General features: G+C 69.1%; 49 protein-coding genes and 1 tRNA gene (1 of these 50 running past the window's edge). 25 read left to right on the top strand and 25 right to left on the bottom strand.

Annotated features, from left to right (window positions below; translation table 11 throughout):
• The 3 genes from A7B20_RS12565 to A7B20_RS12555 form a co-directional block, all read left to right on the top strand.
• Window positions 1-168, top strand: partial view of an amidohydrolase family protein gene (locus tag A7B20_RS12565; protein ID WP_102108934.1) — the 3' portion only. The gene continues 1,026 nt to the left of window position 1, outside the view; the window shows 168 of its 1,194 coding nt (coding positions 1,027-1,194); its start codon lies off the left edge, out of view; it ends in the stop codon at window positions 166-168.
• A complete protein-coding gene (locus tag A7B20_RS12560; protein WP_102108933.1) occupies window positions 165-1,658 on the top strand; it encodes an amidohydrolase family protein in 1,494 nt (497 codons plus the stop codon). Before A7B20_RS12565 ends, A7B20_RS12560 begins: the two co-directional genes overlap by 4 nt.
• A 242-nt stretch (window positions 1,659-1,900) precedes the next feature.
• Complete coding sequence (locus A7B20_RS12555; RefSeq protein ID WP_172961011.1) at window positions 1,901-4,771, top strand: SEL1-like repeat protein; 2,871 nt, start codon at window positions 1,901-1,903, stop codon at window positions 4,769-4,771.
• A 145-nt stretch (window positions 4,772-4,916) separates the two neighbouring features.
• On the opposite strand, the gene lepA is transcribed toward A7B20_RS12555, so the two are convergent.
• The 3 genes from lepA to A7B20_RS12540 form a co-directional block, all read right to left on the bottom strand.
• Entirely contained in the window at window positions 4,917-6,719 is a 1,803-nt protein-coding gene (lepA, locus tag A7B20_RS12550; protein ID WP_102108931.1) for a translation elongation factor 4, read from the bottom strand.
• 167 nt (window positions 6,720-6,886) lie between these two features.
• The gene (gene gndA, locus A7B20_RS12545) at window positions 6,887-8,311 is read right to left on the bottom strand and encodes an NADP-dependent phosphogluconate dehydrogenase (protein WP_102108930.1); all 1,425 of its coding nucleotides are present in this window, start codon (window positions 8,309-8,311) and stop codon (window positions 6,887-6,889) included.
• Window positions 8,308-9,207: an SMP-30/gluconolactonase/LRE family protein gene (locus A7B20_RS12540; protein ID WP_102108929.1), complete on the bottom strand. Its 900-nt coding sequence runs from the start codon at window positions 9,205-9,207 to the stop codon at window positions 8,308-8,310. The genes gndA and A7B20_RS12540 overlap by 4 nt, the downstream gene beginning before the upstream one ends.
• Window positions 9,208-9,286: 79 nt before the next feature.
• On the opposite strand from A7B20_RS12540, the gene A7B20_RS12535 reads away from it, so the two are divergent.
• The gene (locus A7B20_RS12535) at window positions 9,287-9,709 is read left to right on the top strand and encodes a GlcG/HbpS family heme-binding protein (RefSeq protein WP_102108928.1); all 423 of its coding nucleotides are present in this window, start codon (window positions 9,287-9,289) and stop codon (window positions 9,707-9,709) included.
• Window positions 9,710-9,958: 249 nt separating this feature from the next.
• Here A7B20_RS12535 and A7B20_RS12530 read toward each other — a convergent pair whose 3' ends face one another.
• Complete coding sequence (locus A7B20_RS12530; protein ID WP_102108927.1) at window positions 9,959-11,002, bottom strand: L-idonate 5-dehydrogenase; 1,044 nt, start codon at window positions 11,000-11,002, stop codon at window positions 9,959-9,961.
• Between the two features lie 86 nt (window positions 11,003-11,088).
• Here A7B20_RS12530 and A7B20_RS12525 point away from each other — a divergent pair, with 86 nt between their 5' ends.
• Both A7B20_RS12525 and A7B20_RS12520 read left to right on the top strand, forming a co-directional pair.
• Window positions 11,089-11,850, top strand: coding sequence for an SDR family oxidoreductase (locus tag A7B20_RS12525; RefSeq protein WP_102108926.1), 762 nt, complete (start codon window positions 11,089-11,091; stop codon window positions 11,848-11,850).
• 73 nt (window positions 11,851-11,923) lie between these two features.
• Complete coding sequence (locus A7B20_RS12520; RefSeq protein WP_102108925.1) at window positions 11,924-12,967, top strand: aldo/keto reductase; 1,044 nt, start codon at window positions 11,924-11,926, stop codon at window positions 12,965-12,967.
• A 134-nt stretch (window positions 12,968-13,101) separates the two neighbouring features.
• Here the strand turns inward: A7B20_RS12520 and A7B20_RS12515 are convergent, their stop codons facing one another.
• The gene (locus A7B20_RS12515; protein ID WP_102108924.1) at window positions 13,102-13,596 is read right to left on the bottom strand and encodes a VOC family protein; all 495 of its coding nucleotides are present in this window, start codon (window positions 13,594-13,596) and stop codon (window positions 13,102-13,104) included.
• A 233-nt stretch (window positions 13,597-13,829) separates the two neighbouring features.
• Window positions 13,830-14,864, bottom strand: a complete 1,035-nt coding sequence (gene trpS / locus A7B20_RS12510; RefSeq protein ID WP_102108923.1) for a tryptophan--tRNA ligase — start codon at window positions 14,862-14,864, stop codon at window positions 13,830-13,832.
• Window positions 14,865-14,940: 76 nt separating this feature from the next.
• Between trpS and A7B20_RS12505 the strand changes: the two genes are divergently transcribed.
• Together A7B20_RS12505 and uxuA are read left to right on the top strand one after the other, a co-directional pair.
• Entirely contained in the window at window positions 14,941-15,627 is a 687-nt protein-coding gene (locus A7B20_RS12505) for a rhomboid family intramembrane serine protease (RefSeq protein WP_102108922.1), read from the top strand.
• Window positions 15,628-15,645: 18 nt separating this feature from the next.
• Window positions 15,646-16,857, top strand: a complete 1,212-nt coding sequence (uxuA, locus tag A7B20_RS12500; protein ID WP_102108921.1) for a mannonate dehydratase — start codon at window positions 15,646-15,648, stop codon at window positions 16,855-16,857.
• 231 nt (window positions 16,858-17,088) lie between these two features.
• Here the strand turns inward: uxuA and A7B20_RS12495 are convergent, their stop codons facing one another.
• On the bottom strand, window positions 17,089-20,196 hold the full coding sequence (locus A7B20_RS12495) for a valine--tRNA ligase (RefSeq protein ID WP_102108920.1): 3,108 nt from the start codon (window positions 20,194-20,196) through the stop codon (window positions 17,089-17,091).
• Window positions 20,197-20,624: 428 nt separating this feature from the next.
• Between A7B20_RS12495 and A7B20_RS12490 the strand changes: the two genes are divergently transcribed.
• Window positions 20,625-22,931 (top strand): xanthine dehydrogenase family protein molybdopterin-binding subunit, encoded by a 2,307-nt coding sequence (locus A7B20_RS12490; RefSeq protein WP_102108919.1) that lies wholly within the window; start codon window positions 20,625-20,627, stop codon window positions 22,929-22,931.
• Entirely contained in the window at window positions 22,897-23,964 is a 1,068-nt protein-coding gene (locus A7B20_RS12485; RefSeq protein WP_102108918.1) for a DUF2235 domain-containing protein, read from the top strand. Before A7B20_RS12490 ends, A7B20_RS12485 begins: the two co-directional genes overlap by 35 nt.
• On the opposite strand, the gene A7B20_RS12480 is transcribed toward A7B20_RS12485, so the two are convergent.
• Genes A7B20_RS12480 through metF form a run of 3 tightly spaced genes read right to left on the bottom strand, consistent with a single transcriptional unit; the run spans window position 23,936 to window position 25,801 of the window.
• Window positions 23,936-24,418 (bottom strand): GNAT family N-acetyltransferase, encoded by a 483-nt coding sequence (locus A7B20_RS12480; protein ID WP_102108917.1) that lies wholly within the window; start codon window positions 24,416-24,418, stop codon window positions 23,936-23,938. The genes A7B20_RS12485 and A7B20_RS12480 overlap by 29 nt on opposite strands.
• A complete protein-coding gene (locus A7B20_RS12475; protein WP_102108916.1) occupies window positions 24,415-24,894 on the bottom strand; it encodes a PaaI family thioesterase in 480 nt (159 codons plus the stop codon). Before A7B20_RS12475 ends, A7B20_RS12480 begins: the two co-directional genes overlap by 4 nt.
• Before the next feature lie 40 nt (window positions 24,895-24,934).
• Window positions 24,935-25,801 carry a methylenetetrahydrofolate reductase [NAD(P)H] gene (gene metF / locus A7B20_RS12470; protein WP_102108915.1) on the bottom strand — a complete coding sequence of 289 codons (867 nt, stop codon included), beginning with the start codon at window positions 25,799-25,801 and terminating at the stop codon, window positions 24,935-24,937.
• 89 nt (window positions 25,802-25,890) lie between these two features.
• Between metF and A7B20_RS12465 the strand changes: the two genes are divergently transcribed.
• Together A7B20_RS12465 and A7B20_RS12460 are read left to right on the top strand one after the other, a co-directional pair.
• Complete coding sequence (locus A7B20_RS12465; protein ID WP_102108914.1) at window positions 25,891-26,811, top strand: LysR family transcriptional regulator; 921 nt, start codon at window positions 25,891-25,893, stop codon at window positions 26,809-26,811.
• Between the two features lie 69 nt (window positions 26,812-26,880).
• A complete protein-coding gene (locus A7B20_RS12460; RefSeq protein ID WP_102108913.1) occupies window positions 26,881-27,666 on the top strand; it encodes an inositol monophosphatase family protein in 786 nt (261 codons plus the stop codon).
• A gap of 85 nt (window positions 27,667-27,751) precedes the next feature.
• Here A7B20_RS12460 and A7B20_RS12455 read toward each other — a convergent pair whose 3' ends face one another.
• From A7B20_RS12455 to putA, 3 genes are read right to left on the bottom strand one after another with little or no spacing between them, the layout of a single operon-like run.
• A complete protein-coding gene (locus A7B20_RS12455; RefSeq protein ID WP_102108912.1) occupies window positions 27,752-28,141 on the bottom strand; it encodes a GFA family protein in 390 nt (129 codons plus the stop codon).
• A complete protein-coding gene (locus A7B20_RS12450; RefSeq protein ID WP_102108911.1) occupies window positions 28,138-28,872 on the bottom strand; it encodes a rhomboid family intramembrane serine protease in 735 nt (244 codons plus the stop codon). Before A7B20_RS12450 ends, A7B20_RS12455 begins: the two co-directional genes overlap by 4 nt.
• Before the next feature lie 44 nt (window positions 28,873-28,916).
• Entirely contained in the window at window positions 28,917-32,348 is a 3,432-nt protein-coding gene (putA, locus tag A7B20_RS12445; RefSeq protein WP_102108910.1) for a bifunctional proline dehydrogenase/L-glutamate gamma-semialdehyde dehydrogenase PutA, read from the bottom strand.
• 112 nt (window positions 32,349-32,460) lie between these two features.
• On the opposite strand from putA, the gene A7B20_RS12440 reads away from it, so the two are divergent.
• The 5 genes from A7B20_RS12440 to denD all read left to right on the top strand — a co-directional run bounded on the left by A7B20_RS12440 (window position 32,461) and on the right by denD (window position 35,925).
• Complete coding sequence (locus A7B20_RS12440; RefSeq protein ID WP_102108909.1) at window positions 32,461-32,919, top strand: Lrp/AsnC ligand binding domain-containing protein; 459 nt, start codon at window positions 32,461-32,463, stop codon at window positions 32,917-32,919.
• Between the two features lie 156 nt (window positions 32,920-33,075).
• Window positions 33,076-33,618 (top strand): tetratricopeptide repeat protein, encoded by a 543-nt coding sequence (locus tag A7B20_RS12435; RefSeq protein ID WP_102108908.1) that lies wholly within the window; start codon window positions 33,076-33,078, stop codon window positions 33,616-33,618.
• Window positions 33,619-33,668: 50 nt separating this feature from the next.
• Window positions 33,669-33,750, top strand: a tRNA-Leu gene (locus A7B20_RS12430).
• A 24-nt stretch (window positions 33,751-33,774) separates the two neighbouring features.
• Window positions 33,775-34,872: a mandelate racemase/muconate lactonizing enzyme family protein gene (locus A7B20_RS12425; RefSeq protein ID WP_102108907.1), complete on the top strand. Its 1,098-nt coding sequence runs from the start codon at window positions 33,775-33,777 to the stop codon at window positions 34,870-34,872.
• A gap of 69 nt (window positions 34,873-34,941) precedes the next feature.
• Entirely contained in the window at window positions 34,942-35,925 is a 984-nt protein-coding gene (denD, locus tag A7B20_RS12420; RefSeq protein WP_102108906.1) for a D-erythronate dehydrogenase, read from the top strand.
• Window positions 35,926-35,959: 34 nt separating this feature from the next.
• On the opposite strand, the gene A7B20_RS12415 is transcribed toward denD, so the two are convergent.
• From A7B20_RS12415 to A7B20_RS12405, 3 genes are read right to left on the bottom strand one after another with little or no spacing between them, the layout of a single operon-like run.
• Entirely contained in the window at window positions 35,960-36,934 is a 975-nt protein-coding gene (locus tag A7B20_RS12415; RefSeq protein WP_102108905.1) for a glucokinase, read from the bottom strand.
• Between the two features lie 22 nt (window positions 36,935-36,956).
• Complete coding sequence (locus tag A7B20_RS12410) at window positions 36,957-38,279, bottom strand: GH1 family beta-glucosidase (RefSeq protein ID WP_102108904.1); 1,323 nt, start codon at window positions 38,277-38,279, stop codon at window positions 36,957-36,959.
• 2 nt (window positions 38,280-38,281) lie between these two features.
• Window positions 38,282-39,340 carry a LacI family DNA-binding transcriptional regulator gene (locus A7B20_RS12405; RefSeq protein ID WP_102108903.1) on the bottom strand — a complete coding sequence of 353 codons (1,059 nt, stop codon included), beginning with the start codon at window positions 39,338-39,340 and terminating at the stop codon, window positions 38,282-38,284.
• Between the two features lie 254 nt (window positions 39,341-39,594).
• Between A7B20_RS12405 and A7B20_RS12400 the strand changes: the two genes are divergently transcribed.
• The 7 genes from A7B20_RS12400 to A7B20_RS12370 all read left to right on the top strand — a co-directional run bounded on the left by A7B20_RS12400 (window position 39,595) and on the right by A7B20_RS12370 (window position 48,952).
• Window positions 39,595-40,947, top strand: a complete 1,353-nt coding sequence (locus tag A7B20_RS12400; RefSeq protein WP_102108902.1) for an ABC transporter substrate-binding protein — start codon at window positions 39,595-39,597, stop codon at window positions 40,945-40,947.
• Window positions 40,948-41,045: 98 nt separating this feature from the next.
• Complete coding sequence (locus A7B20_RS12395) at window positions 41,046-42,026, top strand: carbohydrate ABC transporter permease (RefSeq protein WP_102108901.1); 981 nt, start codon at window positions 41,046-41,048, stop codon at window positions 42,024-42,026.
• A gap of 13 nt (window positions 42,027-42,039) precedes the next feature.
• Window positions 42,040-43,191: an ABC transporter permease subunit gene (locus A7B20_RS12390; RefSeq protein WP_102108900.1), complete on the top strand. Its 1,152-nt coding sequence runs from the start codon at window positions 42,040-42,042 to the stop codon at window positions 43,189-43,191.
• A 7-nt stretch (window positions 43,192-43,198) separates the two neighbouring features.
• Window positions 43,199-44,878 (top strand): alpha-glucosidase family protein, encoded by a 1,680-nt coding sequence (locus A7B20_RS12385; RefSeq protein ID WP_102108899.1) that lies wholly within the window; start codon window positions 43,199-43,201, stop codon window positions 44,876-44,878.
• 12 nt (window positions 44,879-44,890) lie between these two features.
• Window positions 44,891-46,033, top strand: a complete 1,143-nt coding sequence (locus A7B20_RS12380) for an ABC transporter ATP-binding protein (RefSeq protein ID WP_102108898.1) — start codon at window positions 44,891-44,893, stop codon at window positions 46,031-46,033.
• 246 nt (window positions 46,034-46,279) lie between these two features.
• Window positions 46,280-47,056: an aldolase/citrate lyase family protein gene (locus A7B20_RS12375; protein ID WP_157937676.1), complete on the top strand. Its 777-nt coding sequence runs from the start codon at window positions 46,280-46,282 to the stop codon at window positions 47,054-47,056.
• A gap of 57 nt (window positions 47,057-47,113) precedes the next feature.
• On the top strand, window positions 47,114-48,952 hold the full coding sequence (locus A7B20_RS12370; protein WP_102108896.1) for an ABC-F family ATP-binding cassette domain-containing protein: 1,839 nt from the start codon (window positions 47,114-47,116) through the stop codon (window positions 48,950-48,952).
• A 27-nt stretch (window positions 48,953-48,979) separates the two neighbouring features.
• Here the strand turns inward: A7B20_RS12370 and A7B20_RS12365 are convergent, their stop codons facing one another.
• Window positions 48,980-49,696, bottom strand: a complete 717-nt coding sequence (locus A7B20_RS12365; protein WP_102108895.1) for an RlmE family RNA methyltransferase — start codon at window positions 49,694-49,696, stop codon at window positions 48,980-48,982.
• Between the two features lie 25 nt (window positions 49,697-49,721).
• A complete protein-coding gene (locus A7B20_RS12360; protein ID WP_245866871.1) occupies window positions 49,722-50,603 on the bottom strand; it encodes a GNAT family N-acetyltransferase in 882 nt (293 codons plus the stop codon).
• Between the two features lie 52 nt (window positions 50,604-50,655).
• Between A7B20_RS12360 and A7B20_RS21715 the strand changes: the two genes are divergently transcribed.
• Window positions 50,656-50,778, top strand: a complete 123-nt coding sequence (locus A7B20_RS21715; protein WP_281260101.1) for a hypothetical protein — start codon at window positions 50,656-50,658, stop codon at window positions 50,776-50,778.
• 11 nt (window positions 50,779-50,789) lie between these two features.
• Here A7B20_RS21715 and A7B20_RS12355 read toward each other — a convergent pair whose 3' ends face one another.
• From A7B20_RS12355 to A7B20_RS12330, 7 genes are all read right to left on the bottom strand, one after another.
• Window positions 50,790-51,470, bottom strand: coding sequence for a M48 family metallopeptidase (locus tag A7B20_RS12355; protein ID WP_102108893.1), 681 nt, complete (start codon window positions 51,468-51,470; stop codon window positions 50,790-50,792).
• A gap of 38 nt (window positions 51,471-51,508) precedes the next feature.
• Window positions 51,509-52,015: a DUF6653 family protein gene (locus tag A7B20_RS12350; protein ID WP_102108892.1), complete on the bottom strand. Its 507-nt coding sequence runs from the start codon at window positions 52,013-52,015 to the stop codon at window positions 51,509-51,511.
• Window positions 52,016-52,347: 332 nt separating this feature from the next.
• Entirely contained in the window at window positions 52,348-53,535 is a 1,188-nt protein-coding gene (locus tag A7B20_RS12345) for a vWA domain-containing protein (RefSeq protein WP_102108891.1), read from the bottom strand.
• Window positions 53,536-53,539: 4 nt separating this feature from the next.
• Entirely contained in the window at window positions 53,540-53,707 is a 168-nt protein-coding gene (locus A7B20_RS21295) for a hypothetical protein (RefSeq protein WP_157937675.1), read from the bottom strand.
• A complete protein-coding gene (locus tag A7B20_RS12340; RefSeq protein ID WP_102108890.1) occupies window positions 53,704-55,074 on the bottom strand; it encodes a DUF2927 domain-containing protein in 1,371 nt (456 codons plus the stop codon). The genes A7B20_RS21295 and A7B20_RS12340 overlap by 4 nt, the downstream gene beginning before the upstream one ends.
• Window positions 55,071-55,517: a GNAT family N-acetyltransferase gene (locus A7B20_RS12335; RefSeq protein ID WP_102108889.1), complete on the bottom strand. Its 447-nt coding sequence runs from the start codon at window positions 55,515-55,517 to the stop codon at window positions 55,071-55,073. The genes A7B20_RS12340 and A7B20_RS12335 overlap by 4 nt, the downstream gene beginning before the upstream one ends.
• The gene (locus A7B20_RS12330) at window positions 55,514-56,413 is read right to left on the bottom strand and encodes an AEC family transporter (RefSeq protein WP_102108888.1); all 900 of its coding nucleotides are present in this window, start codon (window positions 56,411-56,413) and stop codon (window positions 55,514-55,516) included. Before A7B20_RS12330 ends, A7B20_RS12335 begins: the two co-directional genes overlap by 4 nt.
• Window positions 56,414-56,519 lie beyond the last annotated feature (106 nt).

The following is a 56,519-nucleotide window of genomic DNA, read 5'->3' as shown; positions in this document are numbered from 1 at the left end:
ATGGGCGTCACGGACTATGGCCTCGGGCCGGGATCCGTGGCGGACCTTGCCCTGCTCCCCGGAACCACGCTGGCCGAGGCGGTCGCGACCGGCGGTCCCGTCGCGCTCACCGTCAAGGCGGGCCGTGTGACGGGGCGCAACGGTCGGCCGTTGAGGGAGGCGGCATGAACGCTCTCTCCGACCTCCGCCTCGGTGCGCGTCCTTCCGGCCGCACCGCCCTGGCCGCACGCTGGATCGTGGCGCATCAGGACGGTGGCCATCGCCTGCTCGAGAATGGCGAAGTGGTCATCGAGAAGGACCGTGTCATCTTCACGGGCCCGCGCTTTCCCGGCGAAGTGGCGAGGCGGATCGATCTCGGCGAGGTGCTGATCTCTCCCGGTTTCATCGACCTCGACGCGCTCTCCGATCTCGACACCACCACGCTTGGCGTCGATTGCGGCCCGGCCTGGGCCAAGGGGCGGGTCTGGCCGCAAGGCTACGTCGAACGCGGCCCCTACGAGATGTACACGCCCGAGGAACTGGCCTTCCAGAAGCGCTTCGCCTTCGCGCAGCTGCTGATGAACGGCATCACCTCGGCCCTGCCGATCGCCTCGCTCTTCTACCGCGAGTGGGGCGAGACGGTTGCCGAATTCGAAGCCGCCGCCGCGGCCGCCGGAGAGCTCGGCCTGCGCGTCTGGCTCGGCCCGGCCTATCGCTCGGGCGGCATGGTCTGCACCGCCCCCGGGGTGCTGGAACCCCGCTTCGACGAGGCCCGCGGCCTGCGGGGGCTGGAGGATGCGGTCGGCTTCATCCGCCGCACCTCCGGCAGCTTCGAGGGCCTGGTTCAGGGGATGCTCGCGCCAGACCGCGTCGAGACGTCGACCCAGACGCTGCTGTCCCGCACGATGGCCGCCGCCGCCGACCTGGATGTTCCCGTGCGCCTTCACATGGCCCAGGGCCAGATGGAGCTCGACACCCTGCGCGCCCTGCACGGCACGACCGCGCCGCGATGGATGGCCGGGTTCGGCGCCCTGAACGACCGCCTCATCGCGCCCCATGCGGTTCTCGCCGACGAGACCGACCTGGCGCTCTACGCCGATCACGGGGTCACGGTCGCCCATTGCCCGCTTGTCTTCGCGCGCAGCGGCGCGATGCTGCGGTCCTTCGCGCGGTTGCGGGCCATGGGCATCCGCATCGGCATGGGCACCGACACCGCCCCGCCGGACATGGTCCTCAACATGGCCGTCGGGGTAATGATGGCGCGCATGGCCGGGGACCGCATCGACGAGGCCGCGCCGCAGCTTATGTTCGACGCCGCCACGACCGGTGGGGCCGATGCCCTGCGCAGATCCGATCTCGGCCGCCTGGAACCGGGCGCGAAGGCCGACATCGCCGTGTTCGACATGTCCGACATCCTGATGGCCCCGCGCGTCGATCCGATCCGGACGCTGGTACTCGGAGCGACCGGGCGCGTCACCAGGGCCGTCTTCGTCGATGGCCGCCTGTCGATGCGCGATGGCCAGGTGGCGGGAATGGACATGGCCGAGGCCCGGGTCCGCGTGCAGCGCCAGTTCGACGGGTTGGTGGACAAGTATCCGGACCGGACCTGGGGGCATCCTCCGGTGGCGGAGATTTTCCCGGGATCGTACCCGGCGTTCTCCCCGCCATCGCGGTCATGAACGGCGAACCGGCTTCGTCCGATCGCCGACACCGCGTCGACGCCCGGGGCGGTGCAGTCGCTCCGCTCGGCTGAACCTCGACCTCACCGGCTGGATCCGTAATCCCGGGGGAGCGGAGGCAGGAAAGAGAAGATTTCGGCCATGCTTCCAAGATGGCGGTCCGGACTCCTCCTTCGCTTGTGCTATGCTCCGTTCCGGACAGTCTGCGGGATCGGTGTACTGCATTGGCCCTTGAATCCGTCTTGACGCAGGTCGGAGCGAATTGGCACTGGGCCATCGGCCTGGCCGGTTCTGTCGCGGGCCTGACCCTGCTTCCGGGACTTCTCTCCAAGTACCTCAAGGAGGACGTGGCGCTCTGGCTCATGGGCGCCCAGACCGAAGAGAACTGGACCCGGGGCTTCATATCCCTGTTCGATACCGTGTTCGGCCGACGGCACCTCTCGCTGCGGTGCTTCTTCATGTCTGCGGCCGTGTCCATGAGCAGTGTCCTGCTTCTCTGGCTGCTGATCGACAACGGTGCCTCGGGGGGGCATCGCCTCGTTCCCTACGACAGGAACGGCGGACTGGACCTCTCCTCGGTGCTGTTGCTGGGGCTCTCGATCAACGTCGCCGCCGATTACCTCTCTCTTCTCGAGACCCGCTTCCTGCTCGGCCACATGCCCCGAAACGCGTTGGCGCAGGCAGGCGTCCTGGTTCTGGATATCGCGCTTTCCGCGGCGATCGTCTGGCTCGCCATCTACGTCTTCATCCAGAGTCCCCTGCGCCATGGAGAGGGCGGCTCGTTCGGCGAGATCATCGGCGTCTTTTCGATCTATTCCGTATTCTTCTACTCCACGTTCCTCACCTCGGTCTGGAGCTGGGCCTACATCGTCTCGACCTGGCTGATGCGCCTGCTGTCGCGCTTGCGGCTTTCCCGGTGGCTTGACGTGGAAAGCCAGCCAATGACCATCCTGATGCTGCTACTTGCCGGGTGCGTCGCCTCGGTCACCTTCCTCGGAAGCCTCGCCGCGGCGGCGGCGCTGTCGCGGGACGGGTCGGGGGTCACGCTGGCCGACCGCGCGCTCTGCAGCCTGTTCGAGGGGCGTGTCTGCCTGGATGTCGCCGCGCTGACCCGGGTCGAGAAGCTGCAGATCGAGATGATGGCACGCGCCTGCCGGGAGGAGGCCGTGGAGGTCTGCGTGACCCGCGCCGAGATGGTCTGGAGGCACGATGCCACGCTGTCCGCCAATCTGTCGAAGGTCGCCTGCGATGCGGGAAACGCGAAGGCCTGCGCGGCGCTCGGATACTTCCACTCCGAGGGACTGGGCGTGATCACGGACCCCGTCCGCGCGGTCGAATACTACAGGAAGGGATGCGACGGCGGCAACGCCACGGGTTGCGCAAATCTCGCGGCGCTCGTGGCGGAGGGCCGGGGCAGCACCAGAGACCCTGTCGAGGCGGCCCGTCTCTACAGGCTGGGATGCGAGCGCGGGGAGGCCGAGGCGTGCAACGGACTGGCCATCCTCATGCAGAATGGCAAAGGGATGCCGAAGGATGCTGCGGGCGCGGTGCGTCTCTACAGGCAGGCGTGCGCCGGGAAGGCCTATGACGCCTGCACGAACCTCGGGAGCCTTCTGGAGCATGGCGAGGGCGTTCCCCGGGATCCCGGGGAGGCTGCCGGCTGGTACCGGCGCGCCTGCGATGGAGGCGATGCCACGGGGTGCAATGGCCTGGGGTTCCTGTTCGACACCGGGACCGGCGTGGCCGAGGATCCCGGCATGGCCGCGCAACTCTACCGGAAGGCCTGCGACGGCGGGGAAATGTCCGGCTGCACCAACCTCGGCATCCTGCTCGACAATGGCAGGGGCGTCGCGCGCGATCAGGCCGAGGCGCTGCTGCATTACCGGCAGGGCTGCGAGGGGAACGTGCCGACGGCCTGCACGAACCTCGGGTATTTCCTTCAGAACGGGACGGCCGGTGCGGCCGACCCTTCCGAAGCAGCCCGGCTCTACCGTCGCGCCTGCGACGCGGACGAGCCGGTCGCCTGCAGCAACCTCGGCCTCCAGTACCGCAACGGGGACGGGGTCGGGGCCGACCCGGCGCAGGCGGCACGTCTGTTCCGCAGGAGTTGTGACGCGGGTGGCGCAGTGGGCTGCTTCCAGCTTGCGAAGTCATATGCGGACGGCACCGGTGTTCCGCAGGATCCGGGGAACGCCGCACGGATCTACCGGCTGGCCTGCGACATGGGAGATGCCGGCTCCTGCACGAACCTCGGCCTGATGGCGGAGCAAGGCACCGGAATCGCACCGGACCCCGACGAAGCACTGCTGCTTTACGGGATGGGATGCGACGGCGGCGACGGGACAGGCTGCGGGAACCTCGGGTTCCTCATCGCCAACGGCATCGGGGCCCCGGCCGATCCTGTCCGGGCCGCCCTGCAGTTCCGAAGGGGATGCGACCTCGGCAACCTGCGATCCTGCAACGAACTGGCGATACTGCACGAAACGGGCCGCGGCGTCGCTGCGGACCCGAAGATGGCGGCCGACCTCTACCGGCGCGCGTGCGATGGCGGGCACCTGGAGGGATGCAACAACCTCGGGCGCGCCTACCTCAGGGGGGGCGGCGTCGAGCGGGACGCCAGGAAAGCCGCGCAACTGCTTCGCCGGGCCTGCGAGGGAGGGTCCGCCCAGGGATGCGGTGACCTCGGCTTTCTCCATCACACCGGCAACGGGGTGACGGAGGACCTGGTCGAGGCTGCACGGCTTTACCGCGACTCCTGCGGGCATGGTTTCGCGCTGTCCTGCAACAACCTCGGCACGCTGTACTTCGCCGGGGAGGGGGTCGGGCAGGACATCGACGAGGCCCAGCGGCTGTTCCAGGCGGCCTGCGATCGGGACATCGCACAGGCCTGCGCGGCGCTCGCCTTCATGCGCCTGTCGGGACTGGGCCACGGCCTGGACGCCATCGAGGTCATCCCGACGCTCCGGCGCACCTGCGACGCCGGTGCGCCCAACGGCTGCTTCGTGCTCGCGGGACTGTATGAACGGGGCGACGGCGTGGAGCGGGATCAGTCCGAAGCCGACCGGCTCTACCGATTGAGCTGCGATGGGGGGTTCGAAGCGGCCTGCAGGTGACGGCGAACGAGGGAGGCCTTCGGAGTGCCGATGATCCGTTCGCCGCTGAACTTGCGGTGCTTCAGTGTCCGTCACCCCTGTCGAGGAATAGAGTGACCTCGGTGTGGGGAGGTTTCAGGGGAGCAGGTCAGGTCCAGCTTGGCTGTCACCCATCCATCTTCAACGCGTTGATGAACGCCTGCTGCGGGATCTCGACCTTCCCGAACTGGCGCATCTTCTTCTTGCCCGCCTTCTGCTTGTCCAGGAGCTTGCGCTTCCGCGTCGCGTCCCCGCCGTAGCATTTCGCCGTCACGTCCTTCCTCATCGCCGAGAGCGTCTCGCGGGCGATGACGCGGCCGCCGATGGCGGCCTGGATCGGGATCTTGAACATGTGGCGGGGGATCAGCTCCTTCAGCTTCTCGCACATGGCGCGGCCGCGGCCCTCGGCGCGGTCGGCGTGGACCATCATCGACAGGGCGTCCACCGGCTCGTCGTTGACCAGCACCGACATCTTCACCAGCCGGTCCTCGCGGTAGCCGATCATCTGGTAGTCGAAGGAGGCATAGCCCTTCGTCACCGATTTCAGGCGGTCGTAGAAGTCGAACACCACCTCGTTCAGCGGCAGGTCGTAGACGGCCATGGCGCGGCTGCCCGCATAGGTGAGGTCCAGCTGGATGCCGCGCCGGTCCTGGCAGAGCTTCAGCACGTCGCCGAGGTATTCGTCGGGGACGAGGATCGTCGCCTTGATCCGCGGCTCCTCGATGTGATCCACGTAGGTCAGATCGGGCATGTCGGCGGGGTTGTGCAGCTCGCGCATCTCGCCGTCGCGCATGTGGATGTGGTAGACGACCGAGGGCGCGGTGGTGATCAGGTCGATGTTGTACTCGCGCTCGATCCGGTCGCGGATCACCTCGAGGTGCAACAGGCCGAGGAAGCCGCAGCGGAAGCCGAAGCCGAGCGCGGCGGAGGTCTCCATCTCGAAGGTGAAGGAGGCGTCGTTCAGCGCCAGCTTCTCGATCGCGTCGCGCATGTCCTCGAAGTCGTTCGCGTCGACCGGGAAGAGACCGCAGAAGACGACGGGGATCGACGGCTTGAAGCCGGGGAGGGCGGTGTCGGTGCCCTTCTTCTCGGTCGTGATGGTGTCGCCGACGCGGGTGTCGCGGACCTGCTTGATCTGGGCGGTGAGGAAGCCGATCTCGCCCGGGCCCAGCTCCTCCACGTCCGTCATCGCGGGGCGGTAGACGCCGACCTTGTCGACCTCGTAGAGGCCGCCGGTCTTCATCATCCTGATCCTCTGGCCCTTCTTCAGGACGCCGTCGATGATCCGGACGATGACGACGACGCCGAGATAGGGATCGTACTTGCTGTCCACCAGCATCGCCTTCAGGGGCTTGTCGGGATCGCCCTCCTTGGGCTGGGGCAGGCGCTTGACGATCGCCTCCAGCACGTCGGGGATGCCGAGGCCGGTCTTGGCCGAGATCTCGATCGCCTCCGAGGCGTCGATGCCGATCACGTCCTCGATCTGCTCCTTCACGCGCTCGGGTTCGGCCGCGGGCAGGTCGATCTTGTTCAGGACGGGCACGATCTCGTGGTCCGCGTCGATGGCGGTGTAGACGTTGGCCAGCGTCTGCGCCTCGACCCCCTGTGTCGCGTCGACCACCAGGAGGGAGCCCTCGACGGCGCGCATGGAGCGGCTGACCTCGTAGGCGAAGTCGACGTGGCCGGGCGTGTCGATCAGGTTCAGCACGTAGGTGTTGCCGTCCTTCGCGGGATACTCGATGCGGACGGTGTTGGCCTTGATGGTGATGCCGCGCTCGCGCTCGATGTCCATGGAGTCGAGCAGCTGCTCCTTCATGTCGCGCTCGGCCACGGTGCCGGTCAGCTGGATCAGCCGGTCGGCGAGGGTGGATTTGCCGTGGTCGATGTGGGCGACGATCGAGAAGTTGCGGATCAGGGAAAGCTTGGTCATCGGGCAAGGGTCCGGTGCTGGTTCAGCCTCCGTGAATGGCGGGAAGAGGGGCGTTTTGCAAGGGGAATAGGGGGGCGTTCACCCGTGGAGACGACGGCCGGACCCTCCGTCGTCGTCGTCCCGGCGCAGGATGGGTGATATCACCAATCCCACCTCGGTCCGCGCCGTTACGCGCTGCCCCAGGGCCCATGGAACCCCTGGCCGTCCCTGTCCACCCGCTCGAACCCGTGGGCGCCGAAGAAGTCGCGCTGGCCCTGGATCATGTTGGCGGTAGAGCGGCCCGTGCGCACCATGTCGAACCAGGTCAGCGCCGAGGACAGCGCGGGCACGGCAAGGCCGTGGGACAGCGCCGTCGCCACCGTGTGGCGCAGGGCGGGAGAGTGGTGCTTCACCAGGTCGCGGAAGAAGGGGGCGAAGATCAGGTTGTCCTCGGGATGGTCGGTCAGTGCCGAGGCCATGTCGTTCAGCATCGACGAGCGGATGATGCAGCCCTCGCGCCAGACCCGCGCGACCTCGGGCATCGGCAGCGACCAGCCGAAGGTCTTCGAGGCCGCGTTCAGCAGGTCGAAGCCTTGCGCATAGCACATGATCTTGCCCGCGATCATCGCGCCCTCCAGCGTCTCGACCGACAGGATGTCCGTCGTCAGGCCCACCGGCGCGGCGCCGAACACGTCCTCGCCCCGCTGGCGCAGGGGCAGGCGGGACGAGACGTTCCTCGCCGTCACCGCCGCCTCGATCACCGGGATCGGCGCGCCGAGGTGCTGCGCCTCGATCACCGTCCAGCGGCCGGTGCCCTTCTGGCCCGCGCGGTCGAGGATCACGTCGAGCATCGGCTTTCCGCTTTCGGGATCCACCGCGTCGGCGACCTTGCCCGAGATCTCGATCAGGTAGGACTGGAGCGGCCCCTCGTTCCACTTGGCGAAGACCTCGCCGCACTGCTCGGCCGTCCACTGGAGCCCGTCGCGGAACACGCCGTAGACCTCGGCGATCATCTGCATGTCGGCGTATTCGATGCCGTTGTGCACCGCCTTCACGAAATGGCCTGCCCCGCCTTCGCCCATCCAGGTGGCGCAGGGGGTGCCTTCATAGCTGGCGGCGATGGATCTCAGGGCGCCCTCCACCTGGTCCCAGGCCCGCTTCGGCCCGCCGCCCATGATCGAGGGGCCGAAGCGCGCGCCTTCCTCCCCGCCCGAGACGCCGATGCCGAGGAAGGGCACGCCCTGCGTCGCGGCCGCCTCGGCGCGGCGGTTGGTGTCGTGGAAGTTGGCGTTGCCCGCGTCGATGATCAGGTCTTCCGGGTTCAGGAGCGGACGCAGGGCGTCGATCTGGTCGTCCACGGGCTGGCCCGCGGGCACCATCAGGATGATCGCCCGGGGGCTCTCCATGGCGGCGACGAAGTCTTCCAGCGACGTGGTCGGGGTGATCCTTTCGGCCAGGTCCGGGGCGTGCTTGCGCGTGTGGGCCATGAAGGCGTCGGTCTTCGACGTGGTGCGGTTGAACACCGCCAGCGGCTCGGCGTTCTCGGCGATGTTGAGCGCGAGGGCGGAGCCCATGGTGCCGAGGCCGAGGAGGCCCATGCGGGGTTTCGTCATGGCCGTTGGATTCCCTGTCGGTTGAGCGAGATGGCGTAAAGGCTGGTGGTGGCGGTGATGAACAGGCGGTGCTTGTCCCGCCCGCCGAAGCAGACGTTGGAGACGATCTCGGGCACCAGGATCTTGCCCATCAGGTGGCCGTCGGGCGCGATGCAGTGCACGCCGTCGCCCGCCGAGGTCCAGATGTTGCCCTCGGTGTCCAGCCGGAAGCCGTCCGAGGCGCCCTGGTCGACGACGTGGAAGACCTCGCCGCCGGACAGGCTGTTGCCCGCGCCGACGTCGAAGGCGCGGATGTGCTGCGGATCGCCCATGAACATGCGGCCCGTGTCGGCCATGTAGAGGCGGGATTCGTCGGGCGAGAAGGCCAGCCCGTTCGGGCAGTTCGCATCCGTCACCACGGCGTCCATGGCCCCGGTGGCGGGGTCGACGCGGTAGAGATGGCAGGGCAGTTCCTGTTCGGCCCGGTGGCCCTCGTAGCTGGTGCCGATGCCGTAATGGGGATCGGTGAACCAGATCGTGCCGTCGGATTTCACCACCACGTCGTTCGGCGAGTTCAGCCGCCTGCCCTGGTAGCTGTCGGCGATCACCGTGATCGTGCCGTCGTGCTCGGTCCGCGTCACGCGGCGGGTGCCGTGCTCGCACGAGACGAGGCGCCCCTCGCGGTCGCGGGTGTGGCCGTTCGAGAAGTTCGAGGGCTGGCGATAGGTCGAGATCCCGGTCGCCTCGTTCCAGCGCAGGATCCGGTCGTTCGGAATGTCCGAGAACAGCAGGCAGTCCGCATCGCCGAACCAGACCGGCCCCTCGGTCCAGTCGAACCCCGTGGCGAGTCGTTTCAGGGGGGCGTTGAACAGGACATAGGTCGCGAAGACCGGATCGACGGTCTGGTAGAAGGACATGGGCGGGCTCCGCTCTGGTGCTGCCGGTGGGACATTGGTAGCGTCGCGGGCGAAGAGGTTAAAGGGCAAAGGGAACACCATGGTATTCAGCGAACAGACCACGCGGCTGACCCACACCGGGGTCATGGCGATGCTGTCGGCGGCCGCCGAGAAGGCCGAGGCCATGGGCCAGCCGCAGTGCATCGTCGTCGTGGACGCCTCGGGCGTGGAGCTCGGCATGCTCCGGATGAGCGGGGCGAAGTACCTGTCGCTGAAAAGCGCGCGGGCCAAGGCGCGCACCGCCGCCTCCATCGGCGCGCCGAGCGCCAACGTCCCCGAGGCGATCCGCGGCCACATCGCTCTGGCGACCGAGGGCGACGTGACGCCCCTGCCCGGGGGCCTGCCGGTGATGATCGGCGGCGTGCTGGCCGGGGGGATCGGCGTCGGCTCCGGCACCGGGGCACAGGACGTGGAGGTGGCGAACGCCGCCCTGGCGGCCGTCGGGGCCGAGGTGTTCGGCTAGGGACCGGGCGCGTCGGCGCCGGAGTGCCGCCGCGCCGCCCGGCGCGGCTGACCTCGCTCCATGACGCCCGGATGGTTGGCGTCCGTCGGACTCCGCCGAAGTGCGACGCGGGCCGCCCGCGCGGCCTCCGCCCCATCTTTGCTTTACAAATATCCTCGGGGGAGGCGCCGAAGGCGCCGTGGGGGCGGAAAGCCCCCTCCGCCCTCGAACATCCGCGCCGACCGCACGCGAAAGGGGCGCGGCGGCGTCTCAGACCGCGAAGGCGATCTGCACCTTCATCGCCTGCGCCCGGTCGCCCGCCAGCCGGAAGGCCGCGTCGGCCTCGGCCAGGGGCAGGGTGTGGCTGATCAGCGGCTTCACGTCGATCAGGCCCTTCCGCAGCAGCTCGACCCCCGTGAAGAACTCGGGGTGGAAGCGGAACGACCCCTTCAGCGACAGCTCCTTTGCCGTGATGGCCTGCACCGGGAGGGTCATGTCGCCGCCCATGCCGACCTGCACGATGGTGCCGCCGGGCTTCATCGCCGGGACCGCGGCGGCGAGCGCCACGGCGGCGCCGGTGCATTCCATCAGCACGTCGAAGCGGCCCTTCTCGGCCTGCCAGGGGGCCAGGGCCTCGGGGTCGCGGGCGACGTTCAGCACCGTGTCGGCTCCGTTCGCCGCGGCGATGCCCAGGGTAAAGTCCGACAGGTCGGTCGCCACGATCTCGGCCGCGCCCGCGCGCCGGGCGGCGAGGATGCAGAGCAGCCCGATGGGGCCGCAGCCTGTGACCAGCACCCGCTTGCCCAGCATCTCGCCCGCCTGCCGCGTGGCGTGGAGGCAGACGGCCAGGGGTTCGGCCATCGCCGCCTCGCCGGGCGTGAGCCCCGCGGCGGGGGCGCATTGCGCGGCATCGGCGACCAGCATCTGGCGGAAGGCGCCCTGGATGTGGGGAAACGGCATGGCCGAGCCGTAGAAGCGCATGTTCAGGCAGCGATTGTGCGCGCCTTCGCGGCAGAAGCGGCAGGCGTGGCAGGGCCGCGAGGGCGAGACGGCGACGAGCTGGCCCTCGGCCAGCCCCGTGACGCCGTCGCCGAGCGCCAGGATGTGGCCCGCGACCTCGTGGCCGAGGATCATCGGCTCCTTCAGCCGGACGGTGCCGAAGCCGCCGTGGTTGTAATAGTGCAGGTCCGACCCGCAGATGCCCCCCGCGGCCATGGCGATCAGCACCTCGCCCGGGCCCGGTTCCGGCGTCTCGCGGGATTCGATCCTGAGGTCCTTCGGGCCATGGGCGACGATCACCTGGCTGTCGGTCATGGGGGCTCCGGTGCGATTGACAGGGGAATGTTTGCGCCACCATAAGGCGGGGCAATCCGCAGTGTCGAGATCGAAAGGAACCCGCGATGGCCACCGGACTGGACCTCTTCCGCCTTGAAGGCAAACGCGCCCTGGTCACCGGCTCGTCGCAAGGCATCGGCTTTGCCCTCGCCGAGGGGCTGGCCGCGGCGGGGGCCGAGGTGGTGCTGAACGGGCGCGACGAAGGCAAGCTGGCGGCGGCGGCGGAGCGGCTCGGAGGGGCGAAGACGCTGGCCTTCGACGTGACCGACGCGCAGGCGGTGGCGGCGGCGGTGGACGGGTTCGAGGCCGACCACGGCGCCATCGACATCCTCGTCAACAACGCCGGGATGCAGCACCGCACACCCCTGGAGGATTTCCCGCCCGAGGCCTTCGAGCGGCTGATGCGGACCAACGTGACCTCGGTCTTCCTGGTCGGGCAGGCCGTGGCGCGGCACATGATCGGGCGGGGCGCGGGAAAGATCATCAACATCGCCTCGGTCCAGACGGCGCTCGCCCGGCCCGGCATCGCGCCCTATACGGCGACCAAGGGGGCGGTCGGGAACCTCACGAAGGGCATGGCGACGGACTGGGCGAAGCACGGCCTCCAGTGCAACGCCATCGCGCCCGGCTATTTCGAGACGCCGCTGAACCAGGCGCTGGTGGACGATCCCGAGTTTTCCGCCTGGCTGGCGAAGCGCACCCCCGCCGGGCGCTGGGGGAAGGTCGAGGAACTGGTGGCCGCCTGTATCTTCCTCGCCTCTCCGGGGTCGAGCTTCGTCAACGGGCACACGCTGTTCGTCGACGGGGGGATTTCCGTCTCGCTCTGATTTTCGCGTGCGGGTCCATGGACTTCCCCGCCCCAGCCGCTACTCCTTCAGCCGCAACGAGAAGGAGTGAGCGATGGACAGGCTGGAACTGGGCGGCACGGGGATCATGGTGTCGGAATACTGCCTCGGGACGATGACCTGGGGCACGCAGAACACCGAGGCCGAGGGCCACGCCCAGATGGACCGGGCGCTCGACGCCGGGATCGACTTCTGGGACACCGCCGAGATGTACCCGGTGAACCCGGTCACGAAAGAGACGGTGGGACTGACCGAAAGCTACGTCGGGTCGTGGTTCGCCAGGACCGGGCGGCGCAAGGAGGTCGTGCTGGCGACGAAATGCGCGGGCTTCAACGACAGCTTCGTGCGCGAGGGCCAGCCGGTCACGGGCCGGACGCTGCGGGCGGCGCTGGAGGGCTCGCTGAAGCGGCTGCAGACGGACTACGTCGATCTCTACCAGCTGCACTGGCCGAACCGCGGCTCGTTCCACTTCCGCAGGATCTGGGGCTTCGATCCCTCCGGGCAGGTGACGGCGGAGGTCGAGGACAACCTCGCCGACGTGATGCGCACGCTGAAGGCGCTGGTGGACGAGGGCAGGATCCGCGCCTTCGGGCTCTCGAACGAGTCGGCCTGGGGCACGATGATGTGGAACCGCGCGGCCGAGGCGACGGGCGGCCCGCGGATCGCTTCGATGCAGAACGAGTACTCGCTGCTCTGCCGCCAGTACGACAGCGACCTGGCCGAGATGAGCCACCACGAGAATGTCACCTTGCTGGCCTTCTCGCCGCTCGCCGCGGGACTTCTGACCGGAAAATATCAGAACGGCAACATTCCGAAGGGCTCGCGCATGGATCGCAACGGCGATCTCGGGGGGCGGAAGACCGAAGCCGCCTTCGCCGCGGTCGACGCCTATCTGAGGATCGCGGAAAAGCACGGGCTGGATCCGGTGCACCTGGCGCTGGCCTGGACGCGCACCCGGCCGTTCCGCACCGTCCCGATCTTCGGCGCGACCACGATGGAGCATCTGGAGCGCGCCATCGGCGCGGTGGACGTGAAGCTCGGCGCGGAGGTGCTGGAGGACATCGCGGCGGCCCACAAGGCGCATCCGATGCCGTATTGAGCGGTTTCGCGTCGCGGTGACGGGGCACTTGCGGCAGAGGTCCCGCCGGAACTTTCAATGCCTCCGGCGGGGATATTTATGAAGCAAAGATGGGGCTGTGCCCTGTGGCCGTGTGCGCTGCGGAGCGGGCCTGCCTAGGTGCCTGCCGCGGCGCGCCCCTCCGCCACCAGTTTCGCGACATCGAGGCGGCGGTTGACCATGGCGAGGGTGCCGTCGGCGTCGCGGGGCCATTCGGCCTCGGGGCGGTCGCGGTAAAGTTCGACGCCGTTGCCGTCGGGATCGTCGAGGTAGACCGCCTCGCTCACCCCGTGGTCGGCGGCGCCGGTCAGCGGGTGGCCTGCGTCGACGATCCGGGCAACGGCGGCGCCGAGGCTGGCGCGGTCGGGAAACAGGATCGCGGTGTGGTAGAGGCCGGTGTGGCCCGGGGGCGGGGGTGTTGCGCCGAGGCTGTCCCAGGTGTTGAGGCCGATGTGGTGATGATAGCCGCCCGCGGACAGGAAGGCGGCCTGGGCGCCGTAGCGCTGGGTGATCTCGAAGCCGAGGACGCCGCCGTAGAAGGCGATGGCGCGGTCGAGGTCGGCGACGCGCAGATGGACGTGGCCGATGCGGGTGGCGGGGGGCAGGGACATGGCGGCTCTCCGGCGGCGGTGGGTTTCCGGAGATATAGGCGACGGGCGGTGGCGGCGGAACGGCCGTGGGCGCAGGGGGGCGGTGCGCGGGTGCGCAGGACGCCCCCGCACGCCGGGCGCGACGCGTGTAGGGTCGGGCTTCGGCGGATCGCATTGCAGGCGGGCGGCCCCGCAGGTCTCGCCGTGCAAGCCGGGTCTAGGCCCGGCCAACATCGACTCGACAATCTGCGCCGTTACCGCACGAGGCCGACGATGCGATAGGTCTCGTCGAGGATCGGCGCGGTGATCTCGCGGGCGCGTTCGGCGCCGCGGGCGAGGATGGCGTCAATCTCGCCCGGTTCCTGCATCAGCCGCGCCATCTCGGACGAGATCGGGGCGAGTTTCGCCGCGGCGAGGTCGGCGAGCATCGGCTTGAACTGCCCGAACTGCTGGCCCGCGACCTCGGCCATGGCCTCTTCGGCCGTTTTGTCCGACAGCGCGGCGTAGATGTTGACGAGGTTGCGCGCCTCGGGGCGGTCCTTCAGGCCCTCGAGCGTCTCGGGCAGCGGCTCGGGGTCGGTCTTGGCCTTGCGGATCTTCTTCGCGATCGTGTCGGCGTCGTCGGTCATGTTGATGCGCGAGGCGTCCGAGGGGTCGGACTTGCTCATCTTCTTGGTCCCGTCGCGGAAGGACATGACGCGGGTCGCCGCGCCCTCGATCACCGGCTCGGTCATCGGGAAGAAGTCCACGCCGTAGTCGTGGTTGAACTTCGCCGCGATGTCGCGGGTCAGCTCGATGTGCTGCTTCTGGTCCTCGCCCACCGGGACGTGGGTGGCGTGGTAGATCAGGATGTCGGCGGCCATCAGCGCGGGGTAGGCGAAGAGCCCGAGCGAGGCGTTCTCGGCGTTCTTGCCGGCCTTGTCCTTCCACTGGGTCATCCGCTGCATCCAGCCCATGCGGGCGACGCAGTTGAAGATCCAGGCGAGCTGCGCGTGTTCCGGGACGCGGGACTGGTTGAAGAGGATGGATTTCTCGGGGTCGATGCCGGAGGCGATGAAGCCCGCGCAGAGTTCGCGGGTGTTCTTCTGCAGCGTCGCCGGGTCGGGCAGGGTGGCGGTGATGGCGTGCATGTCGACCATGCAGTAGATCGTCTCGAACCGCTGGCCCTTCAGTCCGTCGTTCTGGACGTCCACGAACCGCTTGATCGCACCGAGGTAGTTGCCGAGCGTCAGGCCGCCCGACGGCTGGATCCCGGAAAAGACCCGCGGGGTGAACTTGGCGGCGGTCATGGTGCGTGCTCCGTCTGGATATTCCCGGGCCAACCGCTTACCCATGGCCCGAGCGCCCGTCAAGGAAGGCCCCCGGATGCATCCCGACCGCAACGCCCCGCCGTTCAACCCGCTGCCGCCCGTGGTCTGGGCGCTGGCCCTGCCGATCTTCGTGATCGAGCTGGTGTTCCAGGCGGCCTCGGCGGGCTTCGTCGGCGGCGCGGCGGGCGTGGGCTGGCGGCTCGATGCGCTGAACCGTTTCGCCTTCGCGCCGCAGATCCTCGAGCAGATGGTGACGCTGGGGCGTTATCCGCCCGACCAGCTGCTGCGGTTCCTGACCTATCCCTTCGTCCACCAGGACTTCACCCACATGCTGTTCGTGGTGGTCTTCGTGCTGGCGCTCGGCAAGATGGTGGCCGAGCTGTTCCACCCCGCGGCGGTACTGGTCGTGTTCTTCGGCGCGGCGGTGTTCGGCGCGCTCTGCTACACCTACCTCCAGCCCTCGCCGGTGGCGCTGTTCGGCGGCTATCCGGGCGTCTACGGGCTGATCGGGGCCTATACCTTCATCCTGTGGACCGGGCTCGGGCGAGTGGGCGAGAACCGGATGCGGGCCTTCACGCTGATCGGCTTCCTTCTGGGGATCCAGCTGATCTTCGGGCTGCTGTTCGGCGGCGGCAACGCCTGGGTGGCCGAGCTTGGCGGGTTCGTGGCGGGGTTCCTCATGTCGTTCCTGGTCAGCCCCGGCGGTGTCGCCCGGGTGCGCGCCCGGCTGCGGCAACGTTGATTTTCAGGGAGAGTTTGGATGCGGCAGACGTGGCGGTGGTTCGGACCGGCCGATACGGTGAGTACGGCGGAGATGCGCCAGGCCGGGGTGGAGGGTGTCGTCTCGGCGCTGCACCACTTCAAGCCGGGGCTCGTGTGGCCCGCGGAGGAGATCGCGAAGCGGCAGCGCGAGATCGCGACGCTGCCGGGCGGCGGTGACTCGGGGCTGGCCTGGGAGGTGGTGGAAAGCCTGCCGGTGAGCGAGGAGATTAAGACGCAGGCGGGGGATTTCCGGTCGCATTTCGAGGCTTACCGGGAGAGCTTGCGGAACCTGCACGAGGCGGGGATTTCGGTTGTCTGCTACAACTTCATGCCGGTTCTCGACTGGACCCGGACGACCCTGCGCGCGCCCCAGCCCCATGGCGGCACGGCGATGCTGTTCGACCTCGAGTCCTTCGCGGCGTTCGATCTGTTCATCCTCGCCCGCCCCGGCGCCTTCGACGACTATCCCGAGGCCTGCATCGAGGCGGCGCGGGCGCTGGCCGAGGGCATGGGCGAGGCCGAGAAGCTGGCCTTGCAGAACAACGTGGTGGCGGGCCTGCCGGGGGCGAACGACAGCTGGACGCTGGAGGACATCCGCGGCCACCTCGAGCGCTATGCAGAGATCGGGGCGGAGCGTCTGCGGGCGAACCTGGTGGATTTCCTGTCCGAGGTGGTGCCCTTCGCCGAAGGTCTGGGGATGCGGCTCTGCTGCCATCCCGACGATCCGCCGTTCCCGCTGCTGGGGCTGCCGCGGATCATGTCGTCGCTTTCGGATTACGAGGCGGTGCTGGGCGCGGTGGAGTCGCCCGCGAACGGGGCGACCTTCTGCACCGGCTCGCTCGGCGTCGCGCCGGAGTTCGACCCGGTGGCCTTCGTCGAACGGCTGGGGCCGAAGATCCACTTCGCCCACCTGCGCAACACGAAGCGGATCGCGCCCGCCCACGGGGCCCGGTCGAGCTTCTTCGAGGCGGCGCACCTGGAGGGCGACACGGACATGGTGGCGACCGTCCGCGCGCTGGTGGCCGAGGAGCAGCGGAGGAAGGCCGAGGGGCGCGCCGACTGGCAGATCCCGATGCGCCCCGACCACGGGCAGGACCTCCTGGGCGATCTCGCGGTGCAGGGGATGCCGGGCTATCCGCTGATCGGGCGGATGCGGGGGCTGGCGGAGCTGCGCGGGGTGATGGCGGCGTTCGGGGGAATTCAGGGGTAACCCGGCCTGATCGAGGAGCGGGAGACATCTTCAACCTGTCCGCTCTGCTCAGAGGGCAGTCCCCGCCCGTCGTGCCGAAGGCACGCCTTTGGCGTGACGGGGCGGTCGGGGGCTGCCCGGGTTGACACCTGGGCATGACATCTCCGCGCGTGTGCCCGGAGTTTCCCAAACTCCGCTTTCCCTGCGGGCGAACCGATTAAAGGCATCGGGCGTCGCCCTCCGCCCCCCGCCTCACCCCAGCTCCTTCACCCGCGCGAGCGCCGTCTCCAGACGGGCCTGCTCCTCGGCCTTGAGCGCCGCCTGCGCCTCGGTCTCCTCGATCACCTGCGCGTCGGCGTTTTCGCGGAACTTCGGGTTCTTCAGCCGGCCGTTCAGCCCGCCGAGTTCCTTCGCCACCTTCTGCAGCGCCTTGTCGAGCCGCGCGCGCTCGGCCGCCGCGTCGATGATCCCGGCCAGCGGCAGGGCGAAGGTGCCGCCCTTCACCGCGATGGTGGCCGACCCCTTCGGCGCCTCCGGAGCCTCGCTCAGGGACTCGACGCGCGCCAGCCGCTCGATCAGCGGCGCGTTGTTCGCCCAGGCGGTGCGCCCCGCCTCGTCGAGGTCGAGCTGCAGGAGGTCCACCTTCAGCGCGGCGGGCACGTTCATCTCGCCCCTGACCGAGCGGATGCCCTCGATCAGCGCGATCACCCAGTTGATTTCGGCATCGGCCGCCGGGTCCACCAGATCCTCGCCGTAGGTCGGCCAGTCGGCGTGGACCAGCATCTTCGGACGCTCCACCTGGCCCCAGAGCTCTTCGGTGACGAAGGGCATGATCGGGTGCAGCAGGATCAGGCACTGGTCCAGCACCCAGGCGAGGGTGGCGCGGGTCTCGGCCTTCTCGGCGTCGGTGCCGTCCATCAGCAGGGGCTTGGAGAACTCCAGGTACCAGTCGCAGACCTTGCCCCAGACGAAGCCGTAGAGCGCGCTCGCCGCGTCGTTGAAACGGTAGCCTTCGAGCGCCGCGTCGACCTCGGCCCGGACCTTGGCGGTCTCGCCGAGGATCCAGCGGTTGACGGTCCTCTCCGGCGCGGGCGGGGTGCCCTGGGTGCCGAAGGGCACCTCGTTCATCTCGGCGAAGCGGAAGGCGTTCCAGAGCTTGGTGCCGAAGTTGCGGTAACCCGCAATGCGCTGCGTCGACAGCTTCAGGTCGCGTCCCATGGCGGCCATGGAGGTCAGGGTGAAGCGTACGGCGTCGGCCCCGAACTCGTCGATCAGGTCGAGCGGGTCCAGCACGTTGCCGAGCGACTTCGACATCTTCTTGCCCTTCTCGTCGCGGACGAGCGCGTGGACATAGACGGTGTCGAAGGGGCGCTGGCCGACCACGGCGTACTGCATCATCATCATCCGGGCGACCCAGAAGAAGATGATGTCGAAGCCGGTGATCAGGACCGAGGTCGGGAAGTACTTCTTCAGCTCCTCCGTCTCCTCGGGCCAGCCGAGGGTGCCGATGGGCCAGAGCCCGGAGGAGAACCAGGTGTCGAGGACGTCGGGGTCGCGCCATAGATAATAGGCGTTCTTGCCTTCACCCTCGCCGACGCCTTCGCTTGATAAACGCCACGCTTCGATTGCGTCCGCTGCTTCTCCAGCGACCCGGATTGAGACGCCGGACTCGGCATAGTAATCCTCGGCAAGCTTTTTCGCCTGGGCGAAGTCGGGCGCGCAGAAGGTTTTCTGGTCATCGTAGACGAAGCGTTTCCCCACGACCTTGCCGTCGCGAAGGTGGTCCTCGTATCTCGCGCCATACCACACCGGGATCTGGTGCCCCCACCAGAGCTGGCGGGAAATGCACCAGGGCTCGATGTTCTCCAGCCAGTTGAAGTACACCTTGCGATCCTGCTCGGGCAGGATCGTGACCTCGCCCGAGCGGACGGCGTCGATGGCGGGCTGGACGATCTTCGCGGTGTCGACGAACCACTGGTCGGTCAGCATCGGCTCGATCACCACCTTCGAGCGGTCGCCGAAGGGCTGCATGATCTTCTTCGCCTCGACGAGGGGGATGGTGGGTTGGAAACCCGCCCTTTCGGCCTCGTCTTCCGGCTCGGGATCCGGGTTCTTCACCATCACCGCGAGGCCCTCGGCGGTGATGTCGGCGACGATGCGCTTTCGCGCCTCGAACCGGTCGAGGCCGCGGTAGGCCTCGGGGACGAGGTTCAGCTCGCTCACGTCGGGCACCGGCTGTTCGGTCGGCGACTGGAACCGGCCCTCGGTCGCGCGGTGCATCTCGGCCCAGGCGCGGGCGTACTCGCCGGCCCGGATCGCGGACTCCTCGTAGGACAGACCGTCGCTTCTCATCTGCCCCTTGGTGTCGAGCAGGGCATAGAGCGGGATGTTGTTGCGTTGCGCCACGGCGTAGTCGTTGAAATCGTGGGCGCCGGTGATCTTCACCGCGCCCGAGCCGAACTTGGGATCGGGGTATTCGTCGGTGATGATCGGGATCAGGCGGCGGTGCTCCTTCGGGCCGACCGGAATCTCGCAGAGCTTGCCGACGATGGGCGCGTAGCGCGCGTCCGACGGATGCACCGCCACGGCGCCGTCGCCCAGCATCGTCTCGGGCCGGGTGGTGGCGATGGAGATGTAGTCGCGCGTCTCGCGCAGGGTCTCGTTGCCGTCCTCGTCGGTCTCGACGTATTCGTAGGTCTCGCCGCCCGCGAGCGGGTACTTGAAGTGCCACATGTGGCCGTCGACCTCGACGTTCTCGACCTCGAGGTCGGAGATCGCGGTCTCGAAATGCGGGTCCCAGTTCACCAGCCGCTTGCCGCGGTAGATCAGGCCCTTGTCGTAGAGCTCGACGAAGACCTTGATGACGGCGTCGTGGAAGTTGCCCTCCTCGCCCTCGGGGGCGCCCGGGGCGCCGGACATGGTGAAGGCCTCGCGGCTCCAGTCGCAGGAGGCGCCGAGGCGCTTCAGCTGGCCGATGATCGTGCCGCGGGACTTGATCTTCTGCTGCCAGACCCGCTCGACGAACTTCTCGCGGCCCATGGTGCGGCGGTCGGGCTCCTGGTGGGCGGCCATGTCGCGCTCGGTCACCATCTGGGTGGCGATGCCCGCGTGGTCGGTCCCGGGCTGCCAGAGCGTGTCGAAGCCGCGCATCCGGTGCCAGCGCACCAGGATGTCCTGCAGCGTGTTGTTGAAGGCGTGGCCCATGTGGAGCGAGCCGGTGACGTTCGGCGGCGGGATCATCACGCAGAAGGTTTCGGCGCGCGAGGCATTGGCCCCGGCGGTGAAGCATCCCGCCTTCTCCCAGGCGTCGTAGAGGCGGCTTTCCGCCGCGGCGGCGTCGAAGGTCTTTTCCATCGGCATCGGTCTGTCCTGTCTGGCTTGGCCGAGGACTTAGCGAAGGTCGCGCTGAAGGAAAAGGCCGATGCGGCCGCGGCGGGGCGGGCATGAGGTTTTGAGGCAAGAAAGAACGGCGGGGATTCACCTGCCTTCGAGGCTGGTCGCCTGGGCTCGGGCCCCGGAAGGGGCTGGAGCGCCGATGACCGTGCAGGGAAGAGGCAGGCCGCCGGCGGAGCGATCCGGCCGGTGGGGCGCGCCGCGTCCTTGCGTTCTCGTGCCGGAAACACGCGCTCCGCAGCCTCCTGCAGGCGCAGGTGGCGGGATGCTGCGGTGCAGGGGCCGGGCTTCCATCGACCGACGGGACGGGGCCCTTCGCCGCGCCCGCCGGGGCTGGACACCGGCTCGCGGGCCGCTAGTGTTCGCGTCGTCATTGTCACGCCGAGGAGAGCCCCATGGACAGTTTCGGAAAATCGCAGCCCGTCAAGCGGGTCGAGGACGTTCGTTTCCTGACCGGCCACGGCCGCTACGTCGACGACATCGCCCCGGCCAACGCGCTTTACGGGGTGGTTTTCCGCGCGCCGGTCGCCCACGCCTCGATCGACGGGCTCGACGTGTCCGCGGCGCTGGCGGCGCCGGGGGTGAAGGCGGTGCTGACGGCCGACGAGATCGAATCCATGGGCGTCGAACTGGCCATGGCCTATTCGCAGGTGAAGAACCGCGACGGCTCCATGGGCGCGGGCCCGATCCGTCCGTTCCTCGCCAAGGGCAAGGTGCGCTTCGTGGGCGAGCCGGTGGCCTTCGTGGTGGCCGAGACGCTGGTGCAGGCGCGCGACGCGGCCGAGCTGATCGAGTTCGACTATACGGACCTGCCGGTGAAGGTGGACCCGGTGCCGGGGGGCGAAACGCTCCATGACGAGGCGCCGGACAACGTGGTGTTCGACTGGGGCATGGGCGACGAGGCGGCGACCGACGCGGCCTTCGCCGAGGCGGCCCATACCGTGAAGCTGAAGATCGAAGACAACCGCGTCATCGCCAACTCGATGGAGCCGCGCGGCGCCTATGCCGAGTGGGAGAACGACCGCCTGCATGTCTGCTTCGGCGGGCAGGGGGTCTGGGGGCTGAAGGGCGAGCTGGCCGCGGCCTTCCACCTCGACCCCTCCGCGATCCGCGTGACCAACCCCGACGTGGGCGGCGGTTTCGGCATGAAGGGCTTCACCTACCCCGAGTACTTCATGGTCGCCGCGGCGGCGAAGAAGCTGGGGCAGCCCGTGCGCTGGATGTCCGAGCGCACCGAGGCGATGCTGACCGACAACGCGGGCCGCGACCTGGTGAGCGAGGCCGAGCTGGCCTTCGACGCGGAATACCGGATCACCGCCTACCGGATCCGCTCGGTCAGCAACATCGGCGCCTACAACTCGGGCTTCGCGCAGTTCATCCAGACGCAGCTGTTCAGCCGGGTGCTGACGGGCGTCTACGACCTTCAGACCGTCTGGATGCAGTGCACCGGCGTCTTCACCAACACCACGCAGGTCGACGCCTATCGCGGAGCCGGCCGCCCCGAGGCGATCTTCGCGCTGGAGCGGATCGTCGATTACGCGGCGCGGGAGCTGGGGGTCGATCCGTGGGAGATGCGGCGCAAGAACTTCATCCCCTCGGCCAGGTTCCCCTATGCCACCGCGACGGGCGAAACCTATGACGTGGGCGACTTCCACCGCGTGCTCGCCTCGGCCGAGAAGCATTCGGACCGTGCGGGCCTTGCCGCGCGCAAGGCCGAAAGCGCGAAGCAGGGCAAGCTCAGGGGGCAGGGGCTTTGCTACTACATCGAATCGATCCTCGGGAATCCGTCGGAGACGGCCGAGGTCGAGTTCCAGGAGGACGGCACGGTTCTGATCTATGTCGGCACCCAGTCGAACGGGCAGGGGCACGAGACGGTGTTCGCCAAGTTCCTCTCGGACCAGACCGGCATCCCGCTGGAAGCGATCCGCGTGGTGCAGGGCGACAGCGACCGCATCGCCACGGGCGGCGGCACCGGCGGGTCGCGCTCGGTCACGACGCAGAACTCGGCGACGCTGGCGACGGTCGGCAAGATGATCGCGGGCTTCTCGGGCTTCCTCGCCGAGGAGCTGGGCGCGGATCCCGAGAAGGTGTCCTTCGACGACGAGCGGTTCCGGGTCGACGGGTCGAACGAGACGCCGACGATGCTGGAGGTGGCCGAGATGGCCCGCGCCAAGGGGCGGCACGACCTTCTGAAGGTGCAGGAGACGGCGACGCTGCCGGGCCGGTCCTTCCCGAACGGCGCCCATGTGGCAGAGGTCGAGATCGACCCCGAGACCGGCGTGGTTGTCGTCGACCGCTATACCGTGGTCGACGATTTCGGCAATCTCATCAACCCGATGCTGGCCGAAGGTCAGGTGCATGGCGGCGTCGCCCAGGGCATCGGCCAGGCGATCCAGGAGCGGGTGGTCTATGACGCCGAGGGGCAGCTGCTGACCGCGACCTTCATGGATTACGGGATGCCGCGGGCCGACACGATGCCGATGATCGCCTTCTCGACCGAGCCGGTGCCCTCGACGGCCAACGTCCTCGGCATGAAGGGCTGCGGCGAGGCGGGGACCGTCGGTGCGCTGGCGGCTGTGGCAAACGCGGTACTGGATGCGGTGTGGGAGCGCGGCATCCGTCAAATTGACATGCCGTTTACGCCGCACCGTGTATGGTCCGTCCTGAATGAGCAGGACAGCCAGAGGATCGCCGCCGAGTAAGCCGGGACGCGGCCCCGCCCCCCGCCGCATCCGCCAGACTCCCTGGCGGGCGCTGCGGGGGCCTGTCGATCACGTGGTGATCCTCGACGGCACCATGTCCTCGCTCGAACCCGGGTGGGAAACCAACGCCGGGCTGACCTGGAAACTGCTGAGCGAACTGGCGCCGCGGGCCGGGCTTTCGGTCCGCTACGAACCGGGTCTCCAGTGGGAGAACTGGCGGCAGGTCAGGAACGTGGTGATCGGGCGGGGGCTGAACTCGCAGATCCAGCGGGCCTATGGCGCGCTCGCGTCGCGCTACCGGCAGGGCGACCGGATCTTCCTCTTCGGCTATTCCCGCGGCGCCTATGCGGTGCGCTCGCTGGCCGGGGTGATCGACCGGGTGGGGCTGGTCCGGGCCGACGACGCCACGGCGCGCACCGTCGCGGCCGCCTACAGGCTCTACCGCGATCTTTCCTCGCCCGAACACATCGCGTCGTTCCGCGCCGCCCATTGCCACGAGGCGGTGCGGATCGAGATGATCGGCGCCTGGGACACGGTGAAGGCGCTGGGTCTGCGGGCGCCGCTGGTCTGGCGCTGGTCGCAGGTGCTGCACGCCTTCCACAACCACGACCTGGGGCCGACGACGCTTCGGGGGTATCACGCCCTTGCCATGGGCGAGACGCGGCGCGCCTACGAGCCGGTGCTGTGGAATACCACCAACGGGTTCGAGGGCATCTGCGAGCAGATGTGGTTCCGCGGCACCCATGGCGATGTCGGCGGCCAGCAGGGCGGGCGGGCGGAGTGCCGGCCGCTGGCGAACATCCCGCTGGTCTGGATGCTGGACAAGGCGGAATCCTGCGGGCTGCCGCTGCCCGACGGCTGGCGCGCGCGCTTCCCCATGGATCCCGAAGCGCCGTCGTCGGGCAGTTTCACGGGCTGGAGCAAGCTGTTCCTGAACCGCGCGCGGCGACCCGTCGGGCTGGACCCGAGCGAGGCGGTGCATCCGACGGCGCTGCCTGCCCCCGCTACGCCAGCGACTTTTCGAACCGGATGATGTCGAGCGCGAAGGGCCCGGCAGAGGTTTCCATCTCCTCGCGCCGCCTGCCGACGTTCTCCCAGCCGCACTTGCCGTAGAACCGCGCGGCCCGTGCGTTGCCAAGGCCGCAGGCAAGCCAGACGTCGCAATGGCCCGTGGCGGCAAGGCGGCGTTCGGCCTCGGCCATCTGCCGACGCGCGACGTCGGTCCCCTGGAAGGGACGCGCGACGTAGAACTGGTAGATCTCGTTCCCCTCCAGCATGACGAAGCCGGCGATCGCCCCGCCGCTTTCGCTGAGGAAGGTGGCCGGGAGGTGGGCGGCGATGCGCTCGGCGAAGCTCTGCCGGGTCCTGAGCGCGGTCAACTCGGGCGGGGCGGTCTCGGCATGGCCCTGGTGCCAGCCCGCGTCCCAGATGTCGGTGAGCGCCGGGATGTCGGCGGGGGTGGCGGGGCGGAAGGTGAGGTCGGTCATGGCTTCGGCTGGTAGATGAGGCAGGTGGTCGATCCGGTGGCATAGAGCTTGCCATCCCCGGCACCGCGGATCTCGCCCGTCGCGACACCGGTGGAGCGCCCCGCGTGGGCGGTGAGCCCGGTGGCGAGGATCTCGGTCCCGAGCGGCAGGGCGCGGGTGATGTTGATCTTGTATTCGAGCGTCGTATAGGCCCAGCCCCGGGGCACCTCGGTCATCACCGCGCAGGCCATGCAGCTGTCCAGAAGCGTGCCGTACCAGCCGCCGTGGACCGTGCCGACCGGGTTGGTGTGGGCGAATTCGGGCGTGCCGCGGAAGACGACGCGGCCCCGTTCCACTGTGTCGAGCAGGTAGTTCATGCCCTCGCAGATCGGCGGCGCGGGCAGGGTGCCGTCGCGGATGCCCTCCATGAAGGCGAGGCCCGACATCGACAGGATGCGGGCCAGGTCGGGAAGATCGGCAGGAGATTTTGCGAACATGGGGCCCGGACCTCGATTCGGTCCGGGCACCTTGGGGCGATCAGGCGACGTTCTCAAGCACCAGCTTCGGCGTCACGCCAAGGGCATGGGCCACGTCGCGGGTCAGGTGGGGCTTGTTCAGGGTGTAGAAGTGCAGCTCGTCCACCCCTTCCTCCATCAGCTCGGTGCAGAGCTCGGTGCAGAGCGCGGTGGCCAGCAGGTCCTCGCGCCCGTCGCGGATCGCGGCGGCGAAGGCGTCGTCCAGCCACTGGGGAACCTCGGTGCCGCAGCGCGCGGCGAACCGCTTGACCCCGTTCCAGTTCTCGATCGGCAGGATGCCGGGGATGATCGGGGCGGTGATGCCTGCGGCGGCGCAGCGGTCGCGGAAGCGCAGGAAGGTCTCGGCCTCGAAGAAGAACTGGGTGATGGCGGAATGCGCGCCCGCGTCGATCTTGCGCTTCAGCCAGTCGATGTCGGCCTGCGCGTCCGCCGCCTCGGGGTGCCGGTCGGGATAGGCGCCGACGCGGATGCGGAAGTTGCCGGTCGCCGCCAGAGCCTCGATCAGCTCGACGGAGTTGGCGAAGCCCTCGGGGTGCGGCCTGAACGCGCCCGAGCCCTTGGGGGGATCGCCGCGCAGGGCCACGAGCTCGGTCACGCCGGCCTTCGCGTAGCTGTCGGCGATGGCCAGCGTCTCCTCGCGGGTGGCGTCGACGCAGGTCAGGTGGGCGGCGACGTTCAGGCCGTAGTTCTTGCCGATGGTCGTCACCGCTTCGTGGGTCAGCTGCCGGGTGGTGCCGCCGGCGCCGTAGGTGACGGAGACGAAGTGCGGCTCGAGCGGGGCGAGGGTCTGCACCGTGTCCCACAGACGGAACGAGGCTTCGAGCGACTGGGGCGGGAAGAATTCGAAGGAAATGCGCGGGGCGTTCATGGGACCGGTCCTTGAAAGGTTGATCCCCTTGTGACGGATTTCCGTATGTGAGACCAATTCATAATTCTCATCAACTTCATGAGGCGGACATGCATATCGAGTTTCGCCACCTGCGCACGATCAAGGCGATCCACGATGCGGGCGGGGTGGCGCGGGCGGCGGATGTGCTGAACATCACCCAGAGCGCGCTGTCGCACCAGGTGAAGGGGCTGGAGGACCAGGCGGGGGTCGAGCTGTTCGTGCGCCGCTCGAAACCGCTGCGGCTCTCGGCGGCGGGGATGAAGCTCCTGCGGCTCGCCGAGCGGATCCTGCCCGAGATCGAGGCGATCGAGGACGAGTTCCGGGGGCTGGTCTCGGGGCGGGCGGGGCGGCTGCACATCGCCATCGAGTGCCACGCCTGTTTCGAATGGCTGTTCCCGGTGCTGGAGAAGTTCCGCCACGCCTGGCCCGATGTCGACGTCGACATCCGCCCCGGCCTCGCCTTCGACGCGCTGCCCGCGCTCCAGAAGGAGGAGGTGGACCTTGTCGTGTCCTCGGATCCCGAGACGCTGCCGGGCGTCGATTTCACGCCGCTCTTCGATTACGAGCCGGTGTTCGTCGCCTCGGCCCAGCATCCCCTGGCGGCGAAGGACTTCGTCGTGGCCGAGGATTTCCGCGACCAGACGCTGATCACCTATCCCGTGGACCGCTCCCGCCTCGACGTCTTCACCGAGCTTCTGACCCCCGCGAAGGTCGAGCCGCGCGCGATCCGGCAGGTGGAGCTGACCGCGGTCATCCTGCTGCTGGTGGCCTCGAACCGCGGCGTCGCGGTGCTGCCCGACTGGGTGGTGCGCGAGGTGCGCTATCACTCGGACTACGTGACGCGGCGGGTGACGGAGGCGGGGCTGACGAAACGTCTCTACGCCGCGACGCGCAGCGAGGAGACGACGCTGCCCTACATGTCGCAATTCCTGCGGCTGGCACGCACCGAGCCGGTGAAGCTCCAGCGGCAGGGGACGGCCGCCGGGTGACGCGGCCCTTGGCAAACCCGCGCCCCTGACCTAAGAGGCGGGCTTGATTTTCAAAGGCTGGGGCGCGTGATGCAGGGCAGTGCAAATCTCAACGTTATGATCAAGGCGGCGCGGAAGGCCGGGCGGTCCCTGGTCAAGGACTTCCGCGAGGTGGAGAACCTGCAGGTCTCGGTGAAGGGCGCGGGCGATTTCGTGAGCCGCGCCGACCTGGCGGCGGAAAAGATCATCCGCGACGAGCTGATGGGCGCGCGGCCGAACTATGGCTGGCTGGCCGAGGAGAGCGCCGAGGAGGCGGGGGCCGACCCGACCCGGCGCTGGATCGTCGATCCGCTGGACGGCACGACGAACTTCCTCCACGGGCTGCCGCACTGGTGCATCTCGATCGCGCTCGAGCACAAGGGCGAGATCGTCTCGGCCCTGGTGTTCGACCCGGCCAAGGACGAGATGTTCGTGGCCGAGAAGGGCGGCGGCGCCTGGATGAACGAAAGCCGCGTCCGCGTCTCGGGACGCCGCGCGCTGATCGAGGGGGTCTTCGCCACCGGCATCCCCCATTCCGGCTCGCCCGCGTTGCCCGAGGTGCTGCGGGAACTGGGCCGCGTCATGCCCGCGACCGCCGGCGTGCGCCATTGGGGCGCGGCGGCCCTGAACCTCGCCTATGTCGCGGCGGGGCGGTTCGACGGCTACTGGGAGCGGCGGATGAAGCCCTGGGACGTGGCGGCCGGCCTTCTGATCTGCCGCGAGGCGGGCGCCCTCGTCGCACCGGTGCGCGAAGGGCGCGACATCGTCGAGGACGGCGAGATCGTCTGCGCCAACGAGGCGATGTTCGACGGCTTCCTGAAGCTCGTGCGCGGCTGAGCGCGGGCAGGATGGGTGATATCACCCATCCTACGTTTGACCCCTTCGGACCCTCCGCGGCGGCGCGGCGGCAGGATGGGTGATATCACCCATCCTGGCTCCGGTCGGAGGGATGGTTCACGCCGTCGTTCCACGGGATCTCGCCGAGGGCGCGGATGTCGACGCCCTCGATGCAGGCCGCGTTGATCCCGACCTCGTCGGTGTCCGAGCGGCGGTTGTGGTGGGTGTAGATGCCGCAGACGCTGCAGAAGTGGTGCCTGGCCGTGTGGGTGCCGAAGCTGTAGGTGGTCAGCCGGTCGGCGCCCTTGACGATCTCGACGTTCCCGCGCAGCGCCGTGACCGCCGCCGCCTGCCGCCGCGAACAGAACGAACAGTCGCAGCGGGCGGCGTCGGCGAGGCCGTGCTCCAGCACCACGCTGAGTTCCACCGCGCCGCAGTGGCAGGTGACGCGCAGGGGCGTTCCGGACCAATTCATCGCCGCCGCCGCACGTTCGGGATCGAGGTCGGGGAATAGCGGTACCGCGCCTCGGCATGGGGCGGGCGGCCCGCGGTGCGTTTCCAGAAGCCCGGACCGCCGAGCCGCTGCCAGAGCGGCAGGGCCAGCACCAGTCCGGCGACAAAGCCGCCGACATGGGCCCAGTAGGCGACGCCGCCCGCATCGCCGGGCGCGCTGATGCCGGAGAAGGTCTGGAGCGCCAGCCAGGCGCCCAGCACGATCCAGGCGGGGATCGGGAAGATGCGGAAGAAGATCACGAGGATGATCAGCACGTCGACCCGCGCCTTCGGGAACAGGAGCAGGTAGCCGCCCATCACCGCCGCGATGGCGCCCGAGGCGCCGACCATCGGGATCTCCGAGCCCGGCGCCGAGAGGGTCTGGGCGATCCCCGCGACCACACCGCCCGCGAGGTAGAAGGCGAGGAAGGGCAGATGGCCCATCTCGTCCTCCATGTTGTCGCCGAAGATCCACAGGAACAGCATGTTGCCGCCGAGGTGCAGCAGCCCGCCGTGCATGAACTGCGAGGTGACGTAGGTCAGCGGATCGTTGATCGCCGGGATCAGGGCGTAGTTGACGTAAAGCGCGTTCAGCGCCCGCACGTCATCGCCAAGCGACAGGGTGAACAGGAACACCAGCACGTTCGCCGCGATCAGGGCATAGACCACGAACGGCGTTCTGAGGGACGGGTTGTGGTCGCGCAGCGGGAACATGGGCGCGAGGCTTGCCCATGTTCCCGGCCGCCGTCAACGGTCGATCAGGCCGCGCCCGCCTCGGCCAGCAGGGCCGCGTTGCCGCCCGAGGCCGTCGTGTCGACGCAGAGGTGGCGTTCGTGGACGCAGTCGTTGACGGTGACGGCGCCGGTGACGAGCGGCACGATGGGCCCGTCGCGCCGGGCGAGCGCCTGCGCCATGGCGCGGGCGGTGTCGGCATCGCCCCACCAGACCACGCCGCCGAGGTTCGGCAGGGCGGTCAGCGCCCCGGCGGTGACATCGCCGACGACCGGGATGCCGCCGAAACCGCGCACCGCCGCCGCCTGGTCCTTCCGCGCGGCCTCGCCCGGTCCGGCGCAGAGGATCGGCGCGCGGGGGTGGACCGAGAGCCGGTTGCTCTCCCCGGTCGGCCCCGGCAGTTCGCGCGGCTGGCCCTTGGCGGGCGTCGTGGCCTTGCGCAGCGCCTCCGACAGGGCGGCGATGTCGGCCTGGCCCAAGGCCGCTACGCCGCGCGCGGCGATGGCGGCGGGGGCGGTGAAGCGGGGCAGGTACATCGGCCCGCCGGCCTTCGGCCCTGTCCCCGACAGCCCCTCGCCGCCGAAGGGCTGGGAGCCGACGACCGCGCCGATCTGGTTGCGGTTGACGTAGATGTTGCCGACGCGGATCCGGTCGGTGACGTGCTGCACCCGCGTGTCGATCCGGGTGTGCAGCCCGAAGGTCAGGCCGTAGCCGGTGGCGTTCACCGCGTCGATGACGTTGTCGATCTCCTCGGCACCGAAGGTGGCGATGTGCAGCACGGGCCCGAAGATCTCGCGCTTCAGCGCGCCGATGCCCGGCACCCCGATCACCGTGGGCGGCACGAAATGGCCGGTCTTCGGCACCGCCACCTGCTTCAGCAGCCGGCCCTCGGCGCGGGCCTCGGCGATGTGCTCCATTATCCCGGCCTTCGCCGCGGCGTCGATGACGGGGCCGCTGTCGGTGGACAGTTCCCAGGGATCGCCGGGGGTCAGTTCGTCCATGGCGCCGAAGAGCATCTTCGTGAAGTCTTCCGCGATGTCCTCCTGCACGTAGAGGCAGCGCAGGGCCGAGCAGCGCTGGCCGGCCGACTGGAAGGCCGACATGATGACGTCGCGCACCGCCTGCTCGGGCAGGGCGGTCGAATCGACGATCATCGCGTTCAGGCCCCCCGTCTCGGCGATCAGCGGCGCGCCGGGGTCCATGTGGGCGGCCATGGCGGCGCGGATCTTCTGCGCCGTCGCGGTCGAGCCGGTGAAAGCCACGCCGTTCACCCGCGGATCGGAGGTGAGCGCGGCGCCGACATCGCCCTCGCCGGGCAGCAGTTGCAGCGCCTCGCGCGGGATGCCCGCCCGGTGCAGGAGCTTCACCGCGGCATGGGCGATCAGCGGCGTCTGCTGGGCGGGCTTCGCCAGCACGGCGTTCCCCGCGGCCAGCGCCCCGGCGATCTGGCCGGTGAAGATGGCGAGCGGGAAGTTCCAGGGCGAGATGCAGGTGAAGGTGCCCCGCGCGGGCTGGGTCAGCGCGGCGATCTGCGTGGCGTAGTAGCGCAGGAAATCCACCGCCTCGCGCACCTCGCTGACGCAGTCGGGCAGGGATTTCCCGGCCTCGCGGGCGAGGAGGGCGAAAAATTCGCCGTAGTTCTCCTCGTAGAGGTCGGCGGCGCGGTTCAGCGTGGCCGCCCGGTCCTGCGGCGTGGCGGTCCACATCCGCGCGGCGGCCAGCGCCGTCTCGACATCGGCGGACGAGGCGTTGCGGACGGTGCCGACGGCCTGCCCGTCGGTGGGGCTGAGCATCGGCTTCGCCGCATCCGGCGCCGCCTCCCCGGCGAGGAGCGGCGCCGCCTCGGGTTCCGCCTCGGCGAAGGGCGCGCGGGCGGCCTCGATCCCGGCCAGCGTGGGGGCGTCGGACAGGTCCCAGCCCTTCGAGTTCGCGCGGTAGGGGAAGAGCGCGGTGCCAGGGCGCACCGGCGCCTTGCGCTCGACTTGCGTGAACGGGTCGGTGGCGACCTCCTCGGGGCGCACGTCCTCGTCGACGATCTGGTTCACGAAGGAGGAGTTGGCGCCGTTCTCGAGCAGCCGACGCACGAGGTAGGCCAGCAGGTCGCGGTGTGCGCCCACGGGGGCGTAGATGCGGCAGCGGGTCTTCTCCTGCTCCAGCACGATGTCGTGCAGCCGCTCGCCCATGCCGTGCAGGCGCTGGAACTCGAAGGCGTCCCGGTCCGTCGCCATGTGCAGGATCGCGGCGACGGTGTGGGCGTTGTGGGTGGCGAACTGCGGATAGATCCGGTCGGTCATGCCGAGAAGCTTCCGCGCGTTGCCGATGTAGCTGACATCGGTCGCGGGCTTCGCGGTGAAGACCGGGAACGAGGGCATCCCGAGGGTCTGCGCCAGCTTGATCTCGCTGTCCCAGTAGGCGCCCTTCACGAGGCGCACCATGATTTTCCGGTCGAGCCGGGTGGCCAGCGCGTGGAGCCAGTCGAGCGTCGGGCCAGCGCGCAGACCGTAGGCCTGGACGACGACGCCGAAGCCGTGCCAGCCCTGAAGCTCGGGGTCGGCCAGGACCTTCTCGATCACCTGGAGCGAGAGGGTCAGGCGGTCGGCCTCCTCGGCGTCGATGTTGAAGCCGATGCCGAGGCGGGCGGCCTGGCGGGCGAGGGCGCGCACGCGCGGCACCAGCTCCTCCAGCACCCGCTCGGTCTTGGCGACCTCGTAGCGGGGGTGCAGCGCCGAGAGCTTGACCGAGATGCCGGGGTTGGTGCGGATGTCGCCTTTCGTCGCCGCCTTCGCCATGGCGTCGATCCCGCGGGAATAGGCGGTGGTATAGCGCGAGGCGTCGGCGGCGGTGCGCGCCGCCTCGCCCAGCATGTCGTAGGAATAGGTATAGCCGCGCTCTTCCATCTTCGCGGCCCGCTCCATCGCGTTCTTCATGTCCTCGCCGAGGACGAACTGGCGGCCCATCTCCTTCATCGCGCGGGCGACGGCGGTGCGGATCACCGGCTCGCCCAGCCGCTTGACGGCGCCGCGCAGCGTGCCGACGAGGCCGGGGCGGTCCTCCTCCAGCACCTTGCCCGTCAGCATCAGCGCCCAGGTCGAGGCGTTGACGAGGGAGGAGGAGGATTTCCCGAGGTGGCTGCCCCATTTCGACGGCGCGATCTTGTCCTCGATCAGTTCGTCGATGGTCTCGGCGTCGGGCACCCGCAGCAGCGCCTCGGCCAGGCACATCAGCGCGATGCCTTCCTCGGTCGAGAGCCCGTATTCGGCCAGGAACACCTCCATCAGCCCGGGCTTCGCCGAAGAGCGGATCTGGCGCACGAGGTCGGCGGCGTCGGCGGCGATCTTCGCGCGCTCCTCGGGCGACAGCGCGGCGGTGTCGACCAGCCCGGCAAGCACGGCGTCGGCATCGGCGTATTTCTCGGCGGCGAAGGGAAGGTCGGGGGAGTGGGCGGTGTCGCGGGGCATGGGCGTCTCCGATGCGATTTCCCTCAGGATAGCGCAGATTTCCCGTGACGGTCGCCCGCAAATCGTCAAATCTCGGGAAGATGACCTGATTTTGAGTGCGGAGACGGTCCGAATGGACGAGACGGGGCTGGACCGGTTCGACCGGGCGATCCTGGCGGTGCTGGCCGTCGAGGGGCGGATCAGCGCCACCGACCTCGCACGGCGCATCGGGCTGTCGAAATCGCCGACCCAGGCGCGGCTGAAGCGGCTCGAGACCGAGGGCGTGATTACCGGCTACCGCGCCCTGTTCGACCCGGTGCGGCTGAGGCGCGAGCATGTCGCCTTCGTCGAGGTGAAGCTGACCGACACCCGCGAGGCGGCGCTCTCGGCCTTCAACGCGGCGGTGCAGGGCGTGGGCGAGATCGAGCAGTGCCACATGATCGCCGGCAGCTTCGACTACCTGCTGAAGGTCCGCACCGCCGACATGCAGAGCTATCGCGCGGTGCTTGGCGAGCGGATCTCGTCGTTGCCCTATGTCGCGCAGACCTCGACCTATGTCTCGATGCAGGCGGTGAAGGACGCGGCGCTCTGACTCCGCCTTGCGCCTGCGGCGGGCGGGGAGGGGGCATTCTGCCCCCGGCGCTGCGCGCCTCCCCCTGAGGATATTTAAGAAGCAAAGATGGGGGCGGGGGAACGGTGACGGCGGCGTGACTTGACAGGTGGATCGGGCGCGGGAAAGCATCGCGGAATGAAAGCCCTTGCCCTGTCCCTGCTTGCGGCGTGGCCCCTCGCGGCCGCCGCGGACTGCCCGCCGCCGCCGGACCAGACGGCGGCGCTGGCGGAGCTGTTCGACGCGGCGCGGGCGGCGCCGAACGAGGCTCAGGGGCGGCAGGTCAGCAACGCGATGTGGGCGCTCTGGGCCACGGCGCCGGATGCGCGGGCGCAGGAGATGCTGGACCGCGGCATGCGCCGGCGCGGGGAGTCCGATTTCGACGCCGCGATCGCCGCCTTCGACGAGCTTGTCGCCTACTGTCCGGCTTACGCGGAGGGCTACAACCAGCGCGCCTTCGTCAATTTCCTGCGCCAGGACTACGGCACCGCGCTGACCGACCTCGAGCGCGCGATCGAGCTGTCGCCGACCCATGTGGCGGCGCTGGCGGGGATGGCGCTGACGCTGATGGGGCTCGGGCGCAACGTCGCCGCGCAGTCGGTGCTGCGCCAGGCGCTGGAGCTGAACCCCTGGCTGCCCGAGCGGGGGCTGCTGGTCGAGCCTCCGGGACAGAAGCTCTGACACGCGGAACGGCTTGAACGCGTCGGCCCGTGGTCCTAGTCAGGGACCGTGGGGGCGTGGCGGAATGGTAGACGCAGCAGACTTAAAATCTGCAGGCCACCGGTCGTGGGGGTTCGAGTCCCCCCGTCCCTACGGGTGAAGCGGTCGGGGGTGGCGATGGCGAGGATTGCGGAGATTTCGGTGCGGCTGTTCCACGTGCCGCTGGCCGAGGTGCTGGTGGATGCCATGCACGGCGATCACACCCATTTCGAGCTGGTGACGGCGACGGTGCGGCTGGCGGACGGGTCGGAAGGCACCGGGTACACCTATACCGGCGGCAAGGGCGGCTTCGCGATCCGCGCGATGATCGAGCACGACCTCGCGCCCTGGCTTCTGGGCCGCGATGCGGAGGACATCGGCGCGCTTCACGAGGGGATGCAGGGGCACGTGCATTACGTCGCGCGGGGCGGGATCGCGTCCTTCGCGATCTCGGCGCTCGACATTGCGCTGTGGGACCTGAAGGGGCGGCGCGAGGGGCGCGCGCTCTGGCAGATGGCGGGGGGCGCGGGGCGGACGTGCAACGCCTATTTCGGCGGGATCGACCTGGCCTTCCCGCTGCCGAAGCTTCTCGACTCGGTGCGCGGCTACCTCGCGCAGGGGGCGGCGGGGGTGAAGATCAAGATCGGCCAGCCGACGCTGGAGGAGGACCTGGAGCGGATCGCCGCGGTACGGGACCTGATCGGGCCGGAGCGGGCGTTCATGGTCGACGCCAACTTCTCGATGTCGGTCGAGCGCGCGATCGAGGCGGCGCGGGCCTTCGCACCCTTCGACCTTCTGTGGTTCGAGGAGCCGATCATCCCCGACGACTACGACGGTTACGCGCGGATCGCCGAAGCCACGGACATGCCGCTCGCCATGGGGGAGAACCTGCACACGGTCCACGAGTTCGGCCATGCCTGCGACCGGGCGCGCTTGTCCTTCCTGCAGCCCGACGCCTCGAACTGCGGCGGCATAACCGGCTGGCTGGCGGCGGCGGAGCTGGGCAACCGCGCCGGGATCACCGTGTGCAGCCACGGGATGCAGGAGCTGCATTGCTCGCTGGTGGCAGGCCAGGGACGGGGCGGCTGGATCGAGGTGCATTCCTTCCCGATCGACGCCTACACCCACCGCCCGCTGGTCATCGAGGACGGCCGGGCCGTCGCGCCCGATGCGCCGGGGATCGGCGTCAGCTTCGACTGGGAGAAGCTCGCGGCGGCGGACCTTCTGGCGCACTGAGGCCGTTTCGCTCTGGTCCTTTGTCGGCAGGGCGGTCTAGGGTCGGGCCGAACGACAGGGGGCAGGCAGATGCATGTGATGGTGATCGGCGGGGCCGGGATGGTGGGGCGGAAGCTTGCGCAGTCCATCGCGGCGACCGGGGGGCTTGGCGGGCGCGATGTGGCGCAGCTGACGCTGGTGGACGTGGTGGCGCCGGAGGTTCCCGCGGGCTTCACCGGTTCGGCCTCGGTCCACGTGGCGGACCTCGGGACCGAGGGGACGGCGGCGGCGCTGGTGGCGCTTCGGCCGGACGTGATCTTCCACCTGGCCGCCATCGTCTCGGGCGAGGCCGAGAAGGACTTCGACAAGGGCTACCGCATCAACCTCGACGGAACCCGGCACCTGTTCGAGGCGATCCGCGCCGAGGGTGCGCGCGGGGCCTATGTCCCGCGGGTCGTCTTCACCTCGTCCATCGCGGTCTTCGGCGCGCCCTTCCCGGCCGAGATCGGGGACGAGTTCCACCGCACGCCGCAGACCTCCTACGGCACGCAGAAGGCGATCGGCGAGCTGCTGCTGAACGACTATTCCCGGCGCGGGATCTTCGACGGCGTGGGGATCCGGCTGCCGACGATCTGCATCCGGCCCGGCAAGCCGAACCTCGCTGCCTCGGGCTTCTTCTCGAACATCCTGCGCGAGCCGCTGGTCGGCAAGGCGGCGGTGCTGCCGGTGCCCGACACGGTGCGCCACTGGCATGCGAGCCCGCGGGCGGCGGTCGGCTTCCTGACCCATGCGGCGACGATGGACACCGCCGCGCTCGATCACCGGCGCTGCCTGAACATGCCGGGGCTCTCGGCCACGGTGGCCGAGCAGATCGAGGCGCTGCGCCGCGTCGCGGGCGAGAAGGCGGTGGCGCTGATCCGGTCCGAGCCGGACGCCGACATCATGAAGATCGTCGACGGCTGGCCGCGGGATTTCGCGCCGGAGCGGGCGAAGGCGCTGGGGTTCACCGCCGAGACGAGCTTCGACGAGATCATCCGGGTGCACATCGAGGACGAGCTGGGCGGGCAGGTCTGAGCCTGCGGCGCCCCGGCGCGCCCCCGCCCGCGCCTCAGTGCATGAGGCCGTCGAGGTGGCCCGCGCAGCCGACGAGGGCGGCATAGTCGTCCTCGACCACCGAGACCGAGAACTGCTCGAGGAACGGGCCGAACCGGCCCTTGTCGCGGAAGGCGGCGGCGAAGCCCATCTCGGCGAGGTAGGGCGTGATCGCGCGGGTCACTCCGCCGATCAGGTAGACGCCCCCGAAGGGCAGGGTTTCCAGCGTCAAGTTGCCCGCCACCATCCCGAGCATCCTGACGAAGATCTCGGTGGCCTCGCGGGCGCGGGGGTCGGTTCCGGCCTTCAGCGCCGCCATCACCGCGGCGGCGTCCGCCGTCCTGTCGTCGCCCACCTCGTGGCCGAGCCAGGCATAGACGTGGGACAGGCCGCGGCCCGACAGCACCTCCTCCACCGCCGGGAAGCCGTGGGTGGTCTCGATGAAGCGGGCGAGGCGGAAGTCGGCCTCGGTCCGGAGCGGCAGGTTGGCGTGTCCCGCCTCGGCCGGGGGGACGTAGCGGCCGGTGTCGGTGTTGTAGACCGGCGCGGCGTTGAAGCCGGTGCCGACGCCGATCACCAGTTTCGCGGCGTGGGGGCCGGGTTCCGGGCCCTCGACGATCAGGCGCAGGTTGTCCGGGTCGATGTGGTCGAGCGCGTGGCCCTGGGCCTGGAGATCGTTCAGCAGCGCGACGGTGGTGGCGCCGGTGGCGTGCTCCAGCGTGGTCTTGTCCATCCTCCAGTCGAGGTTCGTCATCGCCGCGTGGCCGTCGTGGACCGGCCCCGCAACCGCCACGCAGGCGGCGGCGACGGCCGGGTTGCCGCGGTGCGAGAGATAGGCGCGCAGCACCTCCTCCAGCCCCCGGTGCTCCGCATTTCGGAACCGCTCGATGCTGGCGGTGTCCACCACGTCGCGCCGCGCCAGGGCCACGCGGGTGTTGGTGCCGCCGATGTCGGCGACGATGGAAAGCGGGTCAGCGGGGCTGTCGGACATGGGGCACCTCGGGCCGAAGGGGTCAGCGGGCCAGGGCGGCCTTCATCGCGTGATAGGACGCTTTCGGCGTGCGCTGCAAGCTGGAGAAGTCCACGTGGACCAGCCCGAACCGCTGGTCATAGCCGCGGGACCATTCGTAGTTGTCCATCAGCGACCAGGTGAAATAGCCCTTCACCGGGATCCCCTCGTCGATCGCCTGCCTCACCTTGGCGACATGGGCGTTCAGGTAGTCGATCCGCGCCTGGTCGTTCACCTTGCCGCCGCTGACCTTGTCGTAATTCGCCATGCCGTTCTCGGTGACGTAAAGCGGCAGGCCGCGGGTATAGGCGTCGTGGGTGCGCTTGAGGAAGGCGTGCAGGCCCTCGGGGAAGATCTCCCAGTCCATCGAGGTCTTCGGCAGCGGTCCCGGCGCCTCTTCGTGGCTCGGCCAGGGGCCGTCGTTCGGGGCGATGATCTTGCGCGTGTAGTAGTTGAGGCCGAGCCAGTCCAAGGGCTTCGAGATGATGTCGAAGTCCTTCTCGTAGCCCTTCGGCATGTGCGGCCCGAGGCCCTCCATCACGTCGGCGGGATAGGCGCGGTTGAACAGGCCCGACAGGAAGAAGCGGTTGTAGTAACCGTCGTAGAGCTTCGCGGCCTTCTGCGCCTCGGGGCTGTCGTCCACCGGCGTCGCGTACTCGAAATTGCAGACCGCGCCGAGGTTCTTCATGCCGAGGCCGCGCATCACCTCCAGCGAACGGCCGTGGCCCAGCATGACGTGGTGCATGGCGTGGGCGGTGGCGCGGATGTCGCGAAGGCCCGGCGCATGGAAGCCGAGGAAGTGGGACAGCCAGCCGACGCACCAGGGCTCGTTGATGGGGGCGGCGGACCAGACGCGGTCGCCGAGGCGCTTCATCACCACCTCGGTGAAGCCGGCGAACCACTCGGTGATCTCGCGGTTGCGCCAGCCGCCCCTGTCGGCCAGCGTCACCGGCAGTTCCCAGTGATAGAGCGTCGCGGCGGGCTTCAGCCCGCGCTCCAGCATCCCGTCCACCAGCCTGTCGTAGAAGTCGAGCCCCTCCTGGTTCACCGCGCCGGTCCCCTCGGGCATCACCCGCGCCCAGCTGGTCGAGAAGCGGTAGACGTCGAAATTGGCTTCCTTCATCAGGTCCAGGTCTTCGGGCCAGCGGTTGTAGTGGTCGCAGGCCCGCGCGCCGTCGTCGGCGTTCAGGACGTTTCCGGGCGTCCTCGCGAAGGTGTCCCACTCGGTCAGCCCCGCGCCGCCCTGGGCGTGGCCTTCGATCTGGTAGGAGGAGGTGGCGGCGCCGAACAGGAAGTCGTCGGGGAAATCCTTGCGCGTGAAGGTCATGGTCATGGCGTGATCGCTCGAAAGGTTGAGGGCACCGGCAGGGGCGCCGGTCCGGTGGAGAGGCCGACGTTGAACTCGGCCTCCAGGAGTTCGTTCTGCGGCGTCGCGGCCGGGTCGGCGATGACCCGGAGCAGCATCGCTGCTGCCCGCCGTCCGTGGTCGCGGATCGGCGAGCGCAGGGCGGTGAAGTCGGGCACCACCGCCCCGTTGCGGAAATAGGATAGGTCGTCGTCGTGGGAGATCACCGAAAAATCCTTGCCCAGCCTGAGGCCCCGCTCCGAACAGGCCCGCCGCACGCCAAGCGCGGTGATCAGCGACGAGGTCAGCAGCGCCGTCGGCGGATCGCGCAGGTCGAGCATGCGCAGCGTCGCGTCGTAGCCGTAGAACTCGGTCATCTCGTCGGCCCACATCAGCTCGGCCGCGGGGACGAGGCCCTGCCGGCGCAGCGCCTCGCAATACCCCTCGCGGCGGCGGATCGCGAAATCCATGTCCTCGAGCCCGTTCAGCAGCGCGATCCGCCGGTGCCCGAGGTCCAGAAGGAAGGACGTCGCCCGCTCGAACGCGCGGCGGCTGTTCATGTCGACCCAGTTGTAGCCGTCGCCGACGTGCGAGAAGCGGCCGTGGACGACGAAGGGCAGGGCGGTGGCGCGCAGCAGGTCGTAGCGCGGATCGTCCTTGCGCGGCGCGTGGACGATGATCCCGTCGACCGCGCGCTTGGCCCCGAGTTCGTGATAGATCCGTCCCTCGTCGCGGTCCTGCACCATGGTCAGCATCATGTCGTAACCGGCGGCGGCATAGATCTCGCCCGCGCCCGCGATGAAGTCGGCGAAGACCGGGTTCATCATCTCGTGGGCGGAGGCGCGGGGAATCACGTGGGCGATCGCCATGGCCCGCCCGGTGGCCAGGCCCTTGGCCCGCGTGTTCGCCTTGTAGTTGTGCTTGCGCGCCGCCGCCTCGACGCGCGCCCGCGTCGCATCGGACACCTCGGGGTATCCGTTCAGCGCGCGGCTGACGGTTGTCTGGGACAATCCAAGCACTTGTGCGAGTTCTCTGAGATTCATCCGACCGGGTCAAAGCGCTTTCAAGTTGCCTGCCAGACTAGCCAAGCCGGGGCGGGGCGTCAAAGGCCGCCTCTGCCGCGGCGCGGCATACCGGGTTTGATTTTTGTTTTTGTTCTTCTATGCTTTGCCTCAGACGCGATTGACTCCGCGCTGCCTTTCGGGGACGGTCGGATCAGTCAAAGCGCTTTGGCCGCCCGGCCGGAGCGCCCCAATCATGACAGCGCCACAGGGCGCGGAATTCGGGAGGTTCCGACATGAAGAAGATGCTACTGGCCACCGCGGCAAGCCTTGCCTTCGCACCGGCGATGGGCATGGCCCAGGATCTGAAGTTTCCCGTGGGCGAGGGCGATTTCAACTGGGACAGCTTCAACGCCTATGCCGAGGCGAACGATTTCTCGGGCCAGACCATCGACATCACCGGCCCCTGGACGGGGGCGGACGACGCGCTGTTCTCCAGCGTGATCGCCTATTTCGAGGAAGCGACGGGCGCGACCGTGAACTACTCGGGCTCCGACAGCTTCGAGCAGGACATCGTGATCTCGACCCAGGCGAACTCGGCCCCGAACATCGCCGTCTTCCCGCAGCCCGGCCTCGTCGCCGACCTGGCCAAGCGCGGCGCGATCACCCCGCTCGATCCCTCGACCGCCGACTGGATCAAGGAAAACTACGCCGCCGGACAGAGCTGGGTGGACCTCGCCACCTTCCCGGGGCCGGACGGCAACGCGAACCTCTACGCGATGCCCTACAAGATCGACGTGAAGTCGCTGGTCTGGTACGTCCCCGAGGCCTTCGAGGAGGCGGGATACGAGATCCCCGAGACGATGGAGGATCTGAAGGCGCTGACGCAGCAGATCGTCGATGACGGCGGCACGCCCTGGTGCATCGGACTCGGATCGGGTGCGGCGACCGGCTGGCCCGCGACCGACTGGGTCGAGGACATGATGCTGCGCACGCAGGAGCCTTCGGTCTACGACCAGTGGGTGAGCCACGAGATCCCGTTCAACGATCCCGCCGTGGTCGGCGCGATCGAGGAATACGGCTGGTTCGCCAAGAACGACGATTTCGTCAACGGCGGCTCGGCCAACGTGGCGACGACCGACTTCCGCGACAGCCCCGGCGGCCTGTTCCAGTTCCCGCCCGAGTGCTACATGCACCACCAGGCGACCTTCATCCCGACCTTCTTCCCTGAAGGCACCGAGATGGGCACCGATGTCGACTTCTTCTACATGCCCGCCTATGCCGAGAAGGACCTGGGCAAGCCGGTTCTGGGCGCGGGCACGATGTTCGCCATCACCAAGGACAGCGAGACGGCGCAGGGCTTCATCAAGTTCCTGCAGACCCCCATCGCGCACGAGATCTGGATGGCGCAGTCGGGCTTCCTGACGCCCTATACCGAGGCGAACACCGCGGTCTTCCCGACCGACTCGCAGCGGGCGCTGAACGACATCCTGACCAACGCGACGACCTTCCGCTTCGACGCCTCCGACCTGATGCCGGGAGAGATCGGCGCGGGCGCCTTCTGGACCGGGATGGTCGACTACACCACGGGCGCCGACGCGCAGACCGTGGCCGACCAGATCGAGGAGCGCTGGAAGGCGATCAAGTGATCCGATCCTGACGGACGCATGACCTGCCCGCGCCGGGTGCGATCCCGGCGCGGGCACAAGATCGGAACAAGACATCCAGTTTCAGGGGAGGGGCCGGGATGAATCCGTTTCTGCAGGGGATCATCACCATCGTCGTCGGCGTGGGCGGGTGCATCGCGTACTTCTATTTTTCGAACCTCTTCCTCGACAAGGTGCTGTTCCCGGCCAGGGGCCCGAAGGCCGGCCAGAACATCAACCGCGCCAACCAGATACGGCCCTGGCTGTTCCTGTTCCCGGCGATCTTCGCCCTCGGCCTCTACCTTGCCTATCCGGTGGTCGGCTCCTTCGTCCGCTCGCTCTACAACCGCAGCGGCAACGATTTCATCGGCGCGGGCAACTACATCCGCCTGTTCGAAAGCCCCGAGTTCCGGACCGCCTTCTTCAACAACATCCTCTGGGTCATCTTCGTGCCCGCCGCCTCGACCTTCTTCGGGCTGCTCGCGGCGCAGCTGACCGACAAGCTCAGCTGGGGCAACATCGCCAAGTCGCTGATCTTCATGCCGATGGCGATCTCCTTCGTGGGCGCCTCGCTGATCTGGAAATTCGTCTATGCCAACGACAACGACATCGGCCTGATCAACGCGATCCGCGCCGCCTTCGGGGCGGGCAACCCGATCGACGTGCTCCAGATCCCGTTCTGGAACAACTTCTTCCTGATGGTGATCCTCGTCTGGATCCAGACCGGGTTCGCCATGGTGATCCTGTCGGCCGCGCTGCGCGGCATCCCGGAAGAAACGATCGAGGCGGCGATCCTCGACGGCGCCAACCCGTTCCAGCTGTTCTTCAAGATCAAGGTGCCGCAGATCATGGGCACCATCGTGGTGGTCTGGACGACGATCACGATCCTGGTGCTGAAGGTCTTCGACATCGTCTACACGATGACCGGCGGCAACTTCGATACCGAGATCCTGCCGAGCTACATGATGAAGTTCATGTTCCGCGACGACGGTCTGGCGACGGCCGTGGCCTTCGTCATCATGGTCGTGGTGCTTCCGGTGATGATCTGGAACATCATGCAAGCCCGCAAAGAAATGCGCTGAGGGGGAGGCCGTCATGGATGGAATGGCAGGAGAGAAGTCGGGCCTGAGCTGGGCCGTCAACATCTCGGTCGTGATCATGGTGCTGCTGTGGCTGATCCCGACCATCGGCCTGTTCGTGTCCTCGTTCCGCGAGCGCGACCAGATATCCGCCTCGGGCTGGTGGCAGGCGCCGTTCAGCGTCGAGCTCAGCTACCGCACCCGCGGCGGCTCGGACGCGACCGAGGACAACGGCACCTGGACCGTGACCGGCAACATCTTCGAGACCGACGAGGTGAAGTCGAGTTTCACCAGCGGCGAGAGCACCGTGTCGGCCTTCGGCGACTCGGGCCGCAATCCGGGCGAGTACCCGGCGGGCACCACCGCGGATCTCGGGGACGGCGAGACGCTGACGGTGAACGAGGACGGCTCCTACACCTACACCACGGCCGAGGATCCGGGGGACCGGGGGCCGCGGATCTATTTCGTGGCCGAGACGCCGCCGGAGTTCACACTTGCGAACTATCGCCAGGTGCTGACCGCCGACAACATGGACAAGGCCTTCATCAACACGCTGACGGTGACGATCCCGGCGACGATCATCCCGATCCTGATCGCGGCCTTCGCGGCCTATGCGCTGGCCTGGATGGATTTCCCGGGCCGCGGCGTGCTGATCGCCTGCGTCGTGGGCCTGCTGGTGGTGCCGTTGCAGCTGGCGCTGGTGCCGCTTCTGAACCTGCACAACTCCATCGGCATCGGGCAGAGCTTCCTCGGGATATGGCTGGCCCACACCGGCTTCGGCCTGCCGCTCGCGGTCTACCTGCTCAGGAACTACATGGTCGGCCTGCCGCGCGACATCATCGAGAGCGCCAAGGTGGACGGGGCGACGGATTTCCAGCTGTTCATCCGGATCATCCTGCCGCTGTCCTTCCCGGCGCTTGCCGCCTTCGCGATCTTCCAGTTCCTGTGGACCTGGAACGATCTGCTGGTGGCCAAGGTTTTCCTTCCCTCCGACGACGCCTCGAAGGTGATGACGGTCAAGATCGCCGACGACCTCCTGGGCTCGCGCGGCGGCGACTGGGGGATCCTGGCGACGGCGGCCTTCGTTTCAATTGCCGTGCCTCTCGTGGTGTTCTTCACGATGCAGCGGTTCCTGGTGCGCGGTCTTCTGGCCGGCTCCGTAAAATAGGACAAGCATGAGCTTTCTCGACCCTTACACCGCCCCGAGCCAGCAGTCTGCCGTCGTGGACAAGGACTGGTGGCGCGGCGCCGTCATCTACCAGATCTATCCCCGCAGCTACCAGGACAGCAACGGCGACGGCATCGGCGACCTGTCCGGCATCATCCACCGGCTGCCCCACGTGGCGGCCCTCGGGGTCGACGCCATCTGGATCTCGCCCTTCTTCCGCTCGCCGATGCTCGACTTCGGCTACGATGTCTCGGACTACCGCGACGTCGACCCGATGTTCGGCACGATCGGCGATTTCGACGCGCTGGTGCAGCGCGCGCACGAACTGGGGCTGAAGGTGCTGATCGACCTCGTGCTGTCCCACACGGCCGAGTCGCACCCCTGGTTCAGCGAAAGCCGGTCGTCGCGCGACAACCCCAAGGCCGACTGGTACGTCTGGGCCGACGCGAAACCCGACGGCTCGCCGCCGAACAACTGGCTGTCGATCTTCGGCGGCTCGGCCTGGGAATGGGACGGGGAGCGGATGCAGTACTACCTGCACAACTTCCTGGCCGAACAGCCCGACCTGAACTTCCATTGTCCCGAGGTGCAGCACGAGCTTCTGGAAGTGGCGCGCTACTGGCTGAACCGGGGGGTCGACGGCTTCCGCCTCGACACGGTGAACTTCTACGTCCACGACAGGCAGCTGCGCGACAACCCGCCGCTGGCACCCGAGGCGCGGAACGAGAACACGGCGCCCTCGGTCAACCCCTACAATTTCCAGGATCACCTCTACGACAAGACCCAGCCCGAGAACCTCGAGTTCCTGCGGAAGCTGCGCGCCGTGATGGAGGAATATCCCGCGATCACCTCGGTCGGCGAGGTGGGGGAGAGCCAGCGGGGGATGCAGGTGCAGCGCGACTATACCGCGGGCGACGACCTGCTGCACATGGCCTACGACTTCGACTTCCTCGGCAACGTCTATCCCTCCGGCTCGCGCATCCGCGAGGTGCTGGAGCGGTTCGACCGGATCGTGACCGAGGGCTGGGCCTGCTGGGCCTTCTCGAACCACGACGTCGTGCGCCACGTCACGCGCTTCGGCTTCAGCGAACCCGCGCTGCGCCTCTATGCCGGGGTGCTGATGTGCATGAAGGGGACCGTCTGCCTCTACCAGGGCGAGGAGCTGGGCCTGACCGAGGCCTATGTCGCCTACGACGAGCTGCAGGATCCCTACGGCAAGCGGTTCTGGCCCAAGTTCAAGGGCCGCGACGGCTGCCGCACGCCGATCCCCTGGTCCCGGCGCGGCCGCAACGGCGGCTTCTCGGACACGAAGCCCTGGCTGCCCGTCGCGGTCGAGCACCTGGAGCGCGCGGTGTCGCAGCAGGAGGCGGACGAGGGGTCGACCCTGGCCTTCTACCGCCGCATGATCGCCTTCCGCAAAACCCTGAAGCCGCTGATCAAGGGCAGCCTCAAGGTGCTGGAGGCCACGGACGAGAAGCTGGTGATGATCCGCGCCCACGAGGGCGAGCGGGTGCTCTGCGCCTTCAACCTGACCGACGCGCCGCAGTCCCTGACGCTGCCCGAGGGCAGGTGGCGCAAGGCCGAGGGCGCCCCCTTCGAGACCGAGGAAACGGGCCGCGAGATCCGTCTGCCGCCCTGGCAGGCCTATTTCGCGGTGACCGGCGACGACGCGGCGCAGGAAGACTAACGGGAGGACGAGATGGCCGATCTACTTCTAACAGACGTCGCCAAGACCTACGGCGGCACCGTGGACGTTCTGAAGAACATCAACCTCGACATCAAGAAGGGCGAGCTGATCGTCTTCGTCGGCCCCTCGGGCTGCGGCAAGTCCACGCTCTTGCGGATGATCGCGGGGCTGGAGAAGATCACCGGCGGCGAACTCCAGATCGACGGGCAGGTGGTGAACGACGTGCCCCCGGCGCAGCGCGGCATCGCCATGGTGTTCCAGTCCTACGCGCTCTACCCGCACATGACGGTGCGCGACAACATGGCCTTCGCCCTGAAGATCGCGAAGAAGAGCAAGGAGGAGATCGACGCGGCCATCGACAAGGCGGCGCGGATCCTCCAGCTCGGCCCCTACCTCGACCGGCTGCCGAAGGCGCTGTCGGGCGGGCAGCGGCAGCGGGTGGCGATCGGCCGCTCGATCGTGCGCGACCCGAAGGTGTACCTGTTCGACGAGCCGCTCTCGAACCTCGACGCGGCCCTGCGCGTGGCGACGCGGATCGAGATCGCGCAGCTGAAGGAGCAGATGCCGGACAGCACGATGATCTACGTCACCCACGACCAGGTGGAGGCGATGACACTCGCCACCCGGATCGTGGTGCTGGCGGGGGGCGGGATCGCCCAGGTCGGCACGCCGCTCGACCTCTACGAGAAGCCCGAGAACGAGTTCGTGGCCCAGTTCATCGGCTCTCCCGCGATGAACCTCTTGCCCGGCAAGATCGTCGAGGTCGGCAGGCAGACGGTGATCGAGATGGAGGGCGGCGGGCGCGCGGTGTCGGACTATCCCTCGCAGCAGTCGGACATGGGCGCGAAGGTGAAGGTCGGCGCGCGCCCCGAGGACCTGGTGGAGACCGACGGCGACTATCTCTTCAAGGGCAAGGTCGACATCACCGAGGCGCTGGGCGAGGTCACGATCCTCTACTTCGAGACCGGCGGGTCGGACGAGCCGGTGATCGCGAAGCTCGCGGGCATCCACAAGGGGCTCCGGGGACGCGAGGTGGCGCTGGGGGCGTCCCCGGACAAGGTGCACGTCTTCCTGAACGGCGAGTCGCTGCTCTATCGCACCGGCGGGCTGGAAAAGACGGCGACGACGAAGAATTTCGGCAACGCAAAGCACTGAGGCTTCGGCAGCGTTGAGAGACGGAAAGGCCCCGCCGCCGGCGGGGCCTTGCTCCATTTGCCCTTCGGGCGGCGGGGGCGTTCCGCCCCCCTCGGCACATGCGTGCCTCGTCCCCCTGAGGATATTTGGAAAGCAAAGATGGGGGCGGGACGATGGGGAATGCGGAGCTTCCCTGCCGCTGGACCTTGGCAAGCGGGCGTCGGCGTGGTCGTTTGTGGCCGAGTACCGTGCAGGGGGAGACAGGCGATGGCGGCACCAGAGAACAGGTTGAAGGCGGCGCTGGCCGAGGGGCGGTTGCAGGTGGGGCTGTGGCTGGCCTTCGCCCATCCGACGGCGGCCGAGATCGCCTCGCGCGCCGGGTTCGATTGGTGCCTGATCGACGCCGAGCACGGGCCGAACGACATTCCGCTGATCCTCGCGCAGATGCAGGCCATGGGCGGCGGCGCGGCGTCGGTCGCGGTGCGGGTGCCGGTGGGCGAGACGCGGATCCTGAAGCAGGTGCTCGACATCGGGGCGCAGACGGTGCTGGTGCCCATGGTCGACACGGCGGAGCAGGCCGCGGCGCTGGTGCGCGCGGTCCATTATCCGCCGAAGGGCATCCGGGGCGTCGGTGCGATGCAGTCCCGCGCGACCTTCTTCGGCGAGGACACGGGATACGTGGCGGGCGCGGGCGACCAGGTCTGCCTGATGGTGCAGGCCGAGACGCGCACCGCCATGGCGAACCTCGACGCCATCGCGGCGGTGGAGGGGGTCGACTGCGTCTTCATCGGCCCCGCGGACCTGGCCGCCGACATGGGCCATCTCGGCAACCCGGGCCATCCCGACGTGGTGGCGGCGATCGAGGACGGGGTGAAGCGGATCCGGGCCGCCGGGAAGGCGGCGGGGATCATCACCTTCGACGCGGCGCGCATCGCCCATTACGCGGGGCTGGGGTTCACCTTCCTCGGCACCGGGGGCGACGTCGCGCTGTTCACGAGGGCGGTGCGTGATCTCGCGGCGCAGGCGCAGGCGGTGAAGGGCTGAGCGCGCCGCGCCGAGACAGCCGTTGACGTTCGCCCGGCGCGGGCTTAGCTCGCAGCCATGGCACGCGCACCCCTTCTCCAGCTCTCCGGCATCTCGCTGACCTTCGGCGGCGATCCCGTCTTCTCCGACCTCGACCTCGTGGTGCAGCCGGGCGACCGGCTGGCGCTGGTGGGGCGCAACGGGTCGGGCAAGTCGACCCTGATGAAGGTCATGGCCGGGCTGGTGGAGCCCGACACGGGCGAGGTCGTCGTCTCGCCCGGCACCGGCGTCGGCTACATGGAGCAGGATCCGGGGATGGCGGGGTTCGCCACGCTGGGCGACTATGCCGCGTCCACGCTGGATCCGGCCGAAAGCTACCGCGTCGAGATGGTGGCCGAGGGGCTGAAGTTCGACCCCTCCCGCCCCGTTGACGTCGCCTCGGGCGGCGAGAGGAGGCGGGCGGCGCTGGCGAAGCTGTTGGCCGAGGCGCCGGGGCTGATGCTGCTCGACGAGCCGACGAACCACCTCGACATCGAGGCGATCGCCTGGCTGGAGGAGGAGCTGTCGACGACGCGCACCGCCTTCGTGCTGATCTCCCACGACCGGGCGTTCCTGAGGCGGCTGGCGAAGGCGACGCTCTGGATCGACAGGGGGCAGGTGCGGCGGCAGGACAAGGGGTTCGACGCCTTCGAGGCCTGGCGCGACCAGGTCTGGGAAGAGGAGGACATGCAGCGCCACAAGCTCGACCGCAAGATCAAGGCCGAGGCCCGGTGGGCGGTCGAGGGGATCTCGGCCCGGCGGAAGCGCAACCAGGGGCGGGTGCGGGCGCTGGCCGACCTGCGCCAGCAGCGGGCGGACCAGATCCGGCGGCAGGGCACGGCCGACATGGCGCTCGAGTCCGGGCCGAAAAGCGGCAAGCGGGTGGTCGAGGCGCGGGGCATTTCCAAGCGGTTCGGCGACAAGGTGATCCTGGAGCCGTTCGACCTGAAGATCCAGCGCGGCGACCGGGTGGCCTTCGTCGGGCCGAACGGCGTGGGCAAGACCACGCTTCTGAAGATGCTGACGGGCGAGGTGGAGCCGGACCAGGGAGAGATCCTGCTTGGGACCAACCTGGAACTTGCCGTCTTCGACCAGCAGCGCGCGCAGCTCGATACCGAGGCCTCGCTCTGGGAGAACCTCACGGGCGATCCGGGGCTGGGCGTCTCGGGGCGGGCGGACCAGGTGATGGTCCGCGGCGCGCCGCGGCATGTCGTCGGCTACCTGAAGGACTTCCTGTTCTCCGAGGCGCAGGCGCGGGCGCCGGTCCGCTCGCTTTCCGGGGGGGAGAAGGCGCGCCTGCTCCTGGCGAAGCTGATGGCGCGGGAAAGCAACGTGCTGGTGCTGGACGAGCCGACAAACGATCTGGACGTGGAAACCCTTGATCTGCTTCAGGAATTGCTGGGCGACTACGACGGTACGGTGCTGCTGGTGTCCCACGACCGGGATTTCCTCGACCGCGTCGCCGACACCACCGTGGCGATGGAGGGCGACGGGCGCGCGACCGTCTATGCCGGCGGCTGGAGCGATTACCGGAGCCAGAGGGCCGAGCGGCCCGATGCCCCGGCGACGAAGGCGAGGCCCTCCGAGGTGCCCGCGAAAGCGGCGGTGGCCGAGGTGAAACCGGCGGCAAAACCTGCGCCGAAGCCCCAGGCGAAGCTGAGTTTCTCGGAAAGCCACCGGCTGGAGACGCTGCCGGGCGAGATCGCGCGGCTCGAGGCGGAGATCGGCAAGCTGGAGCAGCTCCTGGCCGATCCCGAGCTGTTCACCCGCGAGCCGGTGAAGTTCAGGAAGGCGACCGAGGCGCTGGTCGAGCGGCAGGAGAAGCTGTCGGCGGCCGAGACCGAGTGGCTGGAACTGGAGGAGCGGGCGGCGGGCTGAGCTTCGCCGCGACCGGCAGGCGCGGGGTCAGCCGCGGAACCCCTGAGCGACGACGAACTTTTCCGAGCTGTCCGAACGGGATGCGGGCGGCTTCACGTTGGCCACCTTGGCGAACTTCTGCTTCAGGAGCGCCTGGAGCTCGCCCTCGGCCCCGCCGGCCAGCACCTTGGCGACGAAGGTGCCGCCCTCTTCCAGCACGTCGAAGGCGAACCAGGCGGCGGCCTCGCAAAGCGCGATGATGCGCAGGTGGTCGGTCTGCTTGTGGCCCGAGCTTGCCGCCGCCATGTCCGACATCACCACGTCGGCCTTGCCGCCGAGCCACTCCTTCACCTTGTCGTCCGCGCCCTCGGCCAGGAAGTCGAGCTGGTGGATCTCGCAGCCCGCGATCGGCTCGACTTCCTGGAGGTCGACGGCGACGATGCGGCCCTGCTTCTTGCCGGACTTGTCGCCAAGCGCGTTGACCCGCGGCACCGCCACCTGGCACCAGCCGCCCGGCGCGCAGCCGAGGTCCACCACCCGCGCGCCGGGGACGAGGAAGCGGTACTTGTCGTCGAGTTCGAGGATCTTGAACGCCGCACGCCCGCGATATCCGAGGGCCTGCGCCTTCTTCACGTAGGGGTCGTTCAGCTGCCGCTGGAGCCAGAGGGTCGAGGACAGCTTCCTCCCCCGCGCGGTCTTCACCTTCACGGTCAGATCCCGCTGTCCGCGGCCGCTGGTCTTCTTCTCGGTGGGGCGTTTGGCCATGGGTCCGATCCTGGTTGAGCGGGCATCATAGCGCCCCGTCGCGGCAAGCGCCATGGGGCGCGGGGCAGGCTTGCAGCCCCGGCACGCGCAGCCAGGTGCCTCCGAGGGGGCGGAGGGTGGCCCCGGTGCCGATCTTGAACCGCGCGAGGCCCGGGGCGTTCACCGTGTCCACCGTGCCGAGGTCGAGGCGGACGCAGCTGTCGGCCAGCCGGTCCATCGCGGCGTGCAGAAGCGCGTGGTGGCAGGCCAGGCGGCGACCCTCGGGGCCGGACCAGCCCAGCTGATAGGTCGCGACGGCGCCGTGGACGAGGAACAGCATGGCGGCGGCCGGGGTGCCGCCGTGCAGGGCGGTCAGCACCAGCGTGTCGCCGGGCCGGATGGCGGCATAGGCCAGCAGAAGGCCGTGGGGTAGGGTGCGGAACCCCTTCGCGCGCTGCTGCCGGCGGTCCGCGTCCAGCAGCCAGCGGTGGTGTGTGGGGCAAAGACGCTCGGCCCGCAGGCAGGGCGAGGCGGCTTCGGCGCGGCGCAGGGCGTTGCGCCATGTTCCGGCCATCCGGGACAGGCGCGCTTCGCGCCCGCCGGTGAGGGAGAGTTCCGCCACCGTGGCGGCGGTGAAGATCCGGCGGAAGCCCGCGACGCGCAGCGCGGCCGTGTCCCCGCCATCGCTGTTGACGAGGGCGAGCGGCGCGCGGCGCAGCGCCCTTGCGTCGGGGCCGTCCAGCCAGACCGGCCCGCGGGAGGCGAGGCTGAGCCCGAAGCGCCGGATCACCTGCACCGGGGCCGCGCCGGGGAGGTCGATGCACAGTGCCGCCGCCCCGCACCGCCGGAGGGCGGCGGTGAAGGCGGGGTGCTGCTGCAACGGGAGGAGCGGCGCGCTGTCCATGGCGGGGATTAGGACATCGTTCACCTAATCGGTGGTTAATGGGTCCATGGACCGAAGCAGGACTCCGGAGCGCACCGTGGCAGGGCGCCACGCCCCGCCCGCCCGGCCGACCCTGCTGGGCGCGGCGCTGCTGGCCCTGCTGGTGACGCTGCCCTTCGCGCTGGCGGTGCTGGTGACGGAGCTTCTGTGGGGCGGATGATCGCGCGCTGGCTAGCGCAGCCAGGCGGCCTCGTTCGCCTCGATGGCGGCGATGCGCTCGGCCGTCTTCGGATGGCTCATCAGCCAGGCGGGGGCGGCGCCGCGGTTGCCGGTCAGCGCCTCGAGCTTGCGGAACAGCGATTTCTGCGGCGCGGTGCCGATCCCCGCCTTGGTGAGCAGGGCGGAGGCATAGGCATCGGCCTCGTACTCGTCCTTGCGCGACAGCCGCGCGGCCAGGAGCGAGGTCAGCGCGCCCGCGATGGCGACGCCGATCCCCGGCAGGAAGCGCGAGAGCACCATGGCCAGCGCCGTCCGGAGCGCGTTCTGGCCCGAGAAGTCGATCATCCGCCGCCGCGAATGGCCAAGCGCGACGTGGCCGAGTTCGTGGGCGATGACGCTCGCCATCTCCTCGGCCGTGACCTCCCCCGCGCGGTACTTCTCGTAGAAGCCGCGGGTGATGAAGATCCGCCCGTCCGGCGCGGCGAGGCCGTTCACCGGCTGGATCTCGTAGATGTGGACCTTGATGTGGCGAAGCTCCAGCGCCTCGGCCATCCGCTGGGTCAGGCGGCGCAGGGTCGAATCCGCCAGCTCGGTCGACTTCTCGTCGAGCTCGCGCGCCGTGCGCCAGGCCGAGAAGCGGTACATGGCGAGACCGTAGAGCACGGCAAGCAGGATCGGGGTGAACTTCAGCATGGGCCCAAGATGGGGCGCGGCGCGCCGCGCGGCAAGGCTCAGCGCAGCCAGTCGGCATAGGGGCGGTGATGCGCCGCCATGTCGTGGTGCAGCCAGACCATGCGGTCGAGCAGCCAGAGCTTCAGCATGACGGCAAGGGCCAGGCCGAGGACGGTCCAGGCGGGATCGAGCGTCCAGAGCCCCCAGGCCAGCGGGACCAGCGCGAGGGTGGCGGCGGTGGAGAGGAGCGAGGCGGCGCGGGCGTGATGCGGCGGGATCGGCACCTCGCCCGCGTTGAGCCACACCCGCTCGCCCAGGGTGGCGCGGGAGAACCAGCTTGTCGTGTGGCGCGGCGGCGGGAAGGCGCGGGGATTGGCCCAGCTCCACAGCAGCAGCAGCGCCACGGGGACGAGGCACCAGGGCCCGATCCAGGCGCGGGCGTAGAGGGCGAGGGTCAGCAGCGGCAGGATCGGCAGCCGCGTCCATCCGGACCAGGGATTGGCATGGCGCTCCCAGACCGGGTCGCTCATCGCGAAGCTGGCGGCGAGGCGGCTCAACATGGCCATGGCGGCGGGGCTCCGGCTGTGGTCGGCCCGATATGGCCGCTTTGCGGGCCGGGGTCAAATCCTGCGGCGGTGGGGAGGATGGAGGGTGCGGGACCGGGGCTCTGCCGTCTTGCCGAAGGCAGGCTTCGGCGAGATCCTGCGATATTGGGAAGAAGGGCGGCGGGCGGCGGCGTTTGTGGAGGGTGCGGGACCGGGGCTCTGCCGTCTTGCCGAAGGCAAGCTTCGGCAAGACCCCCGGGATATTTGGAAAGCAAAGATGGAGGGGGTGCGGGGGGGGGGGCGCGCAATGGGATTGGCTGGGCGGGGTGCTTTCGTGGAAGGGGGCCGCGGGGTCAGCGGGCGAGGAGCTTCATGCCGCGCTCGAGTCCCTCCAGGGTCATCGGCACCATGCGCTCGGGGCCGAACTGCTCGCGGATCATGCCGATGGTCTGGGTGTAGGGCCAGTATTTCTCGGGCAGCGGGTTCAGCCAGAGGTGGTCGGGCCACTGCTCGCGGGCGCGCTGGAGCCAGAGCTGGCCCGGCTCGGGGTTCATGTGCTCGTTCGCGCCGCCGGGGTAGACCAGTTCGTAGGGCGACATCGAGGCGTCGCCGACGAAGATGCACCTGTAGTCCGGGCCATAGGTCCTCAGCACCTCCCAGGTGGGGGTCTGCGCGTTCCAGCGCCGGGCATTGTCCTTCCAGACGCCTTCGTAGAGGCAGTTGTGGAAGTAGAAGTGTTCGAGCTGGCGGAACTCGCTGCGGGCGGCCGAGAACAGCTCCTCGACCACGCGGATGTGCGGATCCATCGAGCCGCCGACGTCGAGAAACAGCAGCACCTTCACCGCGTTGCGCCGCTCGGGCCGGGTCTTCACGTCGAGCCAGCCCTGGTGGGCGGTGGCGCGGATGGTGCCGGGCAGGTCCAGCTCCTCGGCCGCGCCGTCGCGGGCCCATCGGCGCAGGCGCTTCAGGGCGACCTTGATGTTGCGGGTGCCGAGCTCGACCTGGTCGTCGAGGTCGCGGAACTCGCGCCGGTCCCAGACCTTCACCGCGCGGCGGTGGCGGCTTTCGTGCTGGCCGATCCTGACGCCCTCGGGGTTGTAGCCGTAGGCGCCGAAGGGCGAGGTGCCGGCGGTGCCGATCCACCTGTTGCCGCCCTGGTGGCGGCCCTGCTGTTCGGCCAGGCGCTGTTTCAGCGTCTCCATGAGCTTCTCGAAGCCGCCGAGGGCCTCGATCTCGGCCTGCTCCTCGGGGGTGAGGTGCTTCTCGGCCATCTTCCTGAGCCAGTCGGCGGGCAGGTCCACGGCCTCGAGCACCTGTTCGGGCGCGATCGCCTCCAGCCCCGCGAAGCTGGCCGCGAAGGCGCGGTCGAAGCGGTCGATGTGGCGTTCGTCCTTCACCAGGATGCAGCGGGCGAGGTGGTAGAACCCCTCGGGATCGTAGGTGACGAGGTTGGCCTTCAGCCCTTCGAGGAACGCGAGGTATTCGCGCAGCGACACGGGGACACGGTGGCTGCGCAGCTGGTCGAAGAAGGGCAGGAACATGCGCCTAGCCCAGGGTGCGGCTCAGGACGATGGTGATGACGAGCCCGATCAGGGCGCCGAGGATGCCGAAGCCCGCGGCGTACTGCGCCATGTCGAGCTTGCGGCCGCCCCGGCGCTTCGCGGTGAAGGCGCCCCAGGCGGCGAAGACGGCGGCGAGGAGAAGGATGATCAAGAGGAGCCTCTCTGGTGGCGTGGGGTGAGGGCGGCGATCTCGGAGGCGCGCTGGCGCACCTCGTCGTCGTCGCCGAAGCCGTAGCGCGCCCAGCCGAGGCTGTCGCGGCGCACCTCCGCGGCCTCGAGCGGCTGGCCCATGGCGCCGAGCGCCTCGGCCTTGACCATCAGCAGCGTGGCGAGCAGCGCCGCGTTCTCGGCATCGGCGACGGCTTCGAGGTTGGCGTCCACGATCTCGACCGCGATGTCGGGCTGGCCCGAGGACAGGGCGAAGGCGGCGAGCTGCATCGCGATGTGGGCGGCGTGGAGCCGGGTTTCGGGGTTCGAGCCGTAGATGCTGCCGGCCTGCAGGAACGAGGCCAGCGCCAGCTCCGGCTCGCGTCCGAGGGCCAGGCGGCCCAAGGCGAAGAGCGAGAAGGCGAGGCGGTTGTCGTTCCAGCTGCCCGCGCGGGCGATGGCGACGGCGGTCTTGGCGGCCTCGATCCGGCGCTGGGTGGGCGCGCGGGGGCCGAGGGCGATCTCGATCTGGTCGATCCAGGCGCGGGGCGTCGGCGGGCGGCGGGGGGTGCGGGCCAGCACGCCCTTGGGGTTGATCCGGGCGAGGATGCGGGGCAGGCGGGCCGCCACCTCCTCCCGCGTCATGCCGGAGTGCAGTGCCGGGTCGTAGAAGGCGCGCAGCACCAGCATGTCGAAGCCGGTCAGGACGGTGTGGAAGTTGTCGTCGTTGAAGACCGAGTCGGTGAGCGAATAGAGGTCGTTCAGCGGCCCGAGCGCCTGGGCGATCTCCTCGTGCAGGCAGTCGCGCACCTCCTGGGGCGAGACGTCGCCGGGGATGAACACGGCCATCTTCTCGCGCACCCTCAGCGTCGTCCAGTCGGTCAGGGCGGTGCGGCGGTTCCTGCGGAAGCTGTCCCAGCTGTCGACGCGGGGCACCACGAAGCAGGCGGCCTGGGGCACCGCGCGCTGGAGGTCGCGGCGCGGGATCATGTCGATGGTGATGTTGGCGGGCCGGCCGTCGGGAACGCGCGAGATGTCGATCCCCGCCTCCTTGCGGAAGCGGGCGAGCAGGCGGTCGAGATCGGCGGTCAGGCTCGGCGGCACCGCGCCGATGACGCGCACGGTGACGGGGCCCTCGAAGCGGGTCAGCACCGGCAGGGGGCGGCCGCTTTCGAGGAAGAAGGCGAGATCGATGAAATCCCGCGCGATGGAGGCGTTGGAGCGGGTGGGCTTCGTGACGTGGGGCGCCGCGAAGACCTTCATCGGCGGCAGGCGCGTGACCTCGCTCGCCCGCCGGTCGGCCGGATCGCGCGCCGTGGCACAGGCGGCGAGCCCGGCAAGGGCGAGACAGGCGAGGAGGGGGCGGATCATGGGCGGTTGTACCTGATGAAGGGCGTGAGCTTGCCCACCCGATCATAGAGCCTGCGCGCGGCGTGGTTGAAGTCCTGGGTCAACCAATAGACCGAGGGTGACCCGGCTGCATCAGCGGCGGCATAGACGCCCTCGATCAGGGCACCGCCCACGCCCTGGCCGCGCACCTCGGGGGCGGCGAAGAGGTCCTGGAGATAGCAGGTGTTCTCGATCTTCCAGCCGTGGCGGTGGAACAGGTAGTGGGCGAGGCCGACGGGTGTGCCGTCGATCTCGGCGATGAGGCCGTTGAAATCCTGCGGGTCGTCGCCGAGGAGCCGGGCGAAGGTGCTGTCGTAGACGTGATCGGGCAGCTCGGTCTCGTAGAAGCGCAGGTAGGCGCGCCAGAGTTCGGTCCAGGCGGAGCGGTCTTCGGCGGCAAGGGGGCGGATCAGGGGAGCGTTCATGCGAGATAGGCCAGGGAGAGGAGGGAAAGCAGGCTGGTCCAGATGATGACCGGCGCGATGGCATCGGTCCGCACACCATAGAGCAGGGCCAGGGAGAAGGCCATCGCCCCCGAGGGCCCCGCCGCGCCGAGGGTCAGGACGGGCCGCCACGGGCTGCCGGGCAGGACCAGGGTGAGGGCGGCGAAGACGAGGGCGGGGAAGAGCAGCAGCTTCATCGCCGCGATCCCCGCCACCGTGGGCGAGGGGGCGAGGGCGTGGCCCGAGAGGATGACGCCGAGCGCGAAGAGCGTCACCGGCGCTGCGGCGGCCCCTGCGAAGCGGGCGGCGGTGATCACCGGCTCGGGCACCGGCAGGCCCGAGAGGTTCAGGGCGAGGCCGGCGAGGATCGACAGGATGACGGGGTTTCGCGCGATCCGCTTCAGCGTGGCGCGGGCGGTGCCCTTGCCGGTCAGGATCTCGGCGGCGACGATGAAGAAGGGGAAGGACACCGCGCTGTCCCAGGCGACGATGGCGGTGACGGGCAGGGCGCGCGCCTCGCCGTAGATCAGCACAGCGATCGGCCAGATGTAGAGCAGCGTGTTGACGAAGATCACCGCCATGGCGAGCAGGAAGGATTCGACGGGGTCGCGGCGGAAGACGAGGCGCGCGGCGGCGAGGGCAAGGAGGAAGGCCGAGACCTGGCAGGCGACGTAGAGGCCGAGGGCGGGGACGTCGAAGCTCGGCAGGTCGAGGCCGGTCATCAGCAGGAACAGGAGCGGCGGCTGCAGGACGAGGAAGGCGAAGCGGTTCAGCGCCACCGCCTCGGCCCGCGCCATGGTGCCCGCGCGCCCCAGGGCGAAGCCGAGGGCGAGCAGCGCGAAGACCGGCAGGATGTTGTGGGTCAGGACGTGGAGCATCGGTGGTTCAGCAGCGCGGTCTGCCGGGCACCCCGGCTGCGGGACTGCGTCCCGCAGCGGCCCGCCCGCCAGCCGCGCCCCGGCCGGGACAGGCGGGGGCGTGCCG

The sequence above is a fragment of the Oceaniglobus roseus genome (assembly GCF_002869745.1).
GTDB lineage: Bacteria > Pseudomonadota > Alphaproteobacteria > Rhodobacterales > Rhodobacteraceae > Oceaniglobus > Oceaniglobus roseus.
The sequence above is the reverse complement of the archived record's forward strand: the minus strand, read 5'-3'. Positions and strand labels throughout refer to the sequence as shown.

Coding starts and splice junctions, on each gene's coding strand:
- A7B20_RS12560 (WP_102108933.1), top strand. CDS start 165: ATGAACGCTCTCTCCGACCTCCGCCTCGGTGCGCGTCCTTCCGGCCGC.
- lepA (WP_102108931.1), bottom strand. CDS start 6,719: ATGACCAAGCTTTCCCTGATCCGCAACTTCTCGATCGTCGCCCACATC.
- gndA (WP_102108930.1), bottom strand. CDS start 8,311: ATGACGAAACCCCGCATGGGCCTCCTCGGCCTCGGCACCATGGGCTCC.
- A7B20_RS12540 (WP_102108929.1), bottom strand. CDS start 9,207: ATGTCCTTCTACCAGACCGTCGATCCGGTCTTCGCGACCTATGTCCTG.
- A7B20_RS12535 (WP_102108928.1), top strand. CDS start 9,287: ATGGTATTCAGCGAACAGACCACGCGGCTGACCCACACCGGGGTCATG.
- A7B20_RS12530 (WP_102108927.1), bottom strand. CDS start 11,002: ATGACCGACAGCCAGGTGATCGTCGCCCATGGCCCGAAGGACCTCAGG.
- A7B20_RS12525 (WP_102108926.1), top strand. CDS start 11,089: ATGGCCACCGGACTGGACCTCTTCCGCCTTGAAGGCAAACGCGCCCTG.
- A7B20_RS12520 (WP_102108925.1), top strand. CDS start 11,924: ATGGACAGGCTGGAACTGGGCGGCACGGGGATCATGGTGTCGGAATAC.
- A7B20_RS12515 (WP_102108924.1), bottom strand. CDS start 13,596: ATGTCCCTGCCCCCCGCCACCCGCATCGGCCACGTCCATCTGCGCGTC.
- trpS (WP_102108923.1), bottom strand. CDS start 14,864: ATGACCGCCGCCAAGTTCACCCCGCGGGTCTTTTCCGGGATCCAGCCG.
- A7B20_RS12505 (WP_102108922.1), top strand. CDS start 14,941: ATGCATCCCGACCGCAACGCCCCGCCGTTCAACCCGCTGCCGCCCGTG.
- uxuA (WP_102108921.1), top strand. CDS start 15,646: ATGCGGCAGACGTGGCGGTGGTTCGGACCGGCCGATACGGTGAGTACG.
- A7B20_RS12495 (WP_102108920.1), bottom strand. CDS start 20,196: ATGCCGATGGAAAAGACCTTCGACGCCGCCGCGGCGGAAAGCCGCCTC.
- A7B20_RS12490 (WP_102108919.1), top strand. CDS start 20,625: ATGGACAGTTTCGGAAAATCGCAGCCCGTCAAGCGGGTCGAGGACGTT.
- A7B20_RS12485 (WP_102108918.1), top strand. CDS start 22,897: ATGAGCAGGACAGCCAGAGGATCGCCGCCGAGTAAGCCGGGACGCGGC.
- A7B20_RS12480 (WP_102108917.1), bottom strand. CDS start 24,418: ATGACCGACCTCACCTTCCGCCCCGCCACCCCCGCCGACATCCCGGCG.
- A7B20_RS12475 (WP_102108916.1), bottom strand. CDS start 24,894: ATGTTCGCAAAATCTCCTGCCGATCTTCCCGACCTGGCCCGCATCCTG.
- metF (WP_102108915.1), bottom strand. CDS start 25,801: ATGAACGCCCCGCGCATTTCCTTCGAATTCTTCCCGCCCCAGTCGCTC.
- A7B20_RS12465 (WP_102108914.1), top strand. CDS start 25,891: ATGCATATCGAGTTTCGCCACCTGCGCACGATCAAGGCGATCCACGAT.
- A7B20_RS12460 (WP_102108913.1), top strand. CDS start 26,881: ATGCAGGGCAGTGCAAATCTCAACGTTATGATCAAGGCGGCGCGGAAG.
- A7B20_RS12455 (WP_102108912.1), bottom strand. CDS start 28,141: ATGAATTGGTCCGGAACGCCCCTGCGCGTCACCTGCCACTGCGGCGCG.
- A7B20_RS12450 (WP_102108911.1), bottom strand. CDS start 28,872: ATGTTCCCGCTGCGCGACCACAACCCGTCCCTCAGAACGCCGTTCGTG.
- putA (WP_102108910.1), bottom strand. CDS start 32,348: ATGCCCCGCGACACCGCCCACTCCCCCGACCTTCCCTTCGCCGCCGAG.
- A7B20_RS12440 (WP_102108909.1), top strand. CDS start 32,461: ATGGACGAGACGGGGCTGGACCGGTTCGACCGGGCGATCCTGGCGGTG.
- A7B20_RS12435 (WP_102108908.1), top strand. CDS start 33,076: ATGAAAGCCCTTGCCCTGTCCCTGCTTGCGGCGTGGCCCCTCGCGGCC.
- A7B20_RS12425 (WP_102108907.1), top strand. CDS start 33,775: ATGGCGAGGATTGCGGAGATTTCGGTGCGGCTGTTCCACGTGCCGCTG.
- denD (WP_102108906.1), top strand. CDS start 34,942: ATGCATGTGATGGTGATCGGCGGGGCCGGGATGGTGGGGCGGAAGCTT.
- A7B20_RS12415 (WP_102108905.1), bottom strand. CDS start 36,934: ATGTCCGACAGCCCCGCTGACCCGCTTTCCATCGTCGCCGACATCGGC.
- A7B20_RS12410 (WP_102108904.1), bottom strand. CDS start 38,279: ATGACCTTCACGCGCAAGGATTTCCCCGACGACTTCCTGTTCGGCGCC.
- A7B20_RS12405 (WP_102108903.1), bottom strand. CDS start 39,340: ATGAATCTCAGAGAACTCGCACAAGTGCTTGGATTGTCCCAGACAACC.
- A7B20_RS12400 (WP_102108902.1), top strand. CDS start 39,595: ATGAAGAAGATGCTACTGGCCACCGCGGCAAGCCTTGCCTTCGCACCG.
- A7B20_RS12395 (WP_102108901.1), top strand. CDS start 41,046: ATGAATCCGTTTCTGCAGGGGATCATCACCATCGTCGTCGGCGTGGGC.
- A7B20_RS12390 (WP_102108900.1), top strand. CDS start 42,040: ATGGATGGAATGGCAGGAGAGAAGTCGGGCCTGAGCTGGGCCGTCAAC.
- A7B20_RS12385 (WP_102108899.1), top strand. CDS start 43,199: ATGAGCTTTCTCGACCCTTACACCGCCCCGAGCCAGCAGTCTGCCGTC.
- A7B20_RS12380 (WP_102108898.1), top strand. CDS start 44,891: ATGGCCGATCTACTTCTAACAGACGTCGCCAAGACCTACGGCGGCACC.
- A7B20_RS12375 (WP_157937676.1), top strand. CDS start 46,280: ATGGCGGCACCAGAGAACAGGTTGAAGGCGGCGCTGGCCGAGGGGCGG.
- A7B20_RS12370 (WP_102108896.1), top strand. CDS start 47,114: ATGGCACGCGCACCCCTTCTCCAGCTCTCCGGCATCTCGCTGACCTTC.
- A7B20_RS12365 (WP_102108895.1), bottom strand. CDS start 49,696: ATGGCCAAACGCCCCACCGAGAAGAAGACCAGCGGCCGCGGACAGCGG.
- A7B20_RS12355 (WP_102108893.1), bottom strand. CDS start 51,470: ATGCTGAAGTTCACCCCGATCCTGCTTGCCGTGCTCTACGGTCTCGCC.
- A7B20_RS12350 (WP_102108892.1), bottom strand. CDS start 52,015: ATGGCCATGTTGAGCCGCCTCGCCGCCAGCTTCGCGATGAGCGACCCG.
- A7B20_RS12345 (WP_102108891.1), bottom strand. CDS start 53,535: ATGTTCCTGCCCTTCTTCGACCAGCTGCGCAGCCACCGTGTCCCCGTG.
- A7B20_RS12340 (WP_102108890.1), bottom strand. CDS start 55,074: ATGATCCGCCCCCTCCTCGCCTGTCTCGCCCTTGCCGGGCTCGCCGCC.
- A7B20_RS12335 (WP_102108889.1), bottom strand. CDS start 55,517: ATGAACGCTCCCCTGATCCGCCCCCTTGCCGCCGAAGACCGCTCCGCC.
- A7B20_RS12330 (WP_102108888.1), bottom strand. CDS start 56,413: ATGCTCCACGTCCTGACCCACAACATCCTGCCGGTCTTCGCGCTGCTC.